Below are 57671 nucleotides of genomic sequence, written 5' to 3' on the forward strand. Positions count from 1 at the left end.
CGGGACGCCGCCGTACCAGCACCGGTCATGGTCCGGTTCCAGCCCTAGGGCTGGAACCGCAGCAGGGTGAAGTTCTCCCACACCCTGGCCGGCATGCCCTGCTTCATGACCTCATCAGCCCGCGGACGCGCGTCCACCAGTCGTCCACGCACCTGGGTGCACAAGGTCTCATACGTCCGGTAGGCACCTGACCCGGCCATGAAGACGGTGTGGCCCGGACCGGCTTCCGCGAGTGCCCGGTCAGCGAGAATCACGCCGTTGGCGTTGGAGTTGCGATTCTCGTAGTCCGTCCAGTCCACCCGGTCCGGCGGCGCGTAGGTCGGGACCACATAGGTGTGCATCCACGACGGCACCGTGCGCGCGAGCCCCGGCCCGAGCTGGTCCGGACAGACCAGCAGCACGTCACCCGGATGACCGAGGCGCTCCAGTACGGATGCCGTCTCACCCGCCTGCGTTCGGGTCCGTGACAGATCGCCGTAGCCACCGACGAGCCCGAGGACGGCGCACACCAGCACAACCCCGCGGAACAGGCGGGTGTCCGCGACGAGGGTCGCCCCGAGACCGATGACCAGCAGGAACGGGACGAAGGCCGTGGCCGTGTAACGGTCGGCCCAGGCGTTGCCCACCACCTTGCCCGCCGTGACGGCGACGAACAGCGTCACCGTTGCCAGGAAGAACAGCGTACGGCCCGGCTCCAGGCCCTTCAGGTCGATCATCACGTAGCGGCCGTCGACCGCCCGGCCGGCAATCCCGGCCGCGGCGAGTCCCGTGATGAGGAACAGCAGCAACCGTCCCTGGGTGGTCGGACCGCCCGCCCACTGCCCGTAGGCATGCGCGATCGCCGCGAACGAAGCCGGCTCACCCCACGGCGTACCGGTGTGCGCCAGTTGGTAGAAGAAGCCGCCGAGCCACGGTGCGAACACCAGCCCGCCGGCCGCAATACCGCCGAGCGCCGCGAGTGGACCCCTCGTGCCCCACCCCGGACGCGGTCGCAGCACGACGAGCAGCAACCAGCCGGCAACCGTGAGCAGCAGGTAGAAGCACCAGTAGTGGGTCAACGCCAGCATCCCGGCGCACAATGCCACCGCGATGACCGAACCGGTTGACCGCCGCCGCAGCGTGGCCTCGAGCGCCAGCCCCCCGGCCGCGGTTAGCAGCACCACCAGGCTGTACATCCGGGTCTCGGTCGCGAAGTACAACGCGAACGGCGACGTGAGATACAGCACCACCGCCACCCGGGCGCCACGTTCGCCGACCACCCGGCGCGCCAGCAGGTACAACGGCACGGCTGCGGCAAGGTTGATCAGCGCTGACAGTGCGCGCACCGCGAAAGTGCCCGCTCCGAACAGCGTGATCCAACCGTGCAACAACAGGTAGTAAAGCGGCGGTGAGCCGTCCTGGCGAAGCCCGTCGAACAGCGTTGTAGCGGGTCCGGTCAGCGGAAGCCGCGCAATCGCGACACTCTGCGCCTCGTCCAGCCACAACGCCTGACGTGCGGAAAAACGCACCACCACGGCCGCGGCAACCAGAACAAAAACGGTCGCCTTGAAGGCTTTAGTGGCCCGGTCCCCCCGGACCGGGATTTCTTCGGCCGAGCCGGGGATGTTCTCCACCGGCCGAACCGCGACGTCGGTCACGGTCAGTCCCCTCCCCTTCCCGTGACCCGCTAGAGCGACATTTTGCTCGTGTAACCGGGAGAGACTTCCTCGTGGTAGTCCTCCTCGACGTTGACACCCCAGACATCGTGGCTGGCACCGTCAATCATGTTCTGAACGGTCAACAGTGCGGTGTACATCGAATGGTCCTGGTTGTTGTACCGGTGCATGCCGTTGCGCCCGACCGGGTGCACGTTCGGCGCGACCTCGGCCAGCCATCCGCGCATGATGTCCACGTTCTTCTTGTAATGCGCGTCGTAGAACGGGTATGCCTTCGGCATCCGGACGACAAAACCGCGCTCCACCTGGTCGGCCGGAACCAGACCCAACTGGGCCAGTTCCTTGGACGCGAGTGCGATCAGGTCGTCATCCGGCATCGACCAGGTTTCGTCGCCCTCGAAGACGAAGTACTCCATACCGAGGCAGGTGCGTCCCTCCTTCACCAGGAACGGCGACCACGACGCAAAGTTCTGGATGCGCCCGACCTGCAGTTCGGGGGAGTGGACGTAAATCCAGTTGTCAGGGAACCCGGCCGACTCGGGCACCACCAGGGCGACGGTGAGGAAATCGCGGTAGCTCAGGGCGTTCGCCGCCGCCAGCACATGCGCCGGAGCCGGCGGGTCCATCACACGGATGAGGGAGGAGAACGACATCGACGACACGATCTGGTCGGCCTCGTACCGGTGCTCGGTACCGATATCGGTCCGGGAGGGCTCCGGGGCACCCGCACCGGGACCGTACCCGCCCGTGACCACGGTCGTCACACCGGTGGCCTGGCCATCCGCGTGGTGGATCCTGCGGACCTTCTCCTCGAAGACAATCTTTCCGCCGCGGTCGACGATCTTGTCCGCCGCGGTTTCCCACATCATTCCCGGCCCGAACTTCGGGTACTGGAATTCCTCGATGAGGGACGCTATGTCCTTTTGGTTCCGCTTCGGCATGACAGCGTTCATGATGGCGTTCATCAATGACAGGTTCTTGATACGCTGCGCGGCCCAGTCGGCCTCGATCGTGTTCGCGGGCACACCCCACACCTTCTCGGTGTAGGTCTTGAAGAAGATCCCGTAGAGACGCCAGCCGAAGCGTGACGCGACCCACCCCTCGAATTTCGTCTGGTCCTTCGGCGGCCGGACCCTCGCCCAGAAGTACGAAAGGATGCATCGCGCCGCCTCGACCACACCGAGTCCACGCAGGGCGTTGCCCGCACGCAGGGGGTAATCGAATAGTTTCCCGTTGTACATGATGCGGCTCGACCGCGGGCGCATCAGAAAGTCCTCGTCCGGCAGAATCTCGTGCCAGAGAGCCTCGACCTCGGGCACCTTGGTGAAGAAGCGGTGCCCACCGATGTCGAAGCGCCAGCCTTCACGCTGCGCAGTCCGACTGATACCCCCCACCACCGAGTCACCCTCAAGGACCGTCACGGGTACGTCCCGTTTCACCAGCTCCCAGCCAGCTGTAAGACCTGCCGGTCCGGCTCCGATAACGACGACCTCGGGCTTTTCGGCCACTGTGCCTGACCTCTCCTCAACTTCGCACGCGATGGTCATCCGCGCGACACACTAAGAAGCCGGTGGACAAAATCCGGCTTGGCTTCTCAGTCTGGCATGAGCCGGATGGAGGCCTGCCCGCACCCCCTGACGATTGCGACACCGCGATGCTCGCGAACGGGCACCATGGGCGCGCCGGAGGCCCACGCGGACCCTCTGGCATGGTGCACGTCATGGCTGTGTCCCTACCCGACCGGGCAGACAATTCCGCGGCCGCGGCCGGGCGGGCGTCACGAGATCACCCGAATCGGGGGACGGGTGGCCTGCTGCTGGCCGGCTGGTGCGCCGTGGCCGTGGGTATCGCCGCGGGCGACGGGCGGGGCCCCTGGCCACTGCCGTTCATCGTGATCGGCTGGGCCGCGGTACTGCTCGCGGTGGGCACCCAGGCCGGCCGGGGTGCCCTCGCCAACCGCATCCGGGCGCGCATGAGCCGCACGCCCACAACCGCCTGGACGGCACTGGCCGTGGTCGTCGCGGTCGGGGTGGCCCTACGACCCCGTTACTACGCGGCTGGGCCATGGGCGGACATCTCCGACCTGCTCGGCGTGACCGCCGGACTGCTGACCGCCGCCTCGGTCCTGCGCTGGCAGCATCCACCGGCCGGACCCCGATGGGCCGCAGCCCGCTGGCTGGTGTCGCCGGCATGTTTCTGGCCGATCGTCGGTCTTGCGACCGGCGCCGGGATCGCGATGGTGCTCGCCGCGCCGCAGCCGCGGATCGACGTCTTCCACCTGCTGCAGGTCTCAGGTCGGGGCCTTGTCGAGGGCTCCGACATGTACCGGCAGCAGTGGGCGCGAAGCCGCGCCGACTACCCGGTCCGCGGGTTGTTCGACGTCTACCCTTACCTGCCGGGAACGACGCTGGCGCTCGTCCCGTTCCGGCTCGGGCTCGGGGACGTCCGTTACGGCCTGCTGCTCGCGCTCGTGCTGGCCGCCATGACCGTTCGCCGGGCTGCCCGCGGTGCGCTCACGGAAGGGGTGGGCATCCCGGCGGCGCTGCCGCTGGTCATACTGGTTTTCCCCGGGTCCATGTACGCGCTCCAGCAGTCCTGGACCGAACCGCTGCTCATCGCATGCCTCGCTGGGATGGTGTGGGCGGTGGCTTCGGGCCGGACCCGATGGGCGATCGTCCTGTTCGCCGCCGCCCTTGCGAGCAAGCAGCACATGGCACTGCTGGTGCCGATCGCCGCGGCATGGCCTGCCTTCGGCCCGAGACGGGCGTTCGCGTCCGTGGGTATCGCGGTTGCGGTGGTCCTCCCCTGGGTGCTGGCCGGCCCGTCGGACTTCTGGCACGACGCGGTGATGACCAACCTTCGCTACCCCGTCCGGGGGGATTCCCTGTCCGTGCCCGGAGTGCTGGCCCACGCCGGCGTCACGACGGGGTTCGCGCCGATGGCGGTCGCCCTCGGGTTCGCCTACTGGCTCGCCTGGCGGGTACGCGTGGACGCGGCGGGATTCTGCGCGGGCGCGGCCGCGGTGCTGCTCACCCTCGACGTCATGAACAAACAGTCGTACTTCAACCACTACACGCTACCGATGGCGCTGCTGGTGATGACGCTCGCTCTCGGTTCCGGTTCCGGTTCCGAGCTCGGAACCGGAACCGGAGGCTAACGCAGCGTGGAGAAGCGCTCCAGCGACGCGCCCTCGAAGACCCTGCGGCGATCAACCTGGACGGTCCGGTCGCGCAGCACCGCAAGCTGGTCGGACACGACCGCGCAGGCCCCTTCCAGGGTCTTGTAACCGTCCGCCCGGACCAGGAAGACGGCATGGCCGGGTCCGGCCATCGTGTTCACCCGGGCTGCGAAGTCCGCGCCGCTCGCCCGCCGCATCCGCACCGCGTAGTCGAACCAGTCGACCAGCGCCGGACCGCTCGGGTCGGCGTAGACGACCTGTTGGACGTCGAGGTCGCCACGGCGTTCGATGGCCCGGTACACCGCCGGACCCAGCTGGTCCGGACAGTAGGCGACCACGTCGCCCGGGCGGGCCAGCGCGGAGATCCTGTTCGCGATCTCCGCGGCCTGGGTGCGTTCCTGGCGTGCCATGTTCCAGCCACCGGACAGCCCGGTCACACAGATGACCAGACCGACCGCGACACGTGCCCGTCCGGGAAGCAACCCAATGCCGAGCGCGGCGAGCAGCAGGAAGGCCGGCAACGAAATTCCGGTATAACGTTCCGTAAAGGCGCTACCACCAAAAGTGTTGATAAGGTAGGCGAGGACAAGCGGGACCAGCCACAACGCGGCCAGGTACCGTCCGGGCACCCGTCCACGGGGGACGAGGTGCAGTCCGTCGTCCTGCGGTCGACCGGTGAGCCCGATCAGGGCCACCGCGAGGAGAACCACCCCGAGCAGCGCGCCCGTCGACGTCGGCCCGGCCCAGTCGAACACCGTGTCCAGCAGTACCTGTGCCTGTACCCGCGCTGCCCACGGCGTCCCCGTGTGCAACATCTGGAAGAGGAAGGACGGCATCCACGGCGCGAACGCAAAGGCCGAGGCGGCCATCGCCGCCAGCGCCGAACCCGCCGAACGGCGGTAGCGAGAGCGCCGACGCGCCTGCACGGCCAGGAACACCGCAACCGTTCCGACCAGCAGGAACGTCCAGTAGTGGGTGTAGACCAGCGCCGAGGTGGCAACCGTGAGTACCACCAGCCGGCCACGCGAGGGCTGCTCAAGCGCCCGGACGAGCGCCAACCCGAACAGCAGCACCAGCAGGACGACGAGCGAGTACATCCGGGTCTCGCTGCCGTACCGGATCGCGTAGGGCGAGCACGCGAACAGCAGGAGCGCCGCCGTCCCCACCCGCCCGGGGGTGCTGGCGTCACCGCTGCCGGACGTCGCCGCGACGCGCCCGACGCGGCGGCCGGCGATCCAGGCGACCGGCAGCGTGGCCAGCGACAGCAGGCCCGACAGCGCCCGGACCGCCACGTCACCGGTTCCGAACAGCCGGATCCATCCGTGCAGCAGCAGGTAGTACAGGGGCGGCGAACCGTCGTGCCGCAGAGCGTCGAGCAGCCCACCGACCGGTCTGCGGGCGATGTCGACGGTCAGTGACTCGTCCAGCCACAGGTGACTCGGGGTGGCGAAACGCAGACAGGCACCGGTCACGATCGCCGCCACGGTGCCGGCGATCAGCAGCCGGCGGGTCCATGCTCCCCGCCGGGATGCTCCCGCGGGCAGCTCCGAGCGCATCCCGACGCCGTCAGGGTCGAAAGGGGGCCGGATCTGCGTCCCCGCGGGGTCGACCGGCACGACAGCGGCCACAGCCGTCCTCGTGGCCGCTGTCGTCCCGACGGACGCGGATGCGGGTAGGTCCGCCACCGGACTCCCAGAATGGTCGGCGCTCACCACCGAGACGGTACCCACCACCTCACTGCACCGACGGAGTCACTCCGTCCACGGCCCGTGTCAGCCGGTCGCCCCACCCTCGGCGTCGTCGATATCGGTGTCGTCGTCGATATCGATATCGGTGTCGGTGTCGTCGTCGGGTTCGGGCTGGATCTCCTGGGCGAGCAGGAACGGCAGAAGCGTGCAGCGCTGCCGACCACCGGCCTGGCGCACGGCGCCTCGCAGCGCCGGGCCGCCTACCGACACCACCGACAGATGCCGCTGAGCCCGGGTCAACGCGGTGTAGATCAGCGGGCGGGTCAGCATCCGTCCGGCCTCCGGTGGGAACACCGCCACCACCGCCGGCCACTCGCTGCCCTGAGCGCGGTGGACCGTGACCGCCCAGCCGTGCCGCAGGTCCGGAACGGCCCCGCCGGGGACCTCGACATCCCCGCCGGGGAAGGCCACGGTGAGCGCACCCCTGTCACCGATGGCGCGCACCACCCCGATCTCCCCGTTCGCGAACCCGTCATCGAGATGGTTCGCGGTAGCCACCACCCTGTCCCCGACGTCGAAGCCGCCGTGTGCCCCGTCTCCGGGGTTGAGCGCCTTCTTCAGCGCGGAGTTCAACGCGGCCGTCCCGGCGGGACCGCCGTGCACAGGTGTGACGACCTGCACATCCGCGACGGGTATGCCCAACACCCGGGGGATGGAGTCGGTGACGAGCTGGACGACGCGGTGCGCCGCCTCGCCCGCGCCACGGGCGGGAACCACCACCACCTCCCGGTCCGACCCGGACGGCGGTGGTGGCAGTTCACCGGCGCGCACCGCCATCGCGAGCGTCGCGATCCCGCCGCCCTCGGACTGCCGGTAGAGCCGCCGCAGCTCGGTGACGGGTGCCACCCCGGACGCGAGCAGGTCGGCGAGCACGCGGCCCGGACCGATGCTGGGCAGCTGCGCGGGATCCCCGACGAGCAGCAGATGGGTACCGTCCGCACAGGCATCCAGCAGGGCGGCGGCAAGCTGCGCGTCCAACATGGAGACCTCGTCGACCACGACCAGGTCCGCCTCGATCGGGTTGTCCGCGTCACGCGCGAAGCTCCCCGACGTTCCCTGCGCCTGCAGCAGCCGGTGCAACGTGCTGGCCGGCCACTCGCACAGTTCCTCCAGGCGCTTGGCCGCCCGTCCGGTCGGAGCGGCCAGGGCGATCTGCGCGCCGGCGGCACGAGCGAGGCGCACGACCGCGGCGACCGTCCGGCTCTTGCCCGTCCCCGGCCCGCCGGTGAGCATGCTCACCCCGACGTCGAGAGCGGTGCGGGCCGCGTGCAGCTGGGTCTCGTCGAGACCGGCCAGGACGGCGGCGATGTCGCCGTCCGCGCTGTCGCCGCCCGTGTCCTCGGCCGCGGCGGAAACGCCCTGCACGCTCTCGGTACCGGCCTGTCCTGTGCCATCGCCGGGCCCGGCGACACCATCAAGATCGTCGAACATGCCGGGGAAGTCGTCCTGATCCGCCGCGGACGCCGCCGGTGGCGCCGGGACGGCCGACCGCTTCGGCCGTACGGACCCCGGACGCAGCGGCTCGGCGATGGCCAGCAGCCGTGCGATCCCCTCGGCCAGGGTCTGCTCCGCCATCGCGTACCGGTCGAGGGCTGCCAGCTCGCCGTTGACGATGACCTGGCCTTCCTCCACCGCGGTCCGCAACGCCGCCACCGGATCGGCAACCCCGTCCCGGGCCGCGGCCCGCAGCAGTGTCTCCAGCGGCGCCGCGGTGTCCCCGAAACGGGACGCGGCCCGGCCGAGCAGGTACATCACCACCGCGGGACCGCGCCGGGCGTCATCGCGTCCGGCGCCCATCACCCGGGCGAGCCGATCGGCCTGGGCGAGTTCGGCCTCACCCGCGGCGAGCAGCGCCCACGGGTCGGCGCGCAGCGCGTCGGCGACTCCCGGCCCGAGCTCGTCCACCAGCCTGCGCACCAGGCGCGCCGGCAGGTCGGCCGCGACGAGCAGCTCCGCCGCGGTGTAGGCACCGGAGGCTGCGGCGAAGGAGTCGACCAGCCGCCGGGCCCGGACGGGGGAGACCCCCTGGATGGCTGCCAGGCGGGTCACCTCGACATCGGACGGCGTGCGGATCCCGGACTCCGGCAGGCGCGCGGCGGTCGTGCGGCCCAGTCCCGGCCACAGCCCGGCGGCACAGAACGCGCCGAACACGGCAGCCTGGTCGGCCAAGGGCGTCTCGTCGGTGATGGTGGTCTCGGCCGGCATGCCGGAAGCCTAGCCATCGCCGGCGCCTCGGCCGGCGGCGTCCGTGCGGCGACGAACAGCGGTACCACACAAGGCGACGAAAGATCACGTCTTGTGTCCGGTTAGGGTTGCGACGCAACGCATCAGTCTCCGGGGGAGTACGCGGCCGGTGAGTACACGACGCAACGCCCGCCACCGTGAGATCGCACCAGTCGGTACGGCTGGTGTTCCGATCACCCGAGCTGGTCTCGTTGTGTCCATGGCTGTGCTGACAGCCGCGTCCGGCGTTCATGATTCGGCGCCATGTCCAGAAGGGGGCTGTTGTTGAACGCCCTGGAAGCGGTCGTACTGGGCACTGTGCAGGGATTGACCGAATTCCTGCCGATCTCCAGCACGGCCCATCTTCGGATCGTCCCGGCGTTTCTCGACTGGGAGGATCCCGGCGCGGCGTTCACCGCGGTTACCCAGCTCGGAACCATGGCCGCGGTCCTGATCTACTTCCGCAGCGATCTGGGTCGGATCGCGGTGGCGTGGGCCAGGGGTCTTCGGGACCCGCAGGTGCGCCGCACGCTCGATTCCCGCCTCGGTTGGTATATCGGGCTGGGCACGATCCCGATCGGCCTTGCCGGCCTCGCCTTCCAGGACCAGATCGAGACGGGCGCCCGCAACCTATGGGTGATCGGATCGGCGATGATCACGCTTGGTCTCGCGCTGCTCTACGCCGAGAGGAAGGCCACCCGCAAGCGGACCGTCGGCGACATCGGGCCGAAGGACGCGGCCATCATCGGCTGCGCCCAGGCCTGTGCGCTCATCCCGGGGGTGTCCCGGTCGGGCTCGACGATGACCGCCGGGCTCCTGATCGGGCTCACCCGCGAGGCGGCCGCGCGGTACTCCTTTTTGCTGTCGATCCCGGCCGTCGTGCTGTCCGGTCTCCTGGAGCTCGGCAAGATCGGCGACGGCGGCGGTGTGGGAGCGGCTCCGACCTTTCTCGCCACCGTCCTCGCGTTCATCGTCGGATATGCCTCCATCGCAGGCCTCCTGAAGTTCCTCGCCCACCACAGCACCATGGTGTTCGTCGCATACCGGGTGGCGCTCGGTAGCCTGGTGCTGCTGCTCGTGGCCTCCGGTGTCATCGCGGCCACGCCGTGACGCCCGGCCAGTTGGAAGTCCGGTGACCACCGTCCTGCTCGTCCGCCATGGACTCACCGCGGTGACAGGTTCCGTCCTGCTCGGATGGACCCCGGGTGTCGGTCTCGACGACCGCGGTCGGCAACAGGCCCAGGCCCTGGCCCAGCGTCTCGCCTCGGTACCGCTCACCGCGATCGTCTCCAGCCCGTTGCAACGCTGCCAGGAGACAGCCCTGGCGATCGCGGAGCACCAGGGCGAACCCAAATCCGAATCCGAACCGTGGGACGACGGTCCCGTGGTCATCGACGACCGTCTCGGGGAGTGCCGTTACGGCGACTGGACCGGTCAGGAAATGAAGACGCTGGCCAAGGACCCGCTGTGGCGGACCGTCCAGGAACAGCCGAGCGCGGTGGTCTTCCCCGGCCCGGACGGGGAGGCTCTGCGCGACACCCAGTATCGCGCGGTCGCGGCGGTACGCGACTGGAACACCCGGCTGGGTCCGGACGCGGTCTGGCTCGCCTGCTCCCACGGCGACGTCATCAAGTCCATCGTCGCGGATGCCATGGGTATGCACCTCGATCTGTTCCAGCGGATATCCGTCGACCCATGTTCACTCACGGTAATCCAGTACACGGAACGCCGACCCTTCGTGATCCGGGTGAACGACCGGGGTGGGATCGTCGCCGACCTGCTGCCAGCCCCACGGGCCTCTGGCGACGCAGCTGACGGTGACGCCGTCGTCGGCGGCGGCGCCGGAACAACCTGATGACCAAAGAGCGTACGATCATGGTTTTTCGCGCACACCCACAGGCCCCGGGAAAACCGGATCCTTATCCGGTGGGCGGCGTGGCCGTGGACGCGAGCAGCGAGACTTGACGACGTGAGCGAGCCCGTTTCCAGCGCTGTGCCCGACGGACGCCCGGCACTCGAACCGACCGATGCCGGGGGACTCGACTCCGCCGGCGCTCTCACCCTGCTCCGCGACGGTGAGATCGCTGTTACCGGGCGTCTGGTCGACGCCAGCAACGCGACCCTGTACTGCGAGATCAGCCTGGACGGCGTCACCGGGCGGTGCGTCTACAAGCCGGTCCGCGGCGAGCGTGGGCTGTGGGACTTCCCCGACGGTACGCTCGCCGGCCGTGAACGCGCGGCCTACCTGGTCTCGCAAGAGGCCGGGACGGGAATCGTGCCACCGACGGTGCTGCGCGACGGCCCGTTCGGCACCGGCATGGTCCAGCTGTGGATCGACGTCGACGAGACCGTCGACCTGGTGACCCTGACCAGATCCGACGACCGTCAGCTCCGGGCGATCGCCCTGTTCGACGTGGTGGTCAACAATGCCGACCGCAAGGGAGGCCACCTGTTGCCGGGCCCGTCCGGCCGGATCTACGGTATTGACCACGGGGTGACCTTCCACGTCGAGAACAAGCTGCGGACACTGCTGTGGACGTGGCGGGGGCAGCGTCTGCATACCCGCGAGGTGGAACTGCTGACCTGTCTTCGGGACGCGCTCGATGGCCGGCTTGCGGGGGCGCTCGCGGGCCTTCTCACCAATGCGGAGATCCGAAGCCTGCGGGCTCGCATCGACCGGCTATTGACCGAACGTCGCTTCCCGGTACCGTCCGGCGACCGGCCGGCAATCCCCTGGCCCCCCTTCTAATGCCAAATGCGTCTGTCCGACACGGAGCCGGCTACGCTGACACGCATGCAATCCTGGCCGGCACCCACCCGCTCCCGGCTCCCGGGCCGGGGAATGCCCCTTCGGGTTTACGACACGGCCACCCGTTCGGTGCGGCCGCTCGCGGCCGGGCGGACCGCCCGGATGTACGTCTGCGGGATCACCCCGTACGATGCCACGCATCTTGGGCACGCATTCACCTATGTCACCTACGACCTGCTGCACCGGGTCCTGCTGGACGCCGGGCATGACGTCATCTATGCGCAGAACGTCACCGATGTCGACGATCCGCTGTTCGAACGCGCGAGACGCGACGGATCGGACTGGCGGGAGATCGCCCGCAGTCAGACCGACCTGTTCCGGGCCGACATGACCGCGTTGCGCGTCCTTCCGCCCACCGTGTACGTGGGGGCGGTCGAGTCGATTCCACTGGTGATCGAACTGATCGGGAAACTGCACGCCCACGGTGCCACCTACCAGGTGGACAGTGACATCTATTTCCCGGTCGAAACGGCCCCACATTTCGGCGCGGTTTCCCATCTGGGTCGCGAGGCAATGGTCGCCCGCGCGGCGGACAGCGGTGGCGACCCGGACCGTCCCGGTAAGAAGGATCCGCTCGACCCCCTGCTGTGGCGCGCGGAACGTCCTGGAGAGCCGGCGTGGCCATCCCCGTTCGGTCCGGGCCGGCCCGGCTGGCACATTGAATGCGCAGCCATCGCCCTGACCCACCTGGGTGCAACCATCGACGTTCAGGGCGGCGGTACCGACCTCACGTTTCCGCACCACGAGTGCGGTGTGGCGCACGCCGAGGTCGCAAGTGGGGTATGGCCGTTCGCGCGTACCTATGTGCATACCGCGATGGTGTCCCTCGACGGTCACAAGATGTCGAAATCCAGAGGAAACCTGGAGTTCGTATCCCGCCTGCGGCGCCACGGCGTCCCACCGGCGGCGATCCGCCTTGCGCTGCTCGACCACCAGCACACCGTCGGGTGGGAATGGACGCCGGCCGCCGTCGAATCCGCCCGCGGGCGGCTGGCCCGGTGGCAGCTGGCCACCAGCAGGGAGCACGGTCCGGATGCCCGACCACTACTCGACGACGTCCGCCGGCACCTGGCCGACGATCTCGACGCGCCCGCTGCCGTCGCCGCCGTCGACCGCTGGACGACCGCCGCGTTGACCACCGGGGGGCATGACCCGGATGCTCCCGGGTTGGTACGTACCATCAGCGACTCGCTGCTGGGGGTAGACCTTGATCCTGTCGTTGCTGGAGGAAGCTCGGTTTGATGGGTGCCAACTACCCCGGCGTAGACGCCGGAACTGACGCCGAACGCCCGACCTTCGACGAAGTGGCCCGGGGTTATGACCCGCGCCAGGTCGAGGAGTACCTGGCCACCTTGTGGCGGTACGCCAGTCAGGTGACGGCACGGGCGGCTGCGGCAGAGGCGGCGCTGGAAGGCGAACGCCGCCGCCACGACGCCGAGTCCCGCCTGCCCGAACCGCTCTCCGCGCAGGCAGGCGGACGGATCGGGATCATGCTTGCGGTCGCGCAGCAGGAGGCCGACGAGATCGTCGCGGGTGCCCGCGGCATCGCGGAGCGTGCACTGAAGGAGGCCATCGAGGACGCCGCCGCCAACCACCCGATCGTGCGGGAGGCCCGCGAACAGGCGGACAAGCTCGTCCTCGACGCGGTCGAGGAGTCACGGCACCGCGCCCAGCTACAGCAGGACAATCTTGAAAAGCGGATCGCGCAGGCGTCCGGAAACCTGGAAACGCTACGCCACCAGCAGGGTGAGGTCCTTGGGGCACTGTTGCGACTGCGTAGCCTGATGAACGCGGATGAGATCGACCGGGCCGTGACAGACCTTGCCCGCGCCGGGACCGGGACCGGCGGCAGGGACGCGGAGCAGCCCGAGATGTTCCGGCCGCGAACCTCCACGCACGAACAGACGGAAACTAAAACAAAACAGAACGTCACTAGTGGGGGTTTCTTCTCCCGGCCACCGGCCTCGGCCGGCACATCGGTGCCTCGCTACCCCAAGGACGACGACATCATCGATGCCGAGATCGTCGAAGAATAGTCCTACGACATCGGTCCGCGAAGGGCTACTTGCCTCGGCGGCGAAGATAGCGCTCGAACTCGCGGGCGATCGCGTCTCCGCTGGCCTCCGGCAGCTCCGTCTCGGGTTCCCGTGACTCGAGTGCCCGAACGTACTCGGCGACCTCGGTGTCACCCGCGGCGAGCTCGTCGACCTGGCGCTCCCATGCGCGGGCCCGCTCAGCCAGGTCCCCCAGGGGAATCTCCATGTCCAGCAGGTCCTCGACCCGCCGCAGCAGCGCCAACGTCGCCTTCGGGCACGGAGGGTTCGCCACATAGTGGGGGACCGCGGCCCAGAACGACACGGACGCGAGCCCGGCGCGGGCACACGCCTCGGCGAACACGCCGACGATGCCCGTGGGACCTTCGTACTTCGACGGTTCCAGACGAAGACGGGCCGCGGTGGCGGCGTCCCCGGCGGTCCCGCTGATCGGCACCGGGCGGGTGTGCGGAGAGTCCGCGAGCAACGCACCAAGGCTGACCACCATGTCGCTGCCGAGCGCGTGCACCGCTTCGATCAGCTCGTCGGTGAAGCCACGCCAGCGCATGTTCGGCTCAAGACCACGGATCAGGACAAGGTCGTTGTCGCCGTGCGCGGGACGCGCGACCGACAGCCGGGTGGTCGGCCAGGCGATCTTACGAGAGGCACCGTCGGTTCCGCTCACCGTCGGACGGTTGACCTGGAAGTCGTAGTAGTCGTCCGGATCGATCGCACCGATGACTTTCGCGTCGAACGCCGACTCCAGGTGTTCGACCGCCGCGGACGACGCGTCCGCGGCATCGTTCCAGCCTTCGAAGGCAGCCACTACGATCGGCGATCGTAGCTGGCCGACACCGGAGAACTCGATCACCTGCCACCTCCTGCCGCCCCGCGGCGGCTCACTGCCCCCGTGACAGTGCAACGGTACGTCCTACGCTGATGCGTGCCGGTGGATCCTCGTCGCCCGCGCTCGGAGAAGCACGGTGAGACCGGCCCGGCCTGACCCAGTCTGCCGGGTGTCGCACGGAAATTCCGGCGGACATTCAATCCGTAATACCGACAGAACCGGCCACGATCACCAACTGGTATCACAGTTGACTGTGACGCTACCGGTACGCTTCCCCCGTGCGAGAAGATCTGCTGGCCGTGCTGGCCGAGCGCGTCCTGGTGGCCGACGGCGCGATGGGAACCATGCTGCAGGCCGCTGAGCTGACCCTCGACGACTTCGAGGGTCACGAAGGCTGCAACGAGATTCTGAACGCGACCCGTCCAGACGTGGTGCGGGGTGTACACGACGCCTACTTCGCTGTCGGATGTGACGCAGTCGAGACGAACACGTTCGGGACCAACCTCGCCAATCTCGGAGAGTACGGCATCGCCGACCGTATCGGGGAACTGGCCGAGGCGGGTGCCCGGATAGCCCGTGAGGCTGCCGACTTCTGGAGCACTTCTGATCAACCCCGTTTCGTCCTCGGCTCGGTGGGTCCTGGCACGAAGCTGCCGACCCTCGGCCATATCACCTACCCGCCGTTGCGGGACGCCTACCAACTCCAGGTCGCCGGGCTGCTCGCCGGCGGCGTCGACGCCGTCCTCATCGAGACGGCGCAGGACCTTCTGCAGGCCAAGGCCGCGATCATCGGAGCGCGCCGGGCGATGGCCGCCGCCGGACGCCGGGTTGCCCTCATCGCGCAGGTCACCGTGGAACTGACCGGGACGATGCTGCTCGGCACGGAGATCGCCGCCGCGCTCACGGCGCTGGAACCGCTCGGGATCGACCTGATCGGCCTGAACTGCGCGACCGGGCCCACCGAGATGAGCGAGCACCTGCGTTACCTGTCCCGGCATGCCCACGTCGGACTGTCCGTCATGCCGAACGCCGGCCTGCCCGTGCTCGACCGGGACGGCGCCACCTACCCGCTGACCCCGGCGGAACTCGCGGACGCGCAGGACGCCTTCACCCGCGACTACGGCGCGATGCTGGTCGGCGGTTGCTGCGGAACCACCCCCGAGCACCTGCGCCAGGTCGTCGAGCGGGTCGGAGGGCGCGCTGTCACGGCACGGCGGCCGGACGCAGAGCCGGCCGCCGCGTCGCTGTACCAGTCCGTACCGTTCCGGCAGGACAACTCGGTGCTGATGGTGGGGGAGCGCACCAACACCAACGGGTCGAAGGCGTTTCGCGAGGCACTGATCGACAGCCGTTGGGACGATGTTGTCGAGATCGCCCGCACCGCCACCCGCGAAGGTGCGCACATGATCGACGTATGCGTGGACTACGTCGGCCGGGACGGCACCGTGGACATGCGTGAGGTCACCGGCCGTTATGCGACCGCGTCCACACTGCCGGTGATGCTCGACTCCACCGAACCCCCGGTCATCGAGGCGGGTCTGGAATGCCTCGGTGGACGCTCGGTGGTGAACTCGGTCAACTTCGAGGACGGGGACGGCCCCGGGTCCCGCATCGCGACGGTCATGCCGATCATCCGTGAGCATGGCGCGGCCGTCGTCGCGCTGTGCATCGACGAGGAGGGCCAGGCCCGCACCGTCGAGTGGAAGGTGCGGGTCGCGGAACGGCTGATCACCTACCTGACCGGGCAGTGGGGGATGCGCGAGTCCGACATCCTCATCGACGCCCTGACCTTCACCCTCGGCACCGGGCAGGAGGAGTCCCGCGGCGACGGGGCCGCCACCATCGAGGCGATCCGTGAGATCAAACGCCGGCACCCCGACGTCTCGACCGTCCTCGGACTGTCCAACATCTCCTTCGGCCTGAAGCCGGCCGCCCGGGTGGTGCTCAACTCGGTGTTCCTGGCCGAATGCGTCCAGGCGGGCCTGGACGCGGCCATCGTGCATGCCTCCAAGATCCTGCCGATGTCGCGCATTCCGGACGAGCAGCGTGAGGTCGCCCTCGACCTCGTTCACGACCGCCGCCGGGACGGCTACGATCCGCTGACCCGGTTCCTGGATCTGTTCGAGGGAGTGGAGGGCGGTAGCGACGGGCCGACCCGGGCGCAGGAACTGGCCGCGCTGCCCCTCGACGAGCGACTCAGGCGTCGGATCATCGACGGCGAGCGGACCGGTCTGGAGGCCGACCTCGACGAGGCGATGCGGTCCCGCGACCCGCTGGCGATCATCAACGACACCCTCCTCGACGGCATGAAGACCGTCGGTGACCTGTTCGGCTCCGGGCAGATGCAGCTGCCGTTCGTCCTGCAGTCAGCCGAGGTCATGAAGGCCGCGGTCGCCTACCTCGAGCCGCACATGGAGAAGTCCGACACCCGTGGCAAGGGCACGCTGGTGCTGGCCACGGTCAAGGGCGACGTCCACGACATCGGCAAGAACCTTGTCGACATCATCCTGTCGAACAACGGCTACACCGTCGTCAACCTCGGGATCAAGCAGCCGATCACCACGATCCTGGACGCCGCGGCCGAGCACGACGCCGACGCGATCGGCATGTCCGGGCTGTTGGTCAAGTCGACCGTGATCATGAAGGAGAACCTCGCGGAGATGAACACCCGCGGGGTGGCCGCCACCTGGCCGGTGCTGCTCGGCGGTGCAGCGCTCACCCGGGCCTACGTCGAACGGGACCTCGCGGAGCTGTATGAGGGTGACGTGCGCTACGCGCGCGACGCATTCGAAGGGCTCTCGCTCATGGACGCGGTCATGGCGGCCAAGCGGGGTGAGGCGCCGCCGCTCGCGGACGACCCGGGCGCCGCGCAGCGCCGCGCCCGCCGTGCGCGCACCGACCGGATAGTCGCCGCCCGGGCCGAGGCTCGGGCCGACGAGCCCGCGCGGGAGCTGCCGCCGCGTTCGGACGTGGCCGCTGACAACCCCGTGCCGGTCCCGCCGTTCTGGGGGGACCGGATCGTCAAGGGCATCCCGCTCGCCGACTACGCCGCCTTCCTGGACGAACGTGCGACGTTTCTCGGCCAGTGGGGGCTGCGCGGCGCCCGCGGCGGTGAGGGGCCGTCGTATGAGGAGCTGGTGGAGACCGAGGGCCGTCCCCGGCTGCGTATGTGGCTGGACCGCATCGCCTCCGAACGGATGCTGGAGGCCGCCGTCGTCTACGGCTACTTCCCCTGCGTCAGCAAGGGCGAGGACCTGATCGTCCTGTCCGGCAGCGGAGCGGAGCGGGTCCGCTTCACCTTCCCCCGTCAGCGCCGCGACCGCCGGCTGTGCCTGGCCGACTTCTATCGTTCGGAGGAGTCCGGTGAGGTCGACGTCGCCCCCTTCATGATCGTGACGATGGGCCGGCGGATCAGCGAGGTCACGGCCGAACTGTTCGCCGCCAACTCCTACCGGGAGTACCTGGAACTGCACGGGCTGTCGGTCCAGCTCACTGAGGCGCTCACCGAGTACTGGCACAAGCGCATCCGCTCCGAGCTGGTGCTGCCCGATGGCACGGCTGCCGCCGCCACCGACGCGGGCGAGCTCGACGAGGTCTTCGGCCAGGGCTACCGGGGGTCGCGCTACTCCTTCGGCTACCCGGCCTGCCCCGACCTGGAGCAGCAGGTCCAGGTGTTCGAACTGCTGCGTCCCGAGCGGGTCGGGGTGGAGCTGTCCGAGGAGTTCCAGCTCGTCCCGGAACAGTCCACCTCGGAGATAATTGCGCATCATCCCGAGGCAAAGTACTTCGCGACCTGATGCGACCTGATATTCAGGTCCGGTGAGCCTTGATGACGGTGTCGCGGCGGTCCTGTTCGACATGGACGGGCTGCTGGTCGACACGGAACCGCTGTGGACCGTGGCCGAGCACGAGCTGGCGGCAAGTCTCGGCTCCCGGTTCACCCCTGACATCAAGGCCGCGATGATCGGCCATGGCATCGACACGGCCCTGCCGCTCATGCTGTCGATGCTCGGGGTACCCGACGCCGACCCGCACGCCGCCGGTTGGTTCCTGCTCACACGGACAGCCGAGCTGTTCGGTGAACCCGAACGGATCGTCCCGATGCCGGGAGCCGTCGCACTGCTGGACGCGGTGGCCGCCGCCGGGATCCCGACCGCCCTGGTGTCGTCGTCGTTCCGCATGCTGATGGATCCCGTCCTGGTCGCGATCGGCCGTGACCGGTTCACGGTGACGGTGGCCGGGGACGAGGTCTCACTGCGCAAGCCCCACCCGGAGCCGTACCTCACCGCCGCGAAGCTGCTCGGGGTCGACCCAGCCCGGTGCGTCGTGCTTGAGGACAGCGAGGCGGGAGCGCGGGCGGGTCTCGATGCGGGCTGTGCGACGATCCTCATCCCGTCGTTCCCTGCCGCCATGGTCTCCTCGGCCGCTACGCGGGCGAGGGTGCTGTCGAGCCTGCACGAGGTGACCCTCAGCCTGCTGGACGAACTGGTTACCCAGCCCCGGGACGCCGTCGCGCCCCGGGACACGGTCGGATAGGGACACGGTCCCTATCCGGGACATGGTCGGATAGGGACATGGCCAGCTGATGACTGGTCAGCCCGAGTCGGGTTCAGGTCGTCGCGATCGCCCGCAGGATATCCATCCTCGCCGCCCGCCGGGCCGGGAAGATCGCGGCCAGGACGCCGAGAAGGGCACCTACGATCACAACGACGATGACCGTCCCGACCGGATAGGCGAACGAGTTGATGCCCTGTTCCTTGAGAGCAAGCGTCAACGCCCATCCGAAGAAGCTGCCGACGACGACTCCGAGAACCGCTCCGAACACCGCGATCACGACCGCCTCAAGCCGGACCATCCGACGTAGCTGACGCCTGCTCATGCCGACGGCGCGCAGCAGACCGATCTCCCGCGTCCGTTCGATCACGGAGAGAGCCAACGTGTTGACGATCCCGAACAGCGCGATGACGACGGCCAGCGCCAGCAACACATAGACGAAGCCCAGTAGCTGGTCGACCTGCTTCTCCTGCTGGCGGACGAACTGGGACTGGTCGCGCACCTGCACGTTCGGATACGCCTGGGCGACAGAATCGATCTCCTTCCGGACCTGGGAAAGATCCGCATTCGGAGCGGTCCTGACCATGACGAACATGTCGAGGCCGGAGTTGTAATGCCGGCTGAATTCGCTCAGGGAGACGAGGTACTTGCCGGCTACCTGGCTTTTCTTGTATGTCCCGGCGAGGGTGAGTGTGGTCGGGCCGTCCGGGAAGACCACTGGAACCTGTTGACCGACGACAAGCCCCTCAGCCGTCACCGTGTCGCTGTCCATGATGATTGTTCCGTTGCCGAGCTTGCCGAGATCCCCGTTCATCTGTTGCAGGGCGAGCAGCTGTGGCAGGGCAACCGGGTCACCTGCCAGCAGGGTTCCCTTCTTCCCCTTGACCTCGGCGATGTCCGACCGCAGGCCCGTGACCAGGTCGATACCCGGCTTGCCCTGCAGGGACCGGGCTATTTCGGGGCTGAACCCCTGACCGAAGCCGGACCCGGACAGGTAGAAGTCCGCACCGAGACTGTTCCTGACGGTCTCCTTGACCGATTGCTTGATCGACGCACCGAGCACCGAGAACGCGCTGACCAGCGCAAGGCCGATCATCAGCGCGGACGCTGTCGAGGCGCTTCGGCGCGGGTTACGCATCGCGTTCTCTCGTCCGAGGCGGCCGGTGGCGCCGAACAGAATCGGAAGCGGACTGCCGATGAACCTGGTGACAGGCCTCGCGAGCAGCGGGGAGAGGGTGGCGATACCGAGGAAGCACAGCCCGGCGCCGATGCCGACCACCGCCGCCCCGGACTTCCCGGTGACGGTGGTCAGCCCGTATACGAGGAGAAGCGCGCCGATGACGGTCAGAGCGCCACCGGCGATCCCGCGGGTACGCAGGGAACGCGTGGGCAGGACGAAGGTTTCGCGCATCGCCGCCACCGGTGGGACCGACGCGGCCTTGCGCGCCGGGATGAAGGCGGCGACCGCTGTGATGACGACCCCGACAGCGTAGGCGACGATGATCGTTCGGGGTTGGAAAACCAACCCCCCGCCGGGTAGCGACACCCCGATCGCCGTGACCACCACTCGCAGCAGGAGGGCCAGCGCCGCGCCGAGCACCAGCCCGACCGTCGCGCCGACGAACCCGACGATGCACGCTTCAAGCTGGACCGAAAGCTGCACCTGACGTCGGCTGGCGCCCAGCGCCCGCAACAGTGCAAGCTCTCGGACCCGCTGGGCCACCAGCATCGTGAAGGTGTTGAAGATGATGAAGGCACCCACGAAGACCGAGATCCCCGCGAAGACCAGCAGGAACGTGGAGAAGCCGCCGATGGCCTTCTGTACCGCGTTCGCGTTCTCGTCGGCCAGCTGTTTTCCTGTGATCGCCTCGACGCCCGCGGGCAGCACCCCCGCGACCCGGTCGCGAAGCTCGGTCTGGGATAGTCCGTCGGCGGCGGCGATTTTGATCGAGGTGAACTGGCCCGGGGCGAGCAGGACCCGCTGCGCGGTGGCGGTGTCGAAAGCGATCACCGTGACACCCCCGACACTGTCCTGCCCGGCCAGTCGAAACGTCCCGACCAGGGTGTAGACGGCGGGTGCGCCCTTGGTCAGCACCGTCACCCGGTCGCCGATCAGCAGGTTCGCCTTGTCTGCGCTGCCCTTGTCGACGACGATTTCCGAGCCCTGCGGCGCCCGGCCGGTGGCGATCCCAACCGCGGACACCGGAGTACCACCGTCCCAGCTGGTGCCGATTCCTGGCGCGCCACCGGTGTCAAGAACCTTGCCGGTACGGGGGTTGACGAAAACAGCCGTTCCGTCGACCTTGCCGACAGCCGCCCGGACGCCGGGTACGCCCTTGACCGAGTCCAGCAGGGACGCGGGAACAGGCCGGCCGGGGCTGTTCCCGCCGGAGCCGTCGTCGACGGCGTTGATAGCACGAACCGATACGCTGACATTCTTGGTGATGTTGGCAAACAGTGTGTCGAACGTCCGGTTGAGGGTGTCGGTGAGAACGAGCGTGCCGGTGACGAAGCTGACTCCGACCACGACCGCCAGCGCGGACAGCAGCAACCGGATCTTCCGTGCGAACAGGTTTCGCAGGGTGGTGTGCAGCATCTGTCACGCCCGGCCGGAAGGTCCGTAGTCGGCGGATCCGTACCCACGTTGATCGTGGTCGGACCGGTAGTCCCCATCCTCGTGATCATAATTCGGGTTGTCGTCCCGACTCGGTCGTGGGTCGAACCCGTCCGACAACTCGTCCTCGTCCTCTTCTGTCGCCTGCTGAAGTTGGTCGAGATATTTCATCCGGTCCAGCACCCTCTCGGCCGTCGGGTTCGGCATCGAGTCGACGAGCCTGCCGTCGGCGAGGAAGACGACCTCGTCGGAGAAGGACGCCGCGGTCGGATCGTGGGTGACCATCACAACGGTCTGGTCGAGTTCCCGAACCGACCGGGCCAGGAACGACAGCACTTCGGTTCCGGATTTGGAATCGAGGTTGCCGGTCGGTTCGTCCGCAAAAACGATGTCCGGCCGGGTGACCAGCGCCCGGGCGCATGCCACCCGCTGCTGCTGACCACCGGACAGTTCGGTCGGGCGGTGCCTGAGCCGTGACGAGAGCCCGACGGCTTCGATCACCGCGCGCATCCAGTCGTGGTCCGGCTTGCGTCCGGCGATGTCCAGGGGAAGCGTGATGTTCTCGGCGGCGGTCAACGTGGGCAGCAGGTTGAACTGCTGGAACACGAAGCCGATGCGGTCACGACGCAACTGGGTGAGCTGCCTGTCCGACAACCGGGACAGATCCACGTCACCGATAAAGACCCGACCATGGGTTACCGTGTCCAGACCGGCCAGGCAGTGCATCAACGTCGACTTTCCCGATCCCGAAGGGCCCATGATCGCGGTAAAGCGCCCGCGGGGAAACGAGACATCGATGTCGTGCAACGCGGTGACCGCCGTCTGCCCCGATCCGTAGACCTTGGTCAACCGTTCGGCCCGCGCTGCGGGAACCTTGGTTGACGCCCGGCCGTCCGGACCGTAGGGCGAATCCACGGATGCGACCGGCCGGACGTGGGGATCGACGCCGGAGGCCCGGCCCGCTCGGCTCATGGAAGAAGCTCCTCTCGGGAGGACATGTTCGCATCGTCTGTCCGGTCGGTTCACGAAGTGTGCGATTCGCGGCGAACGAGGCTGTCCGGCGGATCGTCACCGACATCCGCGGACCGCCTGCCCGACAGGAAAATCGTGGGCGTGCCCGTACTCTCTCATCCTTGACCTGCGCCGTCCGTCCTCGGCCTTCTTAACGTCGCTCGAGCACGGGTTCGATCCCCATACCTGTCCAATACATGTCAGAAAATCGAGGCGTTCCCCGAAGGGCGTTCGATCCGGAGCCGGGCGGTCAACCCGTATCGACCGGTGCGGTCAGCCTTCCGCCTCGCACACTGCCGGTACTGAATCAGTCGCCGCCACGTCCACACCATCGGTTACCGGCAGCGGCGGTGGCGTGCCACCGAACGCCGGGCAGCGGATCTTGTGGTCGCACCAGTCACACAATCTGCTCGGGGTCGCACGCCAGTCACCCGTGCGTCGAGCCCGGCTGATGGCCGACCACAAGGCGTCGATCTTCCGTTCGGTTGCCCGCAGGTCCGCCTCGTCGGGCACGACCCGCAGCCAGGTCCGGTCCGCGAGGTAGTAGAGCCGCAGCTCGCGGGGCACCACACCACGAATCCGCCAGACCAGGTAGGCATAGAACTTCATCTGGAACAGCGCCGAGCCCTCGAACGCCTGCCCCGGGGCGCGTCCGGTCTTGTAATCGACGACCCGCAACGCCACCCCGTCATCGGTCGATGCCTCGTCGAGACGGTCGATGTACCCACGCAGCCGGACCCCGGACGCGAGCACATGCTCGACATACAGCTCACGGGCGGACGGCGCGAGACGAGCCGGATCCTCCAGGCTGAAGTAGCCGGCCAGCAGCGGACGGGCCGATTCCAGCCATGCGCCCCGTTCGTCGTCGTCCGCGAACAGCTGAGCCAGTTCCGGTTCGCGGCCGAGCAGGTCACGCCAGGCCGGCTCCACCAGAGCCTCGGCGAGGGCGATGGTGCGCTCCGGCGGCGGATGATCGAACAGGCGTTCCAGAACGGTATGGACGACCGTCCCGCGAACCGCGGCCGAACTCGGCGGCTCGGGCAGCCGGTCGATCACCCGAAAGCGGTAACGCAGCGGACAGTTCATGAAGTCGCCCGCCCGCGACGGCGACAACGACCCGACGATGCGGACGCCGCCCGCGGGATGCGGGGCGTCCCCACCGGGTGCGGGGACTTCGACCACGGATGGGTTCATGCCTTCGGACCATAGGCGCCTGGTCCGACAGTAACGGCCGCAGACCTCCGGCGGCGTGAAACAACGATCATCGCACCGCCGGGGTTCACCGGATGCGGGGCGTGCCCCCCGCCCCGGGGAATCCGTAGCATCGCAGATATGGCCGATCAGCCTCACAACGTCCGACGTGACGGCTCCACCCGAACGGGGGGTGGTGGAGGCGACCCTGGTCGTCGCGCGCCCGGCATGCTGATCGGGCGGGTACGCGGCGTCCCGGTCTATCTCTCCCCACTGGCCCTTGTCTTCGCCGTCATCATCGGTTCGTTGCTGATCAGCCCCAACCGCGACCGGCTGCCTGGCGTGGCCGACAACCGGTTGTACCTGCTGGCCGCCATCACCGCGGCCGGATTCGTCGCGTCCCTCGTCGCGCACGAGATCGGCCACTGTCTGACGGCCCTCGGGTTCGGCCTCGGCGTGCACGCGGTGACCGTCCACGGGTTCGCCGGGTTCACCGAGATCGAACCCGAGCCGCAGACCCCGGCACGCGAGTTCCTGGTAGCCGTCGCCGGCCCGGCCGTCAACGGGCTTCTCGCGGGTGCGGGCTTCGCCCTGATGACCGTCGTGGACGGTTACACGCAGCCCGGCATCGTCATCCTCGACCTCACCATGATGAATCTGGCCCTCTGCGTGTTCAACCTGGCACCCGGCCTTCCACTCGACGGCGGCCGCCTTGTCGTGGCCGCCGTCTGGGGCGCCAGCGGGGACCGGCTGCGCGGCATCCGGGCCGGAGCGTACGGCGGTTTCGCCGTCGCCGCCGCGTTGGCCCTGTGGGCACTGTGGGCCGTGCTGGCACCGGGCAGCCGGTTCGGCGGTCTGTGGCTGTTGGGGCTCGCCGTGTTCATCGCCGTCGGGGCGAACCAGCTGCTGCACCAGACCCGGATCCGGTCACGCCTGCCGGGCCTGTCCGCGGGCCGGCTGGCGCGCCGCACGCTGCCGGTGGAGGGCGGCGTCCCACTCGCCGAGGTGCTCCGGCGCGCGCGGGAGTCCGGGGCGACGGCGGTGGCCGTTGTCGACCGGGACGGCACACCCCTTAAGGTCATGAACGGCTCGGCGGTGGACGCCCTGCCCGAACACCGCCGGCCGTGGATGACCGTGGACGAGGTGAGTCGCACGATCTCCCCCGGCATGGTGCTGGCAGCGGAACTGGAAGGCGAGGACCTGTTGGCAGCGGTGCGCAGCACACCCGCGTCCGAGTACCTGGTGACGCAGGCGGGACGGCCCGTCGGCGTCCTTGCCACGGTCGACCTGGTCGCCCGTATCGATCCGGGCGGCATCGCCGGGACGGCGGCCCAGCGGTGAACCGGCCACCGACAGGTACGGCGCACCGTCATGGCGCGCTCACCAAAGGCGACCGGGTCCAACTGACCGATCCCAAGGGACGGCGGCACACCGTGCTGCTGGAACCGGGCCGGCAGTTCCACACCCACTCCGGCGCCATCGAACACGACGATCTGATCGGCCGCGCCGAGGGTGTGGTCGTCACGAGTACCGGTGGGACGCCGTACCTGGCGCTGCGTCCCCTGTTGACCGATTTCGTACTGTCGATGCCGCGCGGTGCCGCCGTGGTCTACCCCAAGGACTCGGCGCAGATCGTGGCCTATGCCGACATCTTCCCCGGTGCGCGCGTGCTGGAGGCCGGAGTTGGCTCGGGGGCGCTGTCGTGCTCGTTGCTGCGCGCCGTCGGGGACCATGGGCAGCTGGTCTCCTACGAACGCCGGCCCGACTTCGCCGAGATCGCCCGCAGGAACATCGAGGTGTTCTTCGGCGGGCCGCATCCCGCTCACACCCTGCGGGTGGGCGATCTCGCCGACGCGACCGAACGCGACATGGACCGGGTGGTGCTGGACATGCTGGCGCCGTGGGAGGTGCTGGACGTGGTGAGCGCCGCGCTGGTCCCGGGTGGGGTCGTCTGCGCTTATGTGGCCACCACCACCCAGCTGGGACGTGTCGTCGAGGCGCTGCGGGAGTACGGCACGTTCGCCGAGCCTGCCGCGTGGGAGTCGATGATGCGTACCTGGCATGTGGACGGGCTGGCCGTACGTCCCGACCATCGGATGGTCGGACACACCGGTTTCCTCGTGACGGCCCGACGGCTCGCCGACGGGGTCACCCCGCCGCCGCGGCGGCGCCGGCCGGCCAAGGGAGCCCGTCCCGAGGAGACCGAGAAGGCTCCCCCGCCGTCGGACCTGCCGTCGGATTCCTGACACCCGGATGGGCTCAGGAGCCCGGGCCGGCCTCAAGGGTCCCGTCGGGGCGCTCGACGTAGATGCAGTCGCCCGGGCAGTCGTCGGCGGCGGCCACCACGTCGCCCACCAGGAGCAGTGGCACCAGGACCGACTCGCCCGGCTTTGTACGCAGTTCACCGTCCGCACCCTTGACGTATGCCAGACCGTCAACATCAAACTCGAACACGCTCGGAGCGAGCTGGACGCACAGTCCGTCACCCGTACAGGAATTCTGGTCGACGTGTACTCGCAACGTCGAGGGTTCAGTGAGGTTCGTTGGCGTTGCCACAGAGCTCCGATCTTCTGTCACCATGGCACCGTAACTCGCTGTTTACGGCAAAGCAGGCCCGTAGTCGTCAGACAGGCGTGCCAGCGGCGGTCACAACGGTAGTGTTGGGTGCGTCCCGGTCAGCACGGGGGAGGTGGAGGCGCGGTGTCCGGTCCCCGTTCGGACTCTGGCTCCGGTGGGAGTTCGGGTCGTCCAGGTGATGGAGATTCACGAGCTTCGGCATACGAGAAGGAAGTGCACGAGCTCACAACTCAGGTCGCCTTCCTCGAGGAGGAGGTGGCGATGCTGCGGCGGAGGCTCAACGAGTCCCCGCGGCAGGTCCGTGTTCTCGAGGAGCGACTGGCCGAGGTGCAGGCGGAACTCGCCGGTGTCGGCGGGCAGAACGACAAGCTCGTGGCCACGTTGCGCGAGGCTCGAGATCAGATCATCGCACTGAAGGAGGAGGTCGACCGACTCGCCCAGCCACCCAGCGGTTATGGGATCTTCATCGGGTCGTACGACGACGGCACGGTCGACGTGTTCACCCAGGGGCGCAAGCTGCGGGTGACGGTGTCGCCGAATGTCGGCATCGGCGATCTGAGTCCCGGGCAGGAGGTCATGCTCAACGAGGCGCTCAACGTCGTCGATGCACGGGCGTTCGAACGTCACGGTGAGATCGTCCTGCTCAAGGAGGTCCTTGAGAGTGGTGACCGGGCGCTGGTTATCGGCCACACCGACGAGGAGCGGGTGGTCATGCTTGCGCAGCCGCTCCTGGACGGGCGGCTGCGGGCCGGCGACTCGCTGCTCGTCGAGACCCGGTCGGGGTACGCCTTCGAGCGCATCCCCAAGTCCGAGGTGGAGGAGCTGGTCCTCGAAGAGGTGCCGGACATCGGCTACGAGCAGATCGGTGGTCTCAAGGGTCAGATCGAGTCGATCCGCGATGCCGTCGAGCTGCCGTTCCTCTACAAGGAGCTCTTCCTCGAGCACAAGCTGAAGCCCCCGAAGGGCGTCCTGCTCTACGGCCCGCCGGGCTGCGGCAAGACCCTCATCGCCAAGGCGGTGGCGAACTCGCTCGCGAAGAAGGTCGAGGCGCAGACCGGTCAGGGCAGTGGACGGGCGTTCTTCCTGAACATCAAGGGCCCAGAGCTGCTCAACAAGTTCGTGGGTGAGACCGAACGGCAGATCCGACTGGTGTTCCAGCGGGCGCGCGAGAAGGCGTCCGAGGGCATGCCGGTGATCGTGTTCTTCGACGAGATGGACTCGATCTTCCGGACCCGCGGCTCGGGTGTGTCCTCGGATGTCGAGAACACGATCGTTCCGCAGCTGCTCAGTGAGATCGACGGTGTCGAGCAGTTGGAGAACGTGATCGTAATCGGCGCATCCAACCGCGAGGACATGATCGACCCGGCGATCCTGCGGCCGGGCCGGCTGGACGTGAAGATCAAAGTCGAACGTCCGGACGCCGAGGCGGCCAAGGACATCTTCGCCAAGTACGTCACGCCGGATCTCCCGCTGCATCCGGAAGATCTCGCCGAACACGGCAGCAGCCGGGAAGCGACCTGCCAAGGCATGATCCAACGGGTCGTCGAGCGGATGTACGCCGAGACGGAGGAGAACCGCTTCCTCGAGGTCACCTACGCCAACGGCGACAAGGAGGTCCTGTACTTCAAGGACTTCAACTCCGGGGCAATGATCGAGAACATCGTCGCCCGGGCCAAGAAGATGGCCGTCAAGGAGCTCATCGAGGGAGGCGTCAAGGGGCTGCGGATGCAGCACCTGCTCAACGCCTGCATCGACGAGTTCAAGGAGAACGAGGACCTGCCCAATACGACCAACCCGGACGACTGGGCGCGCATCTCCGGCAAGAAGGGCGAGCGGATCGTCTACATCCGTACGCTCATCACGGGCACCAAGGGCACCGAGGCGGGCCGATCCATCGACACGATCGCCAACACGGGCCAGTACCTGTAACAGGCACCCGCATTTTCAGATACCCGCACTGTTTCCTGAGCGGCGGGGATGCCGGGGATCATCCCTGCATCCCCGCCGCTTGCGTCCACGGCTCCCCACCGACGCCCACGAGCGGAGCCTGGTGAAACCCGGCCGCGCACCGGTCACCGGATCGCGCACCGTGGTTCAAAAGCCGTTCATTGATCTTTTTCGGGTCACGGACCAGGATGGCTGTCCATCCGTTGGCTGTCGATAGCGGGCTTTTGTGTCCTACTCCCGGGCGCCTACAAGGCGAGCACAAAGAGTCACCCTTCGGGTCCAGGTCTCGGCGATGGCTCGGAGCACCTACGCTGACAGTGTGAGCGTTCGCCGGATCATGGGAGCCGAGACCGAGTACGGCGTTTCGGTGCCCGGTCAGCCATCCACCAACCAGATGCTTGCCTCGTCGTTGGTGGTGAACTCCTACGCCAACCGACAGGCGACCGGTAGCAGCCGTGCCCGGTGGGACTTCGAGGAGGAGTCACCGCTGCGCGACGCGCGCGGCTTCGAACTTCCCCGCGAACCGGTGGTCGACCCGTCATCGCCCGCCAACGAGGACGATCTGGGGCTCGCCAACGTCATCCTCACCAACGGCGCGCGCCTCTACGTCGACCATGCCCACCCGGAGTACTCCACCCCCGAGGTGACCAACCCTCGTGACGTGGTGCTGTGGGACAAGGCGGGGGAGCGGGTGATGGCCGAGGCGGCCAGGCGGGCACTGTCGGTCCCGGGCACGATGCCGGTACACCTCTACAAGAACAACACCGACAACAAGGGCGTCTCCTACGGCTGCCATGAGAACTACCTGATGGCCCGGTCCACGCCGTTCGGTGACATCGTCCGTCATCTCATCCCGTTCTTCGTCTCCCGGCAGGTCGTCTGCGGCGCCGGCCGGGTCGGCATCGGGGTGGACGGGCGGGAGGCCGGCTTCCAGCTCAGCCAGCGGGCCGACTTCTTCGAGGTCGAGGTCGGCCTGGAGACGACGCTGAAGCGTCCGATCATCAACACCCGTGACGAGCCGCACGCGGACCCGGAGAAGTACCGCCGACTTCACGTGATCATCGGCGACGCGAACATGAGCGAGATCTCGACCTATCTCAAGGTCGGAACGACCTCGCTCGTGCTCGCAATGATCGAGGACTCGTGGCTCGACGTCGACCTGACCGTCGACAACCCCGTGGCGGGCCTGCGAGCGGTCTCCCACGACCCGTCCCTGCGGCATCTACTCACCCTCGGGGACGGCCGGAAGATGACCGGCGTCCAACTGCAGATGGAGTACCTGGAGCAGGCCCGCAAGTACGTCGAGGACCGCTTCGGCACGGATCTGGACTCCCAGACCGCGGACGTGCTGTCCCGCTGGGAGTCCGTCCTGGTACGCCTTGAGGACGACCCGATGAGCTGTTCCCGGGAACTGGACTGGGTCGCCAAGCTCGCCATTCTGGAGGGCTACCGGGCGCGTGACGGCATGGGCTGGGATGCCCCCCGCCTCCAACTCGTCGACCTGCAGTACTCCGACGTGCGGCCGGACAAGGGCCTCTACAACCGTCTGGCCGCACGTGGACGGGTCGATCTGCTGCTCGACGAGGGCGATGTGGTCGACGCCATGACCGAGCCGCCGCATGACACCCGGGCGTTCTTCCGTGGCCGCTGCCTGGCGCTGTACCCGCAGCAGGTCGCCGCCGCCTCGTGGGATTCGGTCATCTTCGACGTGGGGCGTGATTCCCTTCAACGCGTGCCCACCCTGGAGCCGCTGCGTGGAACCAAGGACCACGTGGGCGAGCTGCTGGCCCGGTGCCCGACCGCTCTCGACCTCGTGGATGCGCTTGCCGGAGGCTGACCCGCCGGAGCCGCGGCCCCTTCCCGGTCGCCCTCGGAGAGGGGGCCGGGGACGCTACGCATTGCGCCGTGGGCGGACGCCGCGACGCACGGCCCGGATCGTGATGGAGTGGTGCTCTCATACGGCCCGGGCATCCTCCAGGCCGCCGACGTCAGGTGAGGTCGACGGCGGAGACCGCGAACGGCTCAGGATGTCCGAGCCCGGGGATAGTGTCGCTCCAGACGATCGAAGGAGGGTCCCATGGCTACCAAGGACACCGGCGGCGGTCAGCAGCGCTCGGGCCGTCGGACGGACCAGACGGACGAGGTCGAAGTCGACGAGTCCAACGCCAGCGATCTCAAGGAAAGGCACGAGAAGCTGTCCGAGGACGTCGATTCCCTGCTCGACGAAATCGACGATGTACTCGAGGAGAACGCGGAGGAGTTCGTAAAAGGCTATGTACAAAAAGGGGGAGAATGATCTTTATCTCGGGGGACTCCGAAGAACACGGAGACCACGAGATCAGAAAGCCCTTTACGAAATTCCAGAAGCACGATATCACGGCTGAGCGCGCGACCGAGCGCGTCGGCTGTCCGCATGGACCGCGCCGGCGGCACGGTAGGTGGGGCCCGTCACCCGAGGTCGTCGGCACGATGGCCCTCCCGCCGGCGACGGATGCCGCAAGTGACATCGTGTGCTTCACCTGCAACGTGGGTCTCGGCGGCTTCGGCGACAACCAGGTACTGCTGGCCCGCGCAATCGACTATCTGAAGGGGGATTTGTGGCTGATCCAGCGGGAGTCGCCAGGCGTCTACCGTCTGTGTTCATGACACCGGGAACATCGTCGTTCACCGAGTTCCTGGCCACGGCCGCGCCGGACCTGCTGCCGGGCGCGCGAGAGAGTCTGCCGGTCGCCGTCACCGAGGTGGCTCACGGCACGACGATCGTGGCGGTGACGTTTCCCGGCGGCGTGATCATGGCCGGTGACCGTCGCGCGACCATGGGCAACGTGATCGCGCAACGCGACGTCGAGAAGGTGTTCCACGCCGACGAGTACTCCTGTGTCGGGTATGCGGGCACGGCCGGGATCGGCGCGGACCTCGTCCGCCTCTACCAGGTCGAGCTCGAGCACTACGAAAAGATCGAGGGTTCCACGCTCAGTCTGGACGCCAAGGCCAACCGGCTGTCATTCATGATCAAAAACAACCTCGGCATGGCCCTGCAGGGACTCGCGGTCATCCCGCTGTATGCGGGCTACGACCCCGACACCCGGAAGGGGCGGATCTTCTCCTACGACATCACCGGATCCCGGGCGGAGGAGACCGGTTTCCATGCGATCGGTTCCGGTTCCGTCTTCGCCCGCGGTGCGTTGAAGAAGCGGGTCCGGGTGGACCTCACCCCGCAGGATGCCACCCGGGTCTGCGTTGACGCGCTCTACGACGCCGCCGACGACGACTCGGCTACCGGCGGCCCCGACCTCATCCGCCGCATCTACCCGGTGGTCGCCTCGGTCACCGAGGACGGCTTCCGTCGATTCACCGACGACGAGGTGGGCGTCGTCGTCAACACCGTCGTCGCCGACCGCATGACGAACCCGGGAGGCTGACGTGACCATGCCCTTCGGCTATGCCAGCCCCGAGCAGCAGGTCCGGGACAGGTCCGAATACGCACGCAAGGGGATCGCGCGCGGGCGCAGCGTCATCGTCCGCAGCTACTCCGACGGCATCCTGTTCGTGGCCGAGAACCCGTCGTCCACCCTGCACAAGATCAGTGAAATCTACGACCGCGTCGCCTTCGCCGCGGTCGGTAAGTACAACGAGTTCGAGAACCTGCGGACCGCCGGTGTGCGCATGATGGACGTCCGCGGCTACATGTACGACCGCCGCGACGTGACCGGGCGGGCGCTGGCCAACTTCTACGCCCAGACCCTCGGCACGATCTTCACCGACAGCATCAAACCGTACGAGGTGGAACTCGTCGTCGCGGAGGTCGGGCAGGAGGCCGCGTCCGACCAGATCTACCGACTCACCTACGACGGGTCGATCGCCGACGAGCGCGGCTTCGTGGCCATCGGAGGGCAGTCCGAACAGGTCAGTACGTCCCTGAAGGAGCACCACGCCGACTCCCAGCCGCTTGCGGCGGCGCTGCGCGTCGCCGTGAACGCGCTGCGGGCCGGCACACCTCCCGGGGGCAACGGCGACCGCGTCCTGTCGTCGGCGAACCTTGAGGTGGCCATGCTCGACCGCACCCGCAGCCGCCGGCTGTTCAAGCGCATCTTCGGCCCCCAGCTCGACCTGCTGCTCGCCGAATCCGCCGAATCCGCAGAATCCGCCGGCTGAGCACACGCGGCATACGCACGCCGGCCCCGCCGGTCGCTTTCCCCGGGCGGGGCCGGCGTGCGCTGTTCAGGCAGGGGCGGTTCAGGCAGGGGCGACCCGGCTGCGCAGCCAGTGCAGCGTCCTGGCCCAGGCGTCCTCGGCGGCCCGCGGCCGGTGGACCACGGCACGGTCGTCACTGTGGAAGGCATGGCCGGCGCCCGGATAGCTGACCAGTTCGGTCGGTACCGCCGCCGTCCCGGCCGCCACCCGTAGCATCCCGATCTCCGCAGTACTGATCAGTTCGTCGTCCTCGCCGTACAGACCGAGCCACGGTGTGCGCAGCGAGGGGGCGAGCTCGACCAGCGGGGGAACGCCGTCCCAGTACGGGGTGCTCACCCCGCCGCCGTAGAAGGACACGGCCGCGCCCAGGCCATGACGGGTGGCGGTGAACAGGGCGACGGTCCCACCCATACAGAAGCCGATCACCGCGGTCCGTTTCGAGTCGAAGCCGGTGTTCGCGAGATGGGCGAGGCACGCGTCCACGTCCGCCACGATCCCGGCACCGGTCAGGGTGGTCATCCGGGCAGTGGCGGATGGCCAGCCGCCGACCGGGTCGACCTCGGCGGTCCCGTCCCGGTGGTAGAGGTGTGGCGCGACGGCGAGCCAGCCAGCGTCGGCGAGACGCTCGCAGACCGAGACCAGGTAGGGCGTGACGCCGCGGGCATCCTGGATCACAATCACCCCGCCGTACGGCGGATCGTCCGCGGCGGGCGCCACCACGGTGGCGGGAACCGTGCCACCCACTGTCGTAACGGTGTTCAGATGGTTGGTCTCCGGCGTCATGGCCGCCATCCTGCCCCGCCGTCCTGCCCATCGCACGCTCACTTCAACATAGCGGGCACGAACAGACGCATCCGACGCCCCCGGCATACGGCCGCAACGCCGATGACAGGACGATGACCGTGCCCGGTCAGAGCGTCCGGCCACACCGCGGCGCCCATGAAGCATAGGGTCGTCGGTGTGGATCGCCGCATCTTCGGCCTCGAGAACGAGTACGGCGTCACCTGTGTGTTCCGTGGTCAGCGAAGGCTGTCCCCGGACGAGGTGGCGCGTTACCTGTTCCGTCGGGTCGTGTCCTGGGGTCGCAGCAGCAACGTCTTCCTGAAGAACGGTGCCCGGCTCTACCTCGACGTGGGCAGCCACCCCGAGTACGCCACCCCCGAGTGCGACTCCGTTCCCGATCTTGTCACTCATGACAAGGCCGGCGAGCGGATCCTGGAGGGGCTGCTGGTCGAGGCGGAACGGCGGCTGCGTGAGGAGGGGATCGCCGGCGACATCCACCTGTTCAAGAACAACACGGACTCGGCCGGCAACAGCTACGGCTGCCATGAGAACTACCTGGTGGGACGCCACGGCGAGTTCAGTCGGCTGGCGGACGTCTTGGTCCCGTTCCTGGTGAGCAGGCAGATCCTGTGCGGGGCGGGCAAGGTCCTGCAGACCCCACGCGGCGCGGTGTACTGCATCTCGCAACGTGCCGAGCACATCTGGGAGTCGGTGTCGTCGGCGACCACCCGGTCCCGCCCGATCATCAACACCCGCGACGAGCCGCATGCGGACGCCGAACGGTTCCGGCGTCTGCACGTGATCGTCGGTGACTCCAACATGAGCGAGACGACCACCCTGCTCAAGCTCGGCTCGACCGACCTCGTCCTGCGCATGATCGAGGCGGGCGTGGTGCTGCGTGACATGTCGTTGGAGAACCCCATCCGGGCGATCCGCGAGGTCAGCCACGACATGACCTGCCAGCGGAAGATCAAGCTGGCGAACGGTCGTGAGGCCAGCGCGCTGGAGATCCAGCGCGAGTACTTCAGCAAGGCGGTGGAGTTCGTCGAACGCCGCGGTGGGGACGCGGTCGCCAAACGGGTCCTGGACCTGTGGGGGCGGACGCTGCTGGCGATCGAGACCGACGACCTGGAACTGGTCGCCCGAGAGATCGACTGGGTGACGAAGTACGTCCTGATCGACCGGTTCCGCCATCGGCACGGCCTGTCACTGGCTTCGCCCCGCATTGCCGAGCTTGATCTGAAGTACCATGACATCCACCGTCATCGGGGTCTGTACTACCGCATGGAACGGGCCGGGCTGGTGGAGCGGGTCAGCCGTGACCTCGACATCTTCGAGGCGAAATCCGTGCCCCCGCAGACCACCCGGGCTCGGCTGCGCGGCGAGTTCATCAAACGGGCCCAGGAGAAGCGGCGTGACTTCACGGTCGACTGGGTGCATCTCAAGCTCAACGACCAGGCCCAGCGCACCGTGCTGTGCAAGGATCCCTTCCGTTCCGTCGACGACAGGGTCGACAAGCTCATCGCCAGTATGTGAGGACCACCTACCTGTGACCTATCCGGCCAGACGTCTGTCTGCTGCACTGTCAGCGGTCCTGATTGCCTCCGCCCTTGCCGCCTGCGCCAGCTCCGCCGCGCCTGACGGGACCAAGGCCGCGCCCGTACACGTCGATGACACGCTTGCGGCTCGGGCCGGCGGCGCGGCGCCCGCCGTGACCGGTGCGGCGAACCTGTCGGCCAAGCCGACGGTCGCGGCCGGTTCCGGCGCGCCTCCGACGAAGCTGGTCACCAAGGATCTGGTGGTCGGTACCGGAGCGACCGCGTCATCGCAGAGCACGGTGTCCGTGCAGTACGTCGGCGTGCTCTGGGCCGGCGGCAAGGAGTTCGACTCGAGCTGGGACCGCGGGCAGGCTGCCGTCTTTCCCCTGAACGGTGTCATCCCCGGCTTCCAGCAGGGTATCGACGGTATGAAGATCGGCGGTCGGCGCGAGATCGTGATTCCTCCGGATCTCGGCTACGGCGCGCGGGCTCAGGGACCGATCCCCGGGGGTTCGACCCTCGTCTTCGTCGTCGACCTTGTCGGGGTCCAGGCCGCGAACGGCTGACCGGTCGCCCGCGGCACAGAGCCATGGCCTAGCCTCGTACGGTGTCCCGTCGGCGGTTGGAACGGCTGTTGAACCTCACGATGTGCCTGATGGCCACATCGCGGTTTCTCAGCGTTGCCGAAATTGGCGACCTCGTCGACGGCTACACCCCCGGCAGCAACGCCGACGAGCAGGAGGCGTTCCGCCGGATGTTCGAGCGGGACAAACAGTACCTGCGTGACCTGGGTATCCCGCTGGAGACCGGGTCGGACTCGTTCTTCAGCGACGAGGTCGGGTACCGCATCCAACGCAGTGACTACGCGCTGCCGGAGATCTCTCTCGACCCGGACGAGGCTGCCGCCCTCGCGCTCGCCGCGCAGCTGTGGTCGAGCACGTCGCTCGCGGCGGCAAGCGCGAGCGCGCTGCGTAAGCTCGCGGCTGTGGGCACCCGGACGCGGCCCGGCCCGGAGGGTCTGGAACCCCGCGTCGGCACGGCCGAACCGGCGTTCGCGCCCTGCCTCGCAGCGGTGCAGGCCGGGCAGGCGGTCCGGTTCCCCTACCGCAAGCCGGAGGAGACCGAGCCCAAAGATCGCCACGTCGAACCGTGGGGTGTGGTGTCGTGGCGGGGACGCTGGTACCTGGCCGGGCACGATCATGATCGACAGGCTCCGCGGGTCTTCCGCCTGTCGCGGGTGACCGGCGCGGTTCGCCCGGTCGGGCCGCCGGGAGCGGTCCGGATGCCGGCCGACGTCGACCTGCGGGCACTGGTGTCGGCGTCGGCGCCTCCTGAGCGCACCCGTACCGCGGTGCTGCGGGTACGCCCGGGGACGGGCCATGCGCTGCGCCGCCATGCCCGTACGGTCTCCGGCCCGTCCGGGAGCGACCTTCTGGAGATCGACTACTCCGACACCGAGCGGTTGGCCCGGTGGGTGGTGGGGTACGGCGAGGACGTGGTGGTCGTGGAACCATGGCAGTTGCGTAACGAGGTGGTGCGGCGGCTGGCCGACGCGGTGCGGGTACACACCCTCCCCGATCCGCCGGATCCGGGTTCGACGGACGCGGATCCGACAGACCCGAGGGGCTCCGGACGGTCACCGACGGGGGTGGCGACGTGAGCCCGCCCACGGCATCCTCGACGGATCGGCTGAGCCGGCTGCTCGCGCTGGTGCCGTGGCTGCGTGCCCATCCGGGCGTCTGCCTCGACGAAGCCGCCGTTACTTTCGGGATCAGCGTGCGCCAGCTTCGCGACGATCTTGACCTGCTGTTCGTCTGCGGGCTGCCGGGCGGCGCACCCGGTGATCTGATCGACCTGAGCTACTCCGCCGACCAGATCACCGTTCTCGACCCGCAGACCCTGGATCGACCGTTGAAGCTGTCCGCGGACGAGGCGATGGCGCTGGTCGTCGCGGCCCGGACGCTGGCCGATGTGCCGGGGCTGGCTGCCCGTGACGCACTCGACCGGGCTCTGGCCAAGTTGGAGGACGCGGTCGGCACCCTGCCGTCGGACCGGGTCCGGATCGAACTCGACGCCGAGGACGAGGTCCTGCGCGTCGTCCAGGATGCGGTCACCCGCGGACGGCGGCTGCACCTGCGCTATCTGGTCTGGTCCCGCGACGAGCTGACCGAGCGTGACGTCGACCCGATGCGGGTGCTGTCCCGGGACGGCCGCTGGTATCTGGAAGCCTGGTGCCACCGGGCGAAGGCGGTCCGGATGTTCAGGCTCGACCGGATCGACGGCCCGGATGGGGCCACGGTTCTTGACATGCCCGCCACACCGCCGCCCGAGGCGGAGCCGCGTGACACCGATGACGGGCTGTACCAGCCCGGACCGAACGACCTTCGGGTCGTGCTCGAACTGCATCCGGCCGCACGGTGGGTCGTCGACTACTATCCCGTCGAGTCCCAGCGTGAACTCGACGGCGGACGGCTACTGATCACCCTGCGGGTGTCGGAGGCATCCTGGCTGCGTCGACTGGTGCTCGGCCTCGGCGAACAGGCAAGGGTGGTGGAGCCGGTGGATGTCGTCCGTGACATCCACGACGTAGCCGTCCGGGCGTTGGCCGCCTACGGGCACGGACAGCCCCCCGACGGACGACACACCGGGGGCATCACGGACGGGGTTGTCAGCCCGTCCCGCGCCGGGCGGTAGGTTGATCTGGTGCGGTGGCTGCTCATTGACGTCGGTTTCATCCTGGTGACGCTCGCGCTGCTGGGCCTGTTGGCATTCCGGTTGTACGGCAAGGTGCGCCAGGTCAATGGTGAGATCGGAGGTCTGAGGAACCGACTGACCGGTCTCACCGACGAGACCACCGCTCTCGCGGCCAGACTGGACGCCGCCGAGGTGACCGAGAGGCTCGGCGAGCGGGCCGCGAACTGACGGTTACCCTCGCCGGCGGGCTGACCGTCCGGCCCGCCATCCATGAAGACAGGTCCTGGTCAGGGTCCCGTCACGAAAGGAACATCGGGCCGTCGTCTGACGCGGCCAGGTTGGCCGACGTACCATCAAGCGCGCACCGGTCGTCGGATCGGACCTCGAAGCGAAGGATGCATGCCATGCCCAACCTCGGCACCCCCGAGCTTCTGATCATCGCTTTCGTGGTCATCCTGCTGTTCGGATCGAAGAAGCTGCCTGAGGCCGCACGCTCGATCGGGCGTTCACTGCGGATCTTCAAGGCCGAGACCAAGGGCCTCAGCCAGGACGACCAGTCGCAGGCCACACCCGCAGCTGCTGCGACCTCGCAGGCTCAGCCGGTGCCACCGGCGCCGCGGCCGATCGAGGCTGCCCAGCCGTTCGTGACCCCACCGCCCGCACCGGGTATCACCATCCCGGTCAACGGCCAGTCGGTCACTGCGAGCGACGCCAGCGGGCACTGACGCACCGACGACCGATCCTTCCTCCATCCTTCCGTCCACGAGCAGGAGTTGCCGTCCGTGCCACGGGTGCCAACGCCGCAGCGGGTAGCGCGAGCGGTCCAGTTCCGCCGTACCAGGACGGTCGAGGACAGTCGGATGTCGCTCACCGAGCACCTTCGGGAGCTGCGGAACCGACTGGCTAAAGCACTCGTCGCGCTCACCATCGCCACAGTGGTCTGTTTCATCTTCGAGCCGCACATCTTCAACATCCTGAAGGAGCCGTACTGCTCCCTGCCGGAAAGCGCCCGCGCCGGCGGCGGGAAGTGCCAGCTGTTCTTCTTCGGCATCCTCGACGCCTTCATGATCCGGCTGAAGATCTCGCTGATCTCAGGTGCGGTGTTCTCCGCACCTGTCTGGCTCTACCAGCTCTGGTCGTTCATCACCCCGGGTCTGCACCGGCACGAACGCCGCTGGTCGTTGACGTTCGTCGGCTTCTCCCTGGTGCTGTTCGGACTGGGCGCCTACTTCGCCTACCTGACGCTGAGCAAGGGCCTCCAGCTGCTCCTCGGTTTCAGCGGTGACGGCCTCGTCAGCCTCCTCGACGTCAACAAGTACCTGAGCTACGTCTTCGCCATGCTGCTCATCTTCGGGCTGTCGTTCGAACTCCCGCTCCTGGTCGCGATGCTGAACCTCGCGGGTGTGGTCAGCACGGCCAAGCTGCGTTCCTGGCGGCGCGCAGAGATCTTCCTCGTGTTCGTCTTCGCGGCCGTGGTCACGCCGAGCCAGGATCCGTTCACCATGATCGCTCTCGGTCTGCCGATGTGCCTGCTGTACGAGGTCGCGCTCGTCATCGGTTGGCTCAACGACCGGCGCAGGGGTCGCCGCGGTGACACATCCCCGTACGCCGGCCTTGACGACGACGAGACGTCGCCGCTGGATTTCGGGGATCTGTCGCCTTCGGCGGAAGGCATGAGCTCCGGCGCGGGGGAGCCGTCCATACCGCAGCCGTCCATATCATCGACAGCCGCGCCTTCGATACCCGCTGATCCGGTGGGGAGCGGGGTGGGCGCCGCGGGTTCCGGCAGCACCCCGACCAACGCGGCCCACCTCGACATCACCTGAGCGGCCGGTACCCGAGCGGGCGTCCCGTAGGCTGACGAAGTGTTCACCGTGCCCGCGGGCCAGCCAGACCCCGAGGCTCTCCCCGCGGCTCTCGCCGACTTTGTGGGCGGTTACCCGTTCGGCCTCGATCCCTTCCAGATCGAGGCCTGCACGGCCCTCGAGGCAGGCGACGGCGTCCTGGTCGCCGCACCGACCGGCGCCGGCAAGACGATCGTCGGCGAGTTCGCGGCCCATCTTGCCCTTACCCGCGGTGAGCGCTGCTTCTACACCACGCCGATCAAGGCGTTGTCGAACCAGAAGTACACCGACCTGGTGGCCCGCCACGGCGGTGACGCGGTCGGTCTGCTGACCGGCGACACATCCCGCAACCCGGATGCACCGGTGGTCGTCATGACCACCGAGGTCCTGCGAAACATGCTGTACACGGAATCCGCCGGGCTCGATCGCCTCGGCCGGCTCGCGTTCGTCGTCATGGACGAGGTTCACTACCTGGCCGACCGGCAGCGGGGGGCCGTCTGGGAAGAAGTGATCATTCACCTTCCGCGGCATGTCCACCTGGTATCACTGTCGGCGACGGTAAGTAACGCCGAAGAGTTTGCCGATTGGCTGGTCACCGTCCGCGGGCATACCCGCGTCGTCGTCACCGAACATCGACCGGTGCCGCTGTGGCAACACGTTCTGGCCGGCCGGGACATGTACGACCTGTTCGTCGACGGCGGTCCGTTGCCCGGCGACAACGGTCTCCTGCCCGGCGGTGGTGGTCCCCTGTCCATCGACGAGGTGCTGCGCACGCAGCCGGACGCCGGGTCCGAGGCCCCGGCGGGCCGGCCGCGGATCAACCCGGACCTGGTCCGTCTCTCCCGCGAGGAGAGCAGACGTCCCGAGCGGCTACGTGGACGTCCGGGCGGCCCCGGCCGGGGCGGGCCGCCTCCGCGACGAACCTCCGTGCCGAACCGCCCGGACGTCATCAGCCAGCTCGACCGGTCCGGGCTGCTGCCGGCGATCACTTTCGTGTTCAGCCGGGCGGGTTGCGACGCGGCGGTCGCCGCCTGTGTGCGTGCAGGCCTTCGACTGACCACCCCTGACGAACGGGACACCATCCGCGGGCATGTACGGTCCCGCACCTCCAGCATCCCTTCGGATGATCTGCGCGTACTCGGCTACTGGGAGTGGCTGGAAGGCCTGGAACGCGGAATTGCCGCGCACCACGCCGGGATGCTGCCCACCTTCAAGGAAGTGGTCGAGGAACTGTTCGTCCGCGGTCTGGTGCGGGCGGTGTTCGCCACCGAGACCCTGGCGCTCGGCATCAACATGCCGGCGCGCACGGTCGTCCTGGAACGCCTCAGCAAGTTCAACGGCGAGACCCGCGCCGAGATCACACCCGGGGAGTACACCCAGCTCACGGGGCGTGCCGGCCGACGCGGGATCGATGTCGAGGGGCACGCGGTCGTGTTGTGGCAGCCCGGTTTCGACCCGGTCGCGCTCGCCGGGCTCGCGTCAGCCCGCACATATCCACTGCGGTCGTCGTTTCGCCCGTCGTACAACATGGCCGTCAATCTCGTCGGGCGACTCGGGCGGGCCGAGGCCCGCAGTGTTCTTGAGTCGTCCTTTGCACAGTTCCAGGCCGACCGCGCGGTCGTCGGTCTGGCCCGCCAGGTCCGCCGCAACAGCGGCGCGCTCGACGAGCTGGCCGCCAGCATGGCGTGTGAGCAGGGGTCGGTGGCGGGATACTCGGCCTTGCGGGACGCGATCCGGGCCCGCGAGGCGGAGCTTTCGCGCGAGGGCAGCGCGCGCCGTCGGACCGAAGCGGTCGAAGCGCTCTCCCGGCTACGTGTCGGCGATGTCGTTCGTGTTCCGGCTGGTCGGCGCAGCGGGCTGGCAGTCGTCCTCGACCCCGGTGTGGACGGCCACAACGACGGGCCTCGCCCGGTTGTTCTCACCGCCGACCGCCAGGTCCGCCGGCTGTCACTGGTCGACTTTCCCGTGGCCGTGGAAGCAGTGGGGCGGGTGCGGGTCCCGAAAACGTTCAATCCACGGTCGCCGCACTCCCGCCGCGACCTGGCGTCCTTCCTGCACCACGTCGAGGTGCCACCCGAGGCAGGGCGGCGCGCCCACGCCCGAGCGGCCGCCGCCGATGACGCCGGCCTTGCCCGCCTGCGCCGTGAACTGCGTGCCCATCCGGTACACGGCTGCCCGGACCGCGAAGCGCACATGCGCGTCGCCGAGCGGCACGCCAAGCTCCGGCGGGACACCGACACGCTGGAACGGCGGATCGAAGGGCGCACGAACACCGTCGCGAAGATCTTCGATCGGGTATGTGCCACCCTGGAGACCCTGGGCTACCTGCACGGCGACACCGTGACCGGCATCGGCGCCATCCTCGGCCGCATCTACACCGAGCAGGACCTGCTGGTCGCCGAATGCCTGCGCGACAGCGCATGGGACGGGCTGTCACCCGCAGCGCTCGCCGCGGCGGTCTCCACGCTGGTCTACGAGCCCCGCGGTGAGGAAACCGCCGCGCCGAAGATCCCCGGTGATCCGGGGCTGCGGGACGCGCTTGCGGCAACGGCCCGTCTCGCCGGGCGGCTGCGTGACGTCGAGGCCGACCACCGGCTGGACTTCCTGCGCCTGCCCGAGCCCGGATTCGTCTGGGTGGCGTTCGGCTGGGCCTCCGGGCTGTCGCTGGAGAAGGTCCTGACCGACTCCGGGTTGGACCTTACCGCCGGCGACTTCGTCCGCTGGATGCGCCAGCTCATCGATCTGCTTGACCAGATCGTCCAGGTCGCGCCGGAGGGCTCGACCGTACGCGGCACCGCCCGCACGGCTTTGAACGCGGTCCGCCGCGGGGTCGTCGCCTATTCCATGTCGATATGACCGAAGTCGATATGATCGGGTATGGGAGGGTGGATCCCCGTAGATTCTCCAGAAGGAGCGAGCATGACGGTGAAAATCGGTGACCCGATCCCCGACGTCGAAGTTAAGATCATGACCGGGGACGGCCCCAAGGCGATCGGCACCGCCGAGTTGTTGGGCCGGGGCAAGGTCGTGTTGTTCGCGGTACCGGGGGCATTCACTCCGGGCTGTTCACGGGTGCACCTGCCGGGTTTCGTCGAGCACGCGCGGGAACTGACCGCCAAAGGCGTCGAGACCATCGCCTGCGTCGCCGTCAACGACGTGTGGGTGATGGAGGCGTGGGCGCGCGACCAGGGTGCCGACGACACCATCGTGATGGTGGCAGATGGTAACGGCGACTTCGCCGAGGCAATGGGGTTGACGTTCGACGGACAGGGCGCCGGGCTCGGACGGCGCTCCCAGCGTTACGCGGCCGTCCTCGACAACGGTGTGATCACACATCTGGACGTGGAGTCAAAACCGGGTGTGGACGTGAGCTCCTGCGAGGCGGTCCTGCGTCGTCTGTAATCCGCCTCGCCCCGGCTCGGGGCCTGCCCGGTGGATTTCGCGGGATCTGCCGGACAGGCCCTTTTCCGTGCGTTGACGGTCCCCACAGGTGACACACAGCGGTGATCGTCATGGTGGAGCCATGACAGATCCCGTTGCCACGCCCATGGACAGACGCAGGCTCTTCGCCCTCGGCGGCGTCACGATCGGCGGTATCGTGCTGGCCGGCTGCCAGCCGGCCAAACTCACCGGCGGTTCGTCGTCGGGCGCCACCGCCACGGCGACGCCGTCAACGGCCACAACCACCACGGCCGCCGGCGTATGCGTGTTGACTTCCGAGACGGAGGAAGGCCCCTACTGGTTGGACAACAGCCTCGTCCGCAAGGACGTTACCGAGGGCAAGTCGGGCGCGGCGCTGACGCTGCGACTCAAAGTCGTCGACTACAAGAATTCGTGCGGGCTACTGGCGAACGCGGCCGTTGAGATCTGGCAGTGCGACGCGTGGGGTTACTACTCCGGTTACACGTCGACCAACCCGGGTGGTACCGTGCCCGCCGAAGACGGCGTCGGTGATGAGAAAACCTATCTCCGCGGGATTCAAATCACCGACAGTACGGGCGCCATCGAATTCAAGACAATCTTCCCCGGTTGGTACAGCGGCAGGGCGGTGCACATTCACTGCAAGGTCTACACCGGCGGCTCGGTGGACAGCAACACCGATACCTACGAGGGCGGCACGGCACACCACACCGGCCGGTTCTTCTTCGCGGACGACCTGGTGACCCAGCTCGAGGCGACGGCGCCGTACAACCAGCACACGGGCACCATCACCACGCTCGCCAACGATTCGGTCTACACGGGCAAGGGCGTGCAGGACGGCCTGTTGACCGTCACGGGGTCGGTGTCCAAGGGCTTTGTCGGCACGATAACGGTCGGTGTCGATCCGAGCTACACGGCCACGTCCGGCAATCCCACCGGAGCCCCCGGCTCCTCGCCGAGCGGTGCTCCGGCCTGAGGCGTATTTCCACCCGAGCCGCGGTCTCCGCCTGAGCAAGGTATGACATATCCCTGACGCGGCAGTGCAGTCACGTGACTGTGGTTGCACGGCCGTCAAAGTTCTTTACAGCACAACCGTCCCGGCCGGCGGGCATTCACCGTGATGACCACGGTCGTACGCCCGGTAACCGCCGGCCGTGGAGCCTTCCCAGGAACAGCGGGCCTCATAACGGTGATGCGCCTGCCCATCCACGGAGTTCTCCTTTCGGGACTGTGATGCGTAGGTGGAAACCATCACCATGGTGACGGTTTCTACCTACAGGCGACGGCCATCAGCCTCAGCGTCCCGGCCGGCGCCTGTCCCACTGATATACCTCGCTGTCATGAGCAGCCTGGCTGGCGGGTAAGGGGTCGGGTCACGGGTCGGGTCACGGGTCAGGTCCGATCGTGCGCGGCATCCGGATAGGGGCCCCATGCTTGCCTGCTGGTGGTGGCGGGCTTACGACCGAGTTTGCCGGAACGGACCTGGGTGGCGAGGCTGTCGAGGATCACCCGGCTGGACAGCAGCGCGGTCTGTTCGGCCCAGTCGTAGGGAGGGGAGCACTCGACGACCTCGATGCCCGCCAGACCGGGTTCAGAGATCATTCGGACGAGGTTGAGGGCTTCGCGGGGCAGGAGACCGCCCGGTTCGGGCCAGCCGGTGCCGGGGACGAAGCCGGCGTCGATGACGTCGATGTCGAAGGACAGGTACACCGCCTTCGCGTCCTTCCACGCCGTCTCCAGGGCGACCTCGGCGACCTTCTCGATGCCAACCCGTTCCACGTCTCCGACGGTGATGACGGTCGTGCCACGCTCACGGCCGACCTTGACCCCGGCCCGTGGCGCCTGCCAGCCACCGATACCGATCTGGACCAGGTTGGTGGCCGGCGCGTTGCGGATGTTGGTCGCATGGAACCACGGCGTGGTGTGCATCCGTTCGTCGAGGTCGGTTTCCTGGGTGTCGACATGTCGATCGAAGTGGATGATTCCGATGTTGCCGTCCAGGTACGGCGCCATTCCACGAATGGTCGGGAAACCGATCGAGTGGTCCCCGCCGAGGACGACCGGCACCACACCCTGCTGCACGACGTGGGCCATGGCCTGGCTGATCTGGTCGAAGGACTTCTCCAGGTTGCCGGGGATGGTGAACACGTCGCCGATGTCGACGATGTTGAGCTGTTCGCGCAGGTCGACGCCGAGTTCGTAGGAGTAGGTGCCGAACAGGTTGGTCGAGCGTCGGATGCCCTGCGGGCCGAACCGGGTGCCAGGCCGGTAGGTCGTCCCCGCATCCAGCGGTACCCCGAAAACCGCCACCTCGGCATCCCCGACATCGTGCACGTCCTCGATATAAGGGCATTTCAGGAATGTGCCGCGCTCACCTGAAAAATGCGGTATCTCCCCTCGGGCGAAGGTCGGAATTGTGCGATCAATGATCGTCGCCGCCCCGGGCAGGCCGTGGGCGAGCCGACGTTGAACCTCGTCCTCGTACCGCCGGGTCGGCAGTTGCGCCTCGGCATGTTGCGCCCAGCTACCCTGGAAGGTGACCCGATTGTTGTCGGACGCCGCCATAACGCTCCTTCGTAGCACCGTTTTGTCACTGACTGGATCCGGCGTACCTCGTCCGAGGTGTCATTTCGTGGAGCTTCACCGTGCGGCGACGAAGAATGACAGGCGGTCTTCCGCGAGAATCCGCCGTGTAGTGATCCGCTCCGGATAGGAACGCATGAACATGTTGGTGAAATGAGTTCCGTAGCGGATGTACTCGGTACCCAGGCCGGACAGCGGACGGAGGTACGCTTCGAAGTTGGGCTCGTGGAAATATGCCAGGGCGAAGCGCTCGCGAGTGTTCAGTCTGACCTTGTGCGGCGTGGAGAGCAGAAAACCGTTCGTCAGGAACTGCAGGATGTCGCCGGGGAACACCGTCAGCACGCTCGGCACCGGCTTCACGAACGTCCACGGCTGTTCGTTCTCATACATGCCCGCCGCGCTTTCGTTCTCCAGCCAGTTCCTGTTCCGCTGCTCCCCTTCGACCGGTGGACGTATGTAGAGCCCGCCCACGTCATCCTGAGCGGCGATCACCAACATGCCGTAGTCGGTGTGGGCACCGATGCCCCGGGAGGTCTGCTCCGAGCGGGCTGGGAAACGCAGGACCCGCATGTGATGCCAGCCGTCGACGGCTAATTTCGTCAACGCGTCGGTGTCGTCCAGCTCCAGGCCCAGAGCCGTGAGTTTCAGTAGTCTCTCGCCGACGGAACCCAGCTCATCCATGAACACCTGCATGCTCTGCTGGTATTCGCGGTCGGGCCAGGGGGCCGGACCATGACCTGGCCACCGGGCCTGTACCCGAGCGTCGTCCAGCGGAACGTCCTTGCAGACCGTGAAAATCTCGGAGTAGTCCGCCTCTCCGGCCGTGACCTCCTCCCCGGAAGCGATGTACCCGCTGTAGGTCAGATCACTGATGCACCGGGCCTTGAAGTCCATGGGCATGCCGAAGAAACGCCTGCTCGCCTCGAGCGCCTCCAGGGTCTTTCGGTCCTGTGCCGGGTCGGTGGCAACCTGGTAAATTCCGTCGGACCGCCATGCCTGGATCATCTCGCGCGCCAGATGAATATCGGATTCCGTTCCACTGACGGCCTCGGGCAGCCTGAATGTTTGCAGATCGGTCATTTTCGTCCCTTTCGCTGGCTTGATAACGTACCCGCATCGCGAATATCACGTCCGCTTCGCGCGGCCCGGGAAAAGCTGGATCCGATGTGGGGCGTAGCTTCCCGCGTTGCGGTCTCTTATACCAGGATCGCCTTATACCAGTATCGACTGTTACCTGTTTTCGCAATACTGGGCAACGATTCCTGGTACTGCCAATACCAGCATTCTGTCGAGTGCTGCAGCATCAGTGGTTGCGGCGTGTTCCTGATCCTCATAGATAGGGTCTGAGCTGCGTGTATGTGACGTTTGCAGTGGCAGTGGCGGGCACGGTCCTGGTGGCGACGGCACCAGGCGGGGGCGGCTCGCCGTATTTCGATGAAGACGTCATCTCCGCCCTGGACGAGATCGAGGTCGAGCGCAGGAAGGACTTTCCCAGGGAGATCGATCCGAGTATCGACGGGTGCGCTATCTACTGGACCTCGGCGTTCTGTCCAAGACCAGGAAACTCTGTCCAAGACCAGGAAACACAGGGCTGCCACGACCACGGTGTACGACTGGACTCTCGTCACCCGTAACACCAAGGACTTCGCGTCCACCGGCGCGCGAATGTCGAACCCGTTCACCGGCGGACCTGCGTGAGGTCACCTCAGCGGTTTGGCGAAGTGGTGGGCCCAGATGTGCATCCGGTGGTGCAGGTCGACCGGGCCTGCGCGGTCGTGACCAGATCGTCGACGTGGAGCTTACGCAGAGCCGACGCGGTGTCCATGATCCGCCAACCGGCCACGGCCAGGACGGTCGGCCAGCGGGGGGTCGTCGGGCGACAGGTCAACAGTGTTCACACTACGGATTACATCACCTACCAGGCGTGAGCGGAAAATCCCGGCCAGGTCGAGATCCGCGGGTGGCGGGCCGGATGCGGGTAAGCCCCACAGCGTCGGGCAGGCCTTGCTGTAGGTGGAAACCATCGTCGGGGCAACGGTTTCCACCTACAGCAGACAGCTATCTGACCTCAGCCGGCCGGCTGAGGTCAGATCCATGCACTTGACCCGGAGCTTGGAGATCTGTTGTGCTCATCGGGCCAAGACAACGGACGCCCAGGCGATCGACGCGAAGAAAGTCAGGAGGAAACGGGTGGGAGTCCGCTGGCGGCGCGCGTCTGAGGGAGTCCATGTGTCCGGATGGGCACGGGTAGCCGGGCTGCTCGCCGGTGCCGCCCTCGACGCAGCCCTCGCCGACCCGCACCGGATGCATCCGGTGGCCGCCTTCGGTACGGTCGCCGACCGTACCGAACGACTGCTGTACCGGGACAGCCGTACCGCGGGCCTCGCCTACACATCCGTTCTCGCCGGTGGCACGATTGCCGTCGGCGCCCTGGCGCGTTCCGGCATGACCAGAGCCGGCCGCCGGTTCGGGTATCAGGGTACGACCTCGGCCGTCCTGACCGCGGCGGCGACATGGACGGTCCTCGGTGGAACGTCACTGCGCAGGCATGGCCGCCGGCTCGGTACCGAACTCATCCGCGGAGACGTGGCCGCGGCCCGTGGCCGCCTGCCCGCGCTGTGCGGCCGGGACCCGGCTGTCCTCGACATCGCGGGGCTTGCCCGTGCCGGGGTCGAATCACTCGCCGAGAACACCTCCGACGCGGTGGTCGGACCGCTGGTGTGGGGAGCCCTCGGCGGCGTACCGGGCCTGCTCGGCTACCGGGCGATCAACACCCTGGACGCGATGGTCGGCTACCGCAGCACCCGCCACGTCCGCTTCGGCTGGGCCTCCGCCCGCCTCGACGATCTCGCGAACCTGCTGCCGTCCCGGGTCGCCGGGCTGCTGGCCTGCGCATGCGCGCCGGTTGTCGGCGGCTCACCGGTCGACGCCTACTGGGTGATGCGCCGTGACGGCGCAAGCCATCCGAGCCCGAACGCGGGCCAGGTGGAGGCCGCGTTCGCGGGCGCGCTCGGACTACGCCTCGGCGGGACGCTGCGCTACCACCACGGGGTGGAACACCGGCCCGTCCTGGGCTACGGCCGGCCGGCCGAACCCGCCGACCTGGAACGGGCCGCGGTGCTGTCCGCCGCGGTCAGCGCCAGCGCGCTCGTACTGTCGGTGGGAGTGAGCGCGGCAATGTCGACAGCCTGGTCGGCAGCCTGGTCTGCGTGGACGTCGGCCCGGCCGTCCGGCACCCACCGCGACAACCAGCGGTGACCGGGGGGGCGCTGTTGGTTGCCGGAACCACGTCGGACGCGGGCAAGAGCGTGGTCACCGCCGGGCTGTGCCGATGGCTGGCCCGCCAGGGGGTACGGGTCGCGCCGTTCAAGGCGCAGAACATGGCGCTGAACTCGACGGTGACCGCGGACGGCGCCGAGATCGGCCGCGCCCAGGCGATGCAGGCCGCCGCCGCCGGGGTCGAACCGGAGGCGGCGATGAACCCGGTGCTACTCAAACCCGGCGGTGACCGACACAGCCAGCTCATCGTCCTGGGCCGCCCGGTCGCCGAGGTGGATGCGCTCGGCTACCGTCCGCACAAGGCGCGCCTCGCCGGCATCGTCGCGGACTGCCTGGCCGACCTGCGCGGCCGGTTCGACGCGGTGATCTGCGAGGGCGCCGGCTCACCCGCGGAGATCAACCTGCGGGACACCGACATCGCGAACATGGGCCTGGCCCGGGCCGCGAACCTGCCGGTGCTGGTCGTCGGCGACATCGACCGGGGCGGTGTTTTCGCCGCGATGTTCGGCACCCTCGCCCTGCTCGACGCGGACGACCAGGCACTGGTCTCGGGCTGGATCATCAACAAGTTCCGCGGCGACGTCCGGCTGCTCGAACCCGGGCTGCGCCAACTCGAAAAGCTCACCGGACGCGGCGTGCACGGCGTGCTGCCGTGGCGGTCCGGGCTGTGGCTGGACGTCGAGGACTCCCTCGATCTCGCCTCCTACCCGACCGACGGTGATCCGGGCGACATCCCGGCCACCGCCATCCCGGCCACCACGCAGGACACCGGATGCGATGTCCTGCGTGTCGCGGTGATCCGGCTGCCGCGACTGTCCAACATCACCGACATCGACGCGCTGCGGGCCGAACCCCGGGTGGCCGTCCGGTTCGCGACCCGGCCCGCCGACCTCGCGGGCGCCGACCTGGTGATCCTCCCCGGGACCCGGGCCACCGTCGCCGACCTCGGATGGCTGCGCCGCCGCGGTCTGGACGCCGCGCTGCGGGCGCGGGCGGCCGACGCGGCGCCGGTGCTCGGGATCTGCGGCGGCTACCAGATGCTCGGCCGGCGCATCGACGACCCTGTCGAATCCGGCGCCGGCGAGGTGACCGGACTCGGACTGCTACCCGTGACCACCGTCTTCGCCCCGGACAAGCTGCTCGGCCGGTGCGCCGGCACCACATCCGACGGGTTGGACGTGACCGGATACGAGATCCGCCACGGCCGGCTCACCGTCGATGGCGGTGAGCCCTTCGCCGTGGACGGTGTCCGCGTCGGCTCGGTGGCCGGTACCAGCTGGCATGGACTGCTGGAGAACGACGGGTTCCGCCGGGTGTTCCTCACCGAGGTCGCGGCACGGTCCGGACGATCGTTCACCCCGGCCCGGACCTGCTTCGCCGACGTCCGCCAGCGTCGGCTCGACGCCCTCGGTGACCTGGTCGCCGACCATCTCGACACCGCCGCCGTCCGCAGGCTGCTCGACGGCGGCCCACCGGCCGGCCTACCCTTCATCCCCCCCGGAGCGCCCTGAGATGTCCGCCGGCGACGAGCCTGTGATCGACGAGCCCGTGATCGTCCTGCTGTCCACCGCGGACACCGAACTGCTCGCGGCACGCGCCGGCGAGATGGCGTGGCGGGTCGCGAATCCCGCGCGGCTCACCGCCGCCGACGTCCCCGCGCTGCTGGACGGGGCGGGCGCGGTCGTCGTCCGTCTCCTGGGCGGAACCAGGACCTGGCCGGACGGTCTTGCCGCGACGCTCGCCGCGGGCCTGCCCACGGTCTGTCTCGGCGGGGAGGCGGTGCCCGACGCGGAGCTGATGGGCCGTTCGTCCGTTCCCGCCGGTGTCGCGACCGCGGCCCTGGGCTACCTTGTCGAGGGCGGTACGGCGAACCTCGTCGAGCTGTACCGTTTCCTCGCCGACACGCTGCTGCTCACCGGGTTCGGCTTCGCACCGCCCGCGACGATGCCCGCCGCCGGGGTGCACGGCACGCGGGAACACACATCCAGACGTCCCACGGTCGGTGTGGTGTTCTACCGGGCGCACGCGACGTCCGGGAACACCGGGTTCGTCGACGTGCTCTGCGACGCGGTGGAGGCACGCGGGGCCAACGCCCGGCCGGTGTTCGCCCCGTCCCTGCGCGGCCTGGACGTCTCCGACCGCGCGGGCGGCGGCGGTACCGGCGGCGTCCTGGATCTGCTCGCCGGGGTGGACGCGCTGGTCGTGACGGTGCTCGCCGCCGGTGGTACCCGGGCGTCGGATGCGTCCGCGGGCGGTGACGAGGAGGCGTGGGACGTCGGCGCGCTCGCCGCCTTGGACGTGCCCGTGGTGCAGGGCCTGTGCCTGACCTCGTCACGGGCGCAGTGGGAGGCGGGGGACGCGGGCCTGTCCCCGATGGACGCGGCCATGCAGGTCGCGATCCCCGAGTTCGACGGTCGGATCATCACGGTGCCGTTCTCCTTCAAGGAGTCGGGGCCGGACGGTGTACCCCTCTACACGGCCGACCCCGAACGCGCCGGGCGACTGGCCGGGATCGCCGTCCGGCTCGGACGGCTCCGCCACGTCCCGAACAGCAAGAAGAAGATCGCGCTGGTGTTGTCGTCCTACCCGACGAAACACGCCCGGGTCGGTAACGCCGTGGGCCTAGACACCCCGGTGTCCGCGATCCGGCTGCTGGGCGCGCTGCGCGCCGCCGGCTACGACCTGGGCGAGGACGGCCCGGACGGGCGGGCGGTCCCGGTCGACGGGGACACCCTCATCCACACCCTGATCGCAGCCGGCGGGCATGACGTGGAGTGGCTGACCGAACAGCAGCTCGCGGCCGCGCCGGCCCGGGTGCCGGCGCCGGTGTACCGACGTTGGTTCGACGCTCTGCCGCAGTCCCTGCGGGAGGGGATGGTCCGGCACTGGGGTGACCCGCCGGGCTCCCTGTACGTCGATGATCCCGATGCCGGCAGGAAACCGAATGCAGGACGACCGAATGCCGGCAGGGAACCGGCGATCGTGCTGGCCGCGCTGCGCTTCGGCAACGTCCTGCTCATGATCCAGCCGCCGCGGGGGTTCGGGGAGAACCCGGTGGCGATCTACCACGACCCGGACCTGCCCCCGTCCCACCACTACCTGGCCGCCTACCGCTGGCTGGACGCCGAGTTCGGCGCGGACGCGGTCGTGCACCTCGGCAAGCACGGCACGCTGGAATGGCTGCCCGGCAAGGGCCTCGGACTGTCCGCGGGGTGCGCCCCGGACGCCGTCCTCGGTGACCTGCCGCTGGTCTACCCGTTCCTGGTCAACGACCCGGGCGAGGGCACCCAGGCGAAACGCCGCGCACACGCGGTGATCGTCGATCATCTGGTGCCTCCGATGGCCCGCGCCGACACCTACGGTGACATGGCCCGCCTGGAACAGCTCCTCGACGAGCATGCGACACTCGCCGCGCTGGACCCGACCAAGCTGCCCGCGGTCCGCGCCCAGATCTGGACGCTGATCCAGGCCGCGCAGCTCCATCACGACCTGGGGTTGGACGAACGGCCCGGCGACGCCGACTTCGACGACTTCCTCCTGCACGTCGACGGCTACCTGTGCGAGGTGAAGGACACCCAGATCCGCGACGGGCTGCACATCCTCGGGGACGCCCCGGCCGGCGAGGCGCGGGTGAACCTGGTGCTCGCGATCCTGCGGGCGTCGCAGGTGTGGAGCGGCACCGCCCGGGCGCTGCCGGGTCTGCGGGCCGCCCTCGGCCATGTCGAGGGCGGCGGCGCCGCGCGGGCCGAGGTGGACGGTTTCGAGACGACCGCCCGCGCGCTCGTCACCGGGATGGACGCCGCCGGCTGGGACCCGTCCGCCGCCCCCCGGGTGTACGCGGACGTCCTGGGAACGGACGTTCCCAGAGCCGATACCGACGATGCGATACGTGCTGATGCCGCGGCCGTCGAGAAGGTCCTGGCGTTCGCCGCATCCGAGGTGGTACCGCGCCTGGAACGCACCCCGGACGAGATCACGAACGTGCTACGGGCCCTCGGCGGTGGGTTCGTGCCACCGGGCCCGTCGGGTTCACCCACCCGTGGGCTGGTCAACGTGCTGCCGACCGGGCGGAACTTCTACTCGGTGGACCCGAAGGCCATCCCGTCCCGGCTGGCCTGGGAGACCGGTCGTGCCCTCGCCGACTCGCTGCTCGCCCGCCACCTCGCGGACACCGGCACCTACCCGTCCTCGGTCGGCCTGACCGTGTGGGGCACCTCCGCCATGCGTACGCAGGGTGACGATATCGCCGAGGTGCTGGCGCTGCTCGGCTGCCGTCCGACCTGGGACGACGCCTCCCGGCGGGTCACCGGCTTCGAGGTGGTGGGGCTCGCGGAGCTCGGCCGGCCCCGGGTGGACGTCGTCGTGCGGATCTCCGGTTTCTTCCGGGACGCCTTCCCCCATGTGGTCGCGCTGCTCGACGACGCGGTGACCGCGGTCGCGGCGCTCGACGACGAAGCCGACGCCGACAACGCGCTGGCCGCCCACGTCCGCGCGGACCTGGCCCAGGGCGGTGCCGCGCACGGTGACCCGCGGCGGGCCACCACGCGGATCTTCGGATCGAAGCCGGGGGCGTACGGCGCCGGCCTGCTGCCGCTCATCGACTCCCGGGCGTGGCGGTCGGACGCGGACCTCGCCGAGGTGTACGCGGTCTGGGGCGGCTACGCCTACGGGCGCGGCCTCGGCGGCCGGGCGGCCCGGGGCGACATGGAGCAGGCGTTCCGCCGCATCCAGGTGGCCGTGAAGAACCAGGACACCCGCGAGCACGACCTGGTCGACTCCGACGACTACTTCCAGTACCACGGCGGGATGGTCGCGGCGGTCCGCGCGCTCACCGGAACCTCACCGGCCGCCTACGTCGGGGACAGCGCCATGCCGGACTCAGTGAAAACACGGACGCTGCAGGAGGAGACCCACCGGGTGTTCCGCGCCCGGGTGGTGAACCCGCGGTGGATCGCGGCGATGCGCCGCCACGGTTACAAGGGTGCGTTCGAACTGGCGGCAACCGTCGACTACCTGTTCGGCTACGACGCCACCGCGGGCGTGGTCCAGGACTGGATGTACGAGTCGCTGGCCGCCGCCTACGTCTTCGATCCGGAAACCCGCGATTTCATGCGCACGTCCAACCCGTGGGCGCTGCGCGCCGTCGCCGAACGCCTGCTGGAAGCCGCCGACCGCGGACTGTGGGAGAAACCCGACGCCGCCACCATCGACGGCCTGCAACAGACCTACCTGGAACTCGAAGGCGACCTCGAAGGCACCAAAGAATAGCTGGAGGACAGGCTCCGATCGATATTAGGTATCAGTTCCCTGTCCCGTCAGCTCTCTGTTTCCCACAGGGCTGATATCGGGACGGACATCAACCGGTTGCCGAAACCGAGTACACCCTGCCGTCCGGTGTTCAAAACGATGCCCTGGACGAACCGGGGGCCGAGCAGGTCACGCAACGTTACCAGCCCACGGAAGTCGTCACCGGTGACGGTATCGGCTGTCTTGCATTCAATAGCGATGATCTAGCCGTCGTCACGTTCCAACACGATGTCGACTTCGGCGCCGCCACTGATCCGCCAATGGTGGAGACGCACCGAATTGTCACTCCAGGTGGCCTGCTTGGCCAGTTCGTTCACGATGAAGGTCTCCACCAGCGGGCCGCGGGCCGGCGCGACCGGCCTGGCCAGGGCCTCGGGGGAACGGACAGGTACTCCTCGGCGATTGCGGCGCAGGCGCGTCGAAGGTCGGTAGCCATTGGGAACACCCCTGCCAGCGACGGCGCTCGGACAGGGGCAGTGTACATCTCACGGAACCTTGGACCGACATTCCACAGCCTGGTGATACGACATCTGACAGCAGGTTCGACCGACACTTGCCGAACAGCCACACCGACATTTCGCGGACAGGATGGCGGACGGGATGGCGGACGGGATGGCGGACGGGATGGCGGACGGGATGCTCGCCTTTTGCCGGAGTCATGGGATGCGACAGAGCTGGATTCGAGGCCCCCGAGACTGGCAGCAGAGGAACGAAAAGTTCCGTTACCGGCCGGTCTGTCTATCGGCCGCCGGTAACGTCAAGGATCGCGCCGGTCACATAGGACGCTTCGGATGAACACAGCCAGGCGATCGCGTGGGCTACTTCGCCGGGCTCGCCTCCGCGTCCCACCGGGACGGCCGAGGCGAGCCGCTCGACACGGCCAGGCTGGCCGTTACCAGCATGGATACCGGTATGGATGAGCCCGGGGCGAACGGCGTTGACCCGGATACCGTCTTGGGCGACCTCCTTGGCCAGACCGATTGTCATCGTATCGATGGCGCCCTTGGACGCGGCGTAGTCGACGTATTCGGCGGGGCTGCCGAGGCGAGCAGCTGCGGAGGAGACGTTGACGATTACTCCTCCTGTTCCGCCATGTCGTGTGGACATGTGCCGAATCGCATGGCCGGCGCACAGGAAGGCACCGATGACGTTGACCGTGAACATCTGGACGAGTCGTTCACCGGTCATGTCCTCAACCCTGGTGGGTGCGGCGACGATGCCCGCGTTGTTGACCAGCGCGGTCACCTTTCCCAGACGGCCGGCGGCCTCGAACAGCGCCGCGATCCCGTCCGGAGACGTGACGTCGGCGGGTACGGCGAGCGCGGCCACACCGGCGGCTTCGCAGGCAGCCACGACCATACGGGCTGGCTCGGCGGCTTCCCGGAAACCGATACACACATCCCAGCCCCGCTGGGACAGCAGTATTGCCGTAGCCGCACCGATACCGCGGCTGCCACCCGTGACAACCACGACGCCTCTCAACCGACACCTCATCATCTATGCGACCCGATCCGGCTACGTTAACGATGCCACCGTCGACACCCTGCAACAGATCTACCCGGAACTCGAAGGCGACTACGACGACGAGGCGTCCGCCCGGTCGCAGGGCGTCGGTGGCGGTGCGGGCCCAGGCGTCGAGTTCGGCTTCGAAGGCCCTCCGGCGACACTGCCGGTCTTGTCCAAAAAAGTCCCTCGTTGTCGGATCCATCGGCTAGACTGAACATATGTTCGAAGAAAACGGGCGTGCTGCCGGCGCGGTCCGCGCCGACGTGGGGGTGACGGTCACCCCCGGGTCCGATCATGCCCAGCCGAAGTCGGTGGACGTGGAGGGGCTGGATGCGGATAGCTGCCTGACTCTGATGGTCCGGGCGGCTCGGCAGCGGGCCTACTGGGATGCGGTCATGGTCCGCGCGCAGGACCGGTTCACCCGGCTGCGGCCCGCCGCGGCCGGTTCCGGTCGGGGGTTCTGCGAGTTCGCGGCCGACGAGGTCGCCGCCGAACTTGCCGTGTCCCCGACCGCCGCCGCCGGCCAGCTCGACCTCGCGCACACCCTGACCGGCCGGTTGCCTGCGACCGTGGACGCGTTGGCAGCCGGGACGATCGACCTGCTCCGGGCCCGGGCGCTCGCCGAGGCCACTGGAGCCCTGTCGCACGCCCAGGCATCACAGGTGGAGCAACGGATACTGACCGGCGGTGGGCGGGCCAGTCATGCCCGGTTCCGCGACGCGCTGCGCCGTACGGTCCTAGCGGTCGACCCCGCCGGTGCCGCAGCCCGCCACCGCCATGCCCGCCGCGACCGCCAGGTACACCTCCGCCCGGTCGAGGACGGCATGGCCGAACTGTGGGCGCTGCTCCCGGCTGTCGAGGCCCAGGCCGCCTACCAGCGCATCGACGGTCTCGCTCGCCGTAGCAGCGGTCCTGGCGATTCCCGCGGCATCGATGAACGCCGCGCCGACATTCTCACCGACCTGCTCCTCGGCCACGACCGGGGCAGGGTCCGCATCGAGATCGCTGTCACCGTCCCCGCCACTACCCTGCTCGGCCTGACCGACACCCCCGGCGAGCTGGCCGGCTACGGGCCGATCCCCGCCGCCCTGGCCCGCGCGCTGGCCGAACACGCCACCTGGCGGCGGATCCTCACCGACCCGGCCGACGGCCGCCTGCGGGAGGTCGGCCGCCGCCGGTTCCCTTCACCGGCGCTCGCCCGCCACATCCAGACCCGGGACCGCACCTGCCGTTTCCCCGGCTGCGCGAAACCCGCCCGGTCCTGCGACCTCGGCCTCCTGTGCCGCCATCACCACCGGTTGAAACACGAAAACAGCTGGACACTGCACCAGCCCACACCCGGCCACTTCACCTGGACCAGCCCGGAGAAACGCACCTACCACATCACACCCGAACCCGATGCCACACCCTGTGACGAATCCAAGCCCCACAGCCCGGAAGACGATCCACCCCCTTATTGACCAGAAACTGGTCCATACACCCCCGGCCACTGCCACGTCACACGGATGGGCCGGGGACTGGTCATGTGGGAGGAGTTCACTTGACGAAGCTCGGATTGCGGGGTCTCGACGCGTAGTACCAGGGTGACCCGTTGGACCGTGCGCGGAGTGAACATCTGCCGATGTAGCGGATCAGTTTGCCCCCGCACCAACGGAATATGACCTTGCATGAGCACGGTCCCGTCCGCGCTGTCATGCAACGCCCACCAGAGCCGAACGGGATACGGCAGAGGGACAGCAGCGCGGAGATCGCCACTCAAAGCGACGGCTACGTGCGGGCCAGGAAGCTGAACCGTCAAGGTATGACTGGGGGAATTATTGATATTCAGATTCCATTCGATTTTGTTCGGCCGCTTCCAGGCCCACGGCTGTCCCGGCACGACGGATACCGGCGTGGGGCGCAGCCGCCACACCTGCCATGCAAACACGAACGGAGAGCCGAACAAGCTGATCGTGAAGAGCAGGAAAGCCCATCCCCAGAACTCGCCGAAGTCGACACTGGCGTCGGGGTCATTCTGAAAGGACTGCGGTACCACCGCTATGTAGACGCAACACACCACGACGAAAAAGAGGAACAGGCCGCCGGCGGTCCATCCGAGACTACGCAGCCCCCGAAACCGCCTTGCCGGACGGGCCG

The 57671-nt window shown here is 68.3% G+C and carries 47 protein-coding genes (1 of these 47 running past the window's edge); 31 read left to right on the forward strand and 16 right to left on the reverse strand.

Annotation, left to right across the window (positions count from 1 at the left end; genetic code table 11):
• Window positions 1-44 precede the first annotated feature (44 nt).
• Both NBW77_RS00495 and NBW77_RS00500 read right to left on the reverse strand, forming a co-directional pair.
• Window positions 45-1637 carry a glycosyltransferase family 39 protein gene (locus tag NBW77_RS00495; RefSeq protein WP_250279116.1) on the reverse strand — a complete coding sequence of 531 codons (1593 nt, stop codon included), beginning with the start codon at window positions 1635-1637 and terminating at the stop codon, window positions 45-47.
• 29 nt (window positions 1638-1666) lie between these two features.
• Window positions 1667-3163: an NAD(P)/FAD-dependent oxidoreductase gene (locus NBW77_RS00500; RefSeq protein WP_250279117.1), complete on the reverse strand. Its 1497-nt coding sequence runs from the start codon at window positions 3161-3163 to the stop codon at window positions 1667-1669.
• Between the two features lie 212 nt (window positions 3164-3375).
• On the opposite strand from NBW77_RS00500, the gene NBW77_RS00505 reads away from it, so the two are divergent.
• Complete coding sequence (locus tag NBW77_RS00505; protein ID WP_250279118.1) at window positions 3376-4812, forward strand: glycosyltransferase; 1437 nt, start codon at window positions 3376-3378, stop codon at window positions 4810-4812.
• On the opposite strand, the gene NBW77_RS00510 is transcribed toward NBW77_RS00505, so the two are convergent.
• Both NBW77_RS00510 and NBW77_RS00515 read right to left on the reverse strand, forming a co-directional pair.
• Entirely contained in the window at window positions 4809-6566 is a 1758-nt protein-coding gene (locus tag NBW77_RS00510; RefSeq protein WP_502799406.1) for a glycosyltransferase family 39 protein, read from the reverse strand. The genes NBW77_RS00505 and NBW77_RS00510 overlap by 4 nt on opposite strands.
• Before the next feature lie 39 nt (window positions 6567-6605).
• Window positions 6606-8786, reverse strand: coding sequence for an AAA family ATPase (locus NBW77_RS00515; RefSeq protein ID WP_250279120.1), 2181 nt, complete (start codon window positions 8784-8786; stop codon window positions 6606-6608).
• Between the two features lie 303 nt (window positions 8787-9089).
• Here NBW77_RS00515 and NBW77_RS00520 point away from each other — a divergent pair, with 303 nt between their 5' ends.
• The 5 genes from NBW77_RS00520 (at window position 9090) to NBW77_RS00540 (ending at window position 13649) form a co-directional block, all read left to right on the forward strand.
• Complete coding sequence (locus tag NBW77_RS00520; protein WP_131746832.1) at window positions 9090-9914, forward strand: undecaprenyl-diphosphate phosphatase; 825 nt, start codon at window positions 9090-9092, stop codon at window positions 9912-9914.
• Between the two features lie 22 nt (window positions 9915-9936).
• Complete coding sequence (locus NBW77_RS00525) at window positions 9937-10659, forward strand: histidine phosphatase family protein (protein ID WP_250279121.1); 723 nt, start codon at window positions 9937-9939, stop codon at window positions 10657-10659.
• Between the two features lie 114 nt (window positions 10660-10773).
• Window positions 10774-11553 (forward strand): SCO1664 family protein, encoded by a 780-nt coding sequence (locus NBW77_RS00530; protein ID WP_250279122.1) that lies wholly within the window; start codon window positions 10774-10776, stop codon window positions 11551-11553.
• 45 nt (window positions 11554-11598) lie between these two features.
• On the forward strand, window positions 11599-12855 hold the full coding sequence (gene mshC / locus NBW77_RS00535) for a cysteine--1-D-myo-inosityl 2-amino-2-deoxy-alpha-D-glucopyranoside ligase (RefSeq protein ID WP_250279123.1): 1257 nt from the start codon (window positions 11599-11601) through the stop codon (window positions 12853-12855).
• A complete protein-coding gene (locus NBW77_RS00540; RefSeq protein WP_131746834.1) occupies window positions 12855-13649 on the forward strand; it encodes a DivIVA domain-containing protein in 795 nt (264 codons plus the stop codon). The genes mshC and NBW77_RS00540 overlap by 1 nt, the downstream gene beginning before the upstream one ends.
• Window positions 13650-13674: 25 nt before the next feature.
• Here NBW77_RS00540 and NBW77_RS00545 read toward each other — a convergent pair whose 3' ends face one another.
• Window positions 13675-14517 (reverse strand): PAC2 family protein, encoded by an 843-nt coding sequence (locus NBW77_RS00545; protein ID WP_131746835.1) that lies wholly within the window; start codon window positions 14515-14517, stop codon window positions 13675-13677.
• A gap of 254 nt (window positions 14518-14771) precedes the next feature.
• Here NBW77_RS00545 and metH point away from each other — a divergent pair, with 254 nt between their 5' ends.
• On the forward strand, window positions 14772-18290 hold the full coding sequence (metH, locus tag NBW77_RS00550; RefSeq protein WP_131746836.1) for a methionine synthase: 3519 nt from the start codon (window positions 14772-14774) through the stop codon (window positions 18288-18290).
• Between the two features lie 22 nt (window positions 18291-18312).
• Window positions 18313-19029, forward strand: coding sequence for an HAD family hydrolase (locus NBW77_RS00555; RefSeq protein WP_284346865.1), 717 nt, complete (start codon window positions 18313-18315; stop codon window positions 19027-19029).
• Window positions 19030-19102: 73 nt separating this feature from the next.
• Here the strand turns inward: NBW77_RS00555 and NBW77_RS00560 are convergent, their stop codons facing one another.
• The 3 genes from NBW77_RS00560 to NBW77_RS00570 all read right to left on the reverse strand — a co-directional run bounded on the left by NBW77_RS00560 (window position 19103) and on the right by NBW77_RS00570 (window position 23866).
• Window positions 19103-21643: an ABC transporter permease gene (locus tag NBW77_RS00560; protein WP_131746837.1), complete on the reverse strand. Its 2541-nt coding sequence runs from the start codon at window positions 21641-21643 to the stop codon at window positions 19103-19105.
• Window positions 21644-21646: 3 nt separating this feature from the next.
• Entirely contained in the window at window positions 21647-22633 is a 987-nt protein-coding gene (locus tag NBW77_RS00565) for an ABC transporter ATP-binding protein (protein ID WP_131746838.1), read from the reverse strand.
• Window positions 22634-22945: 312 nt separating this feature from the next.
• Complete coding sequence (locus NBW77_RS00570) at window positions 22946-23866, reverse strand: RecB family exonuclease (RefSeq protein ID WP_250279124.1); 921 nt, start codon at window positions 23864-23866, stop codon at window positions 22946-22948.
• A 138-nt stretch (window positions 23867-24004) separates the two neighbouring features.
• Between NBW77_RS00570 and NBW77_RS00575 the strand changes: the two genes are divergently transcribed.
• Window positions 24005-25204 carry a site-2 protease family protein gene (locus NBW77_RS00575; RefSeq protein WP_242605839.1) on the forward strand — a complete coding sequence of 400 codons (1200 nt, stop codon included), beginning with the start codon at window positions 24005-24007 and terminating at the stop codon, window positions 25202-25204.
• On the forward strand, window positions 25201-26109 hold the full coding sequence (locus tag NBW77_RS00580; RefSeq protein ID WP_250279125.1) for a tRNA (adenine-N1)-methyltransferase: 909 nt from the start codon (window positions 25201-25203) through the stop codon (window positions 26107-26109). The genes NBW77_RS00575 and NBW77_RS00580 overlap by 4 nt, the downstream gene beginning before the upstream one ends.
• 13 nt (window positions 26110-26122) lie before the next feature.
• Here NBW77_RS00580 and NBW77_RS00585 read toward each other — a convergent pair whose 3' ends face one another.
• Complete coding sequence (locus NBW77_RS00585; protein WP_502799407.1) at window positions 26123-26419, reverse strand: ferredoxin; 297 nt, start codon at window positions 26417-26419, stop codon at window positions 26123-26125.
• 144 nt (window positions 26420-26563) lie between these two features.
• Between NBW77_RS00585 and arc the strand changes: the two genes are divergently transcribed.
• The 6 genes from arc to prcA all read left to right on the forward strand — a co-directional run bounded on the left by arc (window position 26564) and on the right by prcA (window position 32542).
• Complete coding sequence (arc, locus tag NBW77_RS00590) at window positions 26564-28369, forward strand: proteasome ATPase (protein WP_131746839.1); 1806 nt, start codon at window positions 26564-26566, stop codon at window positions 28367-28369.
• Window positions 28370-28706: 337 nt separating this feature from the next.
• Window positions 28707-30224 carry a depupylase/deamidase Dop gene (dop, locus tag NBW77_RS00595; RefSeq protein ID WP_349816933.1) on the forward strand — a complete coding sequence of 506 codons (1518 nt, stop codon included), beginning with the start codon at window positions 28707-28709 and terminating at the stop codon, window positions 30222-30224.
• Between the two features lie 240 nt (window positions 30225-30464).
• The gene (locus tag NBW77_RS00600; RefSeq protein ID WP_131746840.1) at window positions 30465-30683 is read left to right on the forward strand and encodes a ubiquitin-like protein Pup; all 219 of its coding nucleotides are present in this window, start codon (window positions 30465-30467) and stop codon (window positions 30681-30683) included.
• A 173-nt stretch (window positions 30684-30856) separates the two neighbouring features.
• Entirely contained in the window at window positions 30857-31033 is a 177-nt protein-coding gene (locus NBW77_RS00605) for a hypothetical protein (RefSeq protein ID WP_165486089.1), read from the forward strand.
• Window positions 30985-31809 (forward strand): proteasome subunit beta, encoded by an 825-nt coding sequence (prcB, locus tag NBW77_RS00610; RefSeq protein ID WP_175324708.1) that lies wholly within the window; start codon window positions 30985-30987, stop codon window positions 31807-31809. Before NBW77_RS00605 ends, prcB begins: the two co-directional genes overlap by 49 nt.
• Window position 31810: 1 nt before the next feature.
• Window positions 31811-32542, forward strand: coding sequence for a proteasome subunit alpha (prcA, locus tag NBW77_RS00615; RefSeq protein ID WP_131746842.1), 732 nt, complete (start codon window positions 31811-31813; stop codon window positions 32540-32542).
• 81 nt (window positions 32543-32623) lie between these two features.
• Here prcA and NBW77_RS00620 read toward each other — a convergent pair whose 3' ends face one another.
• On the reverse strand, window positions 32624-33364 hold the full coding sequence (locus tag NBW77_RS00620) for a dienelactone hydrolase family protein (RefSeq protein WP_242605840.1): 741 nt from the start codon (window positions 33362-33364) through the stop codon (window positions 32624-32626).
• 177 nt (window positions 33365-33541) lie between these two features.
• Between NBW77_RS00620 and pafA the strand changes: the two genes are divergently transcribed.
• The 10 genes from pafA to NBW77_RS00670 all read left to right on the forward strand — a co-directional run bounded on the left by pafA (window position 33542) and on the right by NBW77_RS00670 (window position 43836).
• Window positions 33542-34900, forward strand: coding sequence for a Pup--protein ligase (gene pafA / locus NBW77_RS00625; RefSeq protein ID WP_131746844.1), 1359 nt, complete (start codon window positions 33542-33544; stop codon window positions 34898-34900).
• A gap of 13 nt (window positions 34901-34913) precedes the next feature.
• A complete protein-coding gene (locus NBW77_RS00630; protein ID WP_131746845.1) occupies window positions 34914-35468 on the forward strand; it encodes an FKBP-type peptidyl-prolyl cis-trans isomerase in 555 nt (184 codons plus the stop codon).
• Between the two features lie 89 nt (window positions 35469-35557).
• Window positions 35558-36562 carry a helix-turn-helix transcriptional regulator gene (locus tag NBW77_RS00635; RefSeq protein WP_242605841.1) on the forward strand — a complete coding sequence of 335 codons (1005 nt, stop codon included), beginning with the start codon at window positions 35558-35560 and terminating at the stop codon, window positions 36560-36562.
• Window positions 36559-37596 (forward strand): helix-turn-helix transcriptional regulator, encoded by a 1038-nt coding sequence (locus NBW77_RS00640; RefSeq protein WP_131746847.1) that lies wholly within the window; start codon window positions 36559-36561, stop codon window positions 37594-37596. Before NBW77_RS00635 ends, NBW77_RS00640 begins: the two co-directional genes overlap by 4 nt.
• A 9-nt stretch (window positions 37597-37605) precedes the next feature.
• On the forward strand, window positions 37606-37824 hold the full coding sequence (locus NBW77_RS00645; RefSeq protein WP_131746848.1) for a hypothetical protein: 219 nt from the start codon (window positions 37606-37608) through the stop codon (window positions 37822-37824).
• A 176-nt stretch (window positions 37825-38000) separates the two neighbouring features.
• Window positions 38001-38321 (forward strand): Sec-independent protein translocase subunit TatA, encoded by a 321-nt coding sequence (gene tatA, locus NBW77_RS00650; protein WP_131746849.1) that lies wholly within the window; start codon window positions 38001-38003, stop codon window positions 38319-38321.
• A 57-nt stretch (window positions 38322-38378) separates the two neighbouring features.
• The gene (gene tatC / locus NBW77_RS00655) at window positions 38379-39422 is read left to right on the forward strand and encodes a twin-arginine translocase subunit TatC (RefSeq protein WP_131746850.1); all 1044 of its coding nucleotides are present in this window, start codon (window positions 38379-38381) and stop codon (window positions 39420-39422) included.
• 39 nt (window positions 39423-39461) lie between these two features.
• Window positions 39462-42296: a DEAD/DEAH box helicase gene (locus NBW77_RS00660; RefSeq protein WP_250279127.1), complete on the forward strand. Its 2835-nt coding sequence runs from the start codon at window positions 39462-39464 to the stop codon at window positions 42294-42296.
• 63 nt (window positions 42297-42359) lie between these two features.
• Window positions 42360-42842 (forward strand): peroxiredoxin, encoded by a 483-nt coding sequence (locus NBW77_RS00665; RefSeq protein ID WP_131746851.1) that lies wholly within the window; start codon window positions 42360-42362, stop codon window positions 42840-42842.
• A gap of 121 nt (window positions 42843-42963) precedes the next feature.
• Complete coding sequence (locus tag NBW77_RS00670) at window positions 42964-43836, forward strand: intradiol ring-cleavage dioxygenase (protein WP_131746852.1); 873 nt, start codon at window positions 42964-42966, stop codon at window positions 43834-43836.
• A 105-nt stretch (window positions 43837-43941) separates the two neighbouring features.
• On the opposite strand, the gene NBW77_RS21975 is transcribed toward NBW77_RS00670, so the two are convergent.
• From NBW77_RS21975 to NBW77_RS00680, 3 genes are all read right to left on the reverse strand, one after another.
• Window positions 43942-44070 (reverse strand): hypothetical protein, encoded by a 129-nt coding sequence (locus NBW77_RS21975; protein ID WP_284346866.1) that lies wholly within the window; start codon window positions 44068-44070, stop codon window positions 43942-43944.
• Between the two features lie 182 nt (window positions 44071-44252).
• Complete coding sequence (speB, locus tag NBW77_RS00675) at window positions 44253-45425, reverse strand: agmatinase (RefSeq protein ID WP_131746853.1); 1173 nt, start codon at window positions 45423-45425, stop codon at window positions 44253-44255.
• Between the two features lie 75 nt (window positions 45426-45500).
• Complete coding sequence (locus NBW77_RS00680) at window positions 45501-46523, reverse strand: 2OG-Fe(II) oxygenase family protein (RefSeq protein ID WP_131746854.1); 1023 nt, start codon at window positions 46521-46523, stop codon at window positions 45501-45503.
• A gap of 1149 nt (window positions 46524-47672) precedes the next feature.
• On the opposite strand from NBW77_RS00680, the gene NBW77_RS00685 reads away from it, so the two are divergent.
• Genes NBW77_RS00685 through cobN form a run of 3 tightly spaced genes read left to right on the forward strand, consistent with a single transcriptional unit; the run spans window position 47673 to window position 53990 of the window.
• Window positions 47673-48701: a cobalamin biosynthesis protein gene (locus NBW77_RS00685; protein ID WP_242605843.1), complete on the forward strand. Its 1029-nt coding sequence runs from the start codon at window positions 47673-47675 to the stop codon at window positions 48699-48701.
• On the forward strand, window positions 48698-50233 hold the full coding sequence (locus NBW77_RS00690) for a cobyric acid synthase (RefSeq protein WP_131746856.1): 1536 nt from the start codon (window positions 48698-48700) through the stop codon (window positions 50231-50233). The genes NBW77_RS00685 and NBW77_RS00690 overlap by 4 nt, the downstream gene beginning before the upstream one ends.
• Before the next feature lies 1 nt (window position 50234).
• On the forward strand, window positions 50235-53990 hold the full coding sequence (cobN, locus tag NBW77_RS00695) for a cobaltochelatase subunit CobN (protein ID WP_175324709.1): 3756 nt from the start codon (window positions 50235-50237) through the stop codon (window positions 53988-53990).
• Window positions 53991-54232: 242 nt separating this feature from the next.
• Here cobN and NBW77_RS22670 read toward each other — a convergent pair whose 3' ends face one another.
• Window positions 54233-54361, reverse strand: coding sequence for a DUF4143 domain-containing protein (locus tag NBW77_RS22670; protein ID WP_207387012.1), 129 nt, complete (start codon window positions 54359-54361; stop codon window positions 54233-54235).
• A gap of 406 nt (window positions 54362-54767) precedes the next feature.
• Window positions 54768-55499 (reverse strand): SDR family oxidoreductase, encoded by a 732-nt coding sequence (locus NBW77_RS00705; RefSeq protein WP_242605845.1) that lies wholly within the window; start codon window positions 55497-55499, stop codon window positions 54768-54770.
• On the opposite strand from NBW77_RS00705, the gene NBW77_RS00710 reads away from it, so the two are divergent.
• Together NBW77_RS00710 and NBW77_RS00715 are read left to right on the forward strand one after the other, a co-directional pair.
• The gene (locus NBW77_RS00710; RefSeq protein WP_131746858.1) at window positions 55489-55749 is read left to right on the forward strand and encodes a hypothetical protein; all 261 of its coding nucleotides are present in this window, start codon (window positions 55489-55491) and stop codon (window positions 55747-55749) included. The two genes, NBW77_RS00705 and NBW77_RS00710, sit on opposite strands and share 11 nt — an antisense overlap.
• A gap of 4 nt (window positions 55750-55753) precedes the next feature.
• Window positions 55754-56995 carry a DUF222 domain-containing protein gene (locus NBW77_RS00715; RefSeq protein WP_131746859.1) on the forward strand — a complete coding sequence of 414 codons (1242 nt, stop codon included), beginning with the start codon at window positions 55754-55756 and terminating at the stop codon, window positions 56993-56995.
• On the opposite strand, the gene NBW77_RS00720 is transcribed toward NBW77_RS00715, so the two are convergent.
• Window positions 56989-57671 carry the end of a serine/threonine-protein kinase gene (locus tag NBW77_RS00720; RefSeq protein ID WP_131746894.1) on the reverse strand. Its footprint extends 1069 nt past the window's final position, so 683 of the gene's 1752 nt are visible here — the last part of the coding sequence; its start codon lies off the right edge, out of view; the stop codon is at window positions 56989-56991. The genes NBW77_RS00715 and NBW77_RS00720 overlap by 7 nt on opposite strands.

Origin of the sequence: Frankia sp. Cppng1_Ct_nod, assembly GCF_920656135.1 — a bacterium.
In the GTDB taxonomy this organism is placed as follows: Bacteria; Actinomycetota; Actinomycetes; order Frankiales; family Frankiaceae; genus Protofrankia; species Protofrankia meridionalis.

Excerpts from the sequence above, each read along its gene's own strand:
- NBW77_RS00505 (WP_250279118.1), top strand. The coding sequence starts at position 3,376 with ATGGCTGTGTCCCTACCCGACCGGGCAGACAATTCCGCGGCCGCGGCC.
- NBW77_RS00515 (WP_250279120.1), bottom strand. The coding sequence starts at position 8,786 with ATGCCGGCCGAGACCACCATCACCGACGAGACGCCCTTGGCCGACCAG.
- mshC (WP_250279123.1), top strand. The coding sequence starts at position 11,599 with ATGCAATCCTGGCCGGCACCCACCCGCTCCCGGCTCCCGGGCCGGGGA.
- NBW77_RS00540 (WP_131746834.1), top strand. The coding sequence starts at position 12,855 with ATGGGTGCCAACTACCCCGGCGTAGACGCCGGAACTGACGCCGAACGC.
- NBW77_RS00560 (WP_131746837.1), bottom strand. The coding sequence starts at position 21,643 with ATGCTGCACACCACCCTGCGAAACCTGTTCGCACGGAAGATCCGGTTG.
- NBW77_RS00565 (WP_131746838.1), bottom strand. The coding sequence starts at position 22,633 with ATGAGCCGAGCGGGCCGGGCCTCCGGCGTCGATCCCCACGTCCGGCCG.
- NBW77_RS00570 (WP_250279124.1), bottom strand. The coding sequence starts at position 23,866 with ATGAACCCATCCGTGGTCGAAGTCCCCGCACCCGGTGGGGACGCCCCG.
- NBW77_RS00575 (WP_242605839.1), top strand. The coding sequence starts at position 24,005 with ATGGCCGATCAGCCTCACAACGTCCGACGTGACGGCTCCACCCGAACG.
- NBW77_RS00600 (WP_131746840.1), top strand. The coding sequence starts at position 30,465 with ATGGCTACCAAGGACACCGGCGGCGGTCAGCAGCGCTCGGGCCGTCGG.
- NBW77_RS00605 (WP_165486089.1), top strand. The coding sequence starts at position 30,857 with ATGGCCCTCCCGCCGGCGACGGATGCCGCAAGTGACATCGTGTGCTTC.
- NBW77_RS00620 (WP_242605840.1), bottom strand. The coding sequence starts at position 33,364 with ATGACGCCGGAGACCAACCATCTGAACACCGTTACGACAGTGGGTGGC.
- NBW77_RS00635 (WP_242605841.1), top strand. The coding sequence starts at position 35,558 with ATGGCCACATCGCGGTTTCTCAGCGTTGCCGAAATTGGCGACCTCGTC.
- tatA (WP_131746849.1), top strand. The coding sequence starts at position 38,001 with ATGCCCAACCTCGGCACCCCCGAGCTTCTGATCATCGCTTTCGTGGTC.
- NBW77_RS00665 (WP_131746851.1), top strand. The coding sequence starts at position 42,360 with ATGACGGTGAAAATCGGTGACCCGATCCCCGACGTCGAAGTTAAGATC.
- NBW77_RS00670 (WP_131746852.1), top strand. The coding sequence starts at position 42,964 with ATGACAGATCCCGTTGCCACGCCCATGGACAGACGCAGGCTCTTCGCC.
- speB (WP_131746853.1), bottom strand. The coding sequence starts at position 45,425 with ATGGCGGCGTCCGACAACAATCGGGTCACCTTCCAGGGTAGCTGGGCG.
- NBW77_RS00680 (WP_131746854.1), bottom strand. The coding sequence starts at position 46,523 with ATGACCGATCTGCAAACATTCAGGCTGCCCGAGGCCGTCAGTGGAACG.
- cobN (WP_175324709.1), top strand. The coding sequence starts at position 50,235 with ATGTCCGCCGGCGACGAGCCTGTGATCGACGAGCCCGTGATCGTCCTG.
- NBW77_RS00715 (WP_131746859.1), top strand. The coding sequence starts at position 55,754 with ATGTTCGAAGAAAACGGGCGTGCTGCCGGCGCGGTCCGCGCCGACGTG.